53 protein-coding genes, 2 tRNA genes, 1 rRNA gene and 3 pseudogenes are annotated in these 57,671 nt (G+C 36.6%); 39 read left to right on the forward strand and 20 right to left on the reverse strand.

The annotated features are described in order from the left end of the window. Positions 1-229: 229 nt before the first annotated feature. From rrf to tsaD, 8 genes are all read left to right on the forward strand, one after another. A 5S ribosomal RNA gene (gene rrf / locus BM000_RS05610) occupies positions 230-344 on the forward strand. A 47-nt stretch (positions 345-391) separates the two neighbouring features. Continuing rightward, positions 392-468: transfer RNA gene (locus BM000_RS05615), tRNA-Met, on the forward strand. A gap of 110 nt (positions 469-578) precedes the next feature. Beyond that, positions 579-655: transfer RNA gene (locus BM000_RS05620), tRNA-Asp, on the forward strand. Between the two features lie 163 nt (positions 656-818). Next, positions 819-1,796 carry a thiamine-phosphate kinase gene (gene thiL / locus BM000_RS05625; protein ID WP_091495724.1) on the forward strand — a complete coding sequence of 326 codons (978 nt, stop codon included), beginning with the start codon at positions 819-821 and terminating at the stop codon, positions 1,794-1,796. An 8-nt stretch (positions 1,797-1,804) separates the two neighbouring features. Then, complete coding sequence (tsaE, locus tag BM000_RS05630; RefSeq protein WP_091495726.1) at positions 1,805-2,254, forward strand: tRNA (adenosine(37)-N6)-threonylcarbamoyltransferase complex ATPase subunit type 1 TsaE; 450 nt, start codon at positions 1,805-1,807, stop codon at positions 2,252-2,254. Continuing rightward, positions 2,251-2,946 (forward strand): tRNA (adenosine(37)-N6)-threonylcarbamoyltransferase complex dimerization subunit type 1 TsaB, encoded by a 696-nt coding sequence (gene tsaB / locus BM000_RS05635; RefSeq protein ID WP_091495728.1) that lies wholly within the window; start codon positions 2,251-2,253, stop codon positions 2,944-2,946. The genes tsaE and tsaB overlap by 4 nt, the downstream gene beginning before the upstream one ends. After that, on the forward strand, positions 2,939-3,385 hold the full coding sequence (gene rimI, locus BM000_RS05640; RefSeq protein WP_091496272.1) for a ribosomal protein S18-alanine N-acetyltransferase: 447 nt from the start codon (positions 2,939-2,941) through the stop codon (positions 3,383-3,385). Before tsaB ends, rimI begins: the two co-directional genes overlap by 8 nt. Next, the gene (gene tsaD, locus BM000_RS05645; RefSeq protein WP_091496275.1) at positions 3,382-4,413 is read left to right on the forward strand and encodes a tRNA (adenosine(37)-N6)-threonylcarbamoyltransferase complex transferase subunit TsaD; all 1,032 of its coding nucleotides are present in this window, start codon (positions 3,382-3,384) and stop codon (positions 4,411-4,413) included. Before rimI ends, tsaD begins: the two co-directional genes overlap by 4 nt. A 206-nt stretch (positions 4,414-4,619) precedes the next feature. Here tsaD and BM000_RS05650 read toward each other — a convergent pair whose 3' ends face one another. After that, positions 4,620-6,542, reverse strand: a complete 1,923-nt coding sequence (locus BM000_RS05650) for an ABC-F family ATP-binding cassette domain-containing protein (protein WP_091495730.1) — start codon at positions 6,540-6,542, stop codon at positions 4,620-4,622. Between the two features lie 253 nt (positions 6,543-6,795). Here BM000_RS05650 and BM000_RS05655 point away from each other — a divergent pair, with 253 nt between their 5' ends. Together BM000_RS05655 and BM000_RS05660 are read left to right on the forward strand one after the other, a co-directional pair. Further along, positions 6,796-7,434 (forward strand): redox-sensing transcriptional repressor Rex, encoded by a 639-nt coding sequence (locus tag BM000_RS05655; protein WP_091495732.1) that lies wholly within the window; start codon positions 6,796-6,798, stop codon positions 7,432-7,434. Positions 7,435-7,499: 65 nt separating this feature from the next. After that, the gene (locus BM000_RS05660) at positions 7,500-8,168 is read left to right on the forward strand and encodes a type 1 glutamine amidotransferase (RefSeq protein WP_091495734.1); all 669 of its coding nucleotides are present in this window, start codon (positions 7,500-7,502) and stop codon (positions 8,166-8,168) included. Between the two features lie 47 nt (positions 8,169-8,215). Here BM000_RS05660 and BM000_RS05665 read toward each other — a convergent pair whose 3' ends face one another. Together BM000_RS05665 and BM000_RS05670 are read right to left on the reverse strand one after the other, a co-directional pair. Continuing rightward, positions 8,216-8,425: a DUF4305 domain-containing protein gene (locus tag BM000_RS05665; RefSeq protein ID WP_091495736.1), complete on the reverse strand. Its 210-nt coding sequence runs from the start codon at positions 8,423-8,425 to the stop codon at positions 8,216-8,218. Positions 8,426-8,433: 8 nt separating this feature from the next. Further along, positions 8,434-9,150: a CPBP family intramembrane glutamic endopeptidase gene (locus tag BM000_RS05670; RefSeq protein ID WP_091495738.1), complete on the reverse strand. Its 717-nt coding sequence runs from the start codon at positions 9,148-9,150 to the stop codon at positions 8,434-8,436. 230 nt (positions 9,151-9,380) lie between these two features. Between BM000_RS05670 and groES the strand changes: the two genes are divergently transcribed. Together groES and groL are read left to right on the forward strand one after the other, a co-directional pair. Beyond that, positions 9,381-9,665 (forward strand): co-chaperone GroES, encoded by a 285-nt coding sequence (gene groES / locus BM000_RS05675; protein ID WP_091495740.1) that lies wholly within the window; start codon positions 9,381-9,383, stop codon positions 9,663-9,665. 51 nt (positions 9,666-9,716) lie between these two features. Then, positions 9,717-11,351, forward strand: a complete 1,635-nt coding sequence (gene groL, locus BM000_RS05680; RefSeq protein WP_091495742.1) for a chaperonin GroEL — start codon at positions 9,717-9,719, stop codon at positions 11,349-11,351. An 828-nt stretch (positions 11,352-12,179) separates the two neighbouring features. Here the strand turns inward: groL and BM000_RS05690 are convergent. After that, positions 12,180-15,824, reverse strand: coding sequence for a DEAD/DEAH box helicase (locus BM000_RS05690; protein ID WP_091495746.1), 3,645 nt, complete (start codon positions 15,822-15,824; stop codon positions 12,180-12,182). A gap of 464 nt (positions 15,825-16,288) precedes the next feature. Here BM000_RS05690 and BM000_RS05695 point away from each other — a divergent pair. Both BM000_RS05695 and rlmH read left to right on the forward strand, forming a co-directional pair. Continuing rightward, positions 16,289-16,717: pseudogene (locus BM000_RS05695) on the forward strand (MarR family winged helix-turn-helix transcriptional regulator). A 15-nt stretch (positions 16,718-16,732) separates the two neighbouring features. Next, positions 16,733-17,212 carry a 23S rRNA (pseudouridine(1915)-N(3))-methyltransferase RlmH gene (rlmH, locus tag BM000_RS05700; RefSeq protein ID WP_091495750.1) on the forward strand — a complete coding sequence of 160 codons (480 nt, stop codon included), beginning with the start codon at positions 16,733-16,735 and terminating at the stop codon, positions 17,210-17,212. Here the strand turns inward: rlmH and BM000_RS05705 are convergent. The 4 genes from BM000_RS05705 to BM000_RS05715 all read right to left on the reverse strand — a co-directional run bounded on the left by BM000_RS05705 (position 17,138) and on the right by BM000_RS05715 (position 20,608). Further along, entirely contained in the window at positions 17,138-18,871 is a 1,734-nt protein-coding gene (locus tag BM000_RS05705) for a recombinase family protein (RefSeq protein ID WP_091495752.1), read from the reverse strand. The genes rlmH and BM000_RS05705 overlap by 75 nt on opposite strands. A 2-nt stretch (positions 18,872-18,873) precedes the next feature. Next, positions 18,874-19,035, reverse strand: coding sequence for a hypothetical protein (locus BM000_RS16745; protein WP_177178223.1), 162 nt, complete (start codon positions 19,033-19,035; stop codon positions 18,874-18,876). A 611-nt stretch (positions 19,036-19,646) separates the two neighbouring features. Next, positions 19,647-19,847: a helix-turn-helix domain-containing protein gene (locus BM000_RS17145; RefSeq protein ID WP_143063905.1), complete on the reverse strand. Its 201-nt coding sequence runs from the start codon at positions 19,845-19,847 to the stop codon at positions 19,647-19,649. 86 nt (positions 19,848-19,933) lie between these two features. Continuing rightward, positions 19,934-20,608 (reverse strand): site-specific DNA-methyltransferase, encoded by a 675-nt coding sequence (locus BM000_RS05715; RefSeq protein WP_091495756.1) that lies wholly within the window; start codon positions 20,606-20,608, stop codon positions 19,934-19,936. A gap of 554 nt (positions 20,609-21,162) precedes the next feature. On the opposite strand from BM000_RS05715, the gene BM000_RS05720 reads away from it, so the two are divergent. From BM000_RS05720 to BM000_RS05745, 7 genes are all read left to right on the forward strand, one after another. Then, entirely contained in the window at positions 21,163-21,759 is a 597-nt protein-coding gene (locus BM000_RS05720) for a hypothetical protein (protein ID WP_091495758.1), read from the forward strand. A 24-nt stretch (positions 21,760-21,783) separates the two neighbouring features. Then, a complete protein-coding gene (locus BM000_RS05725) occupies positions 21,784-23,676 on the forward strand; it encodes an ATP-dependent nuclease (RefSeq protein ID WP_091495760.1) in 1,893 nt (630 codons plus the stop codon). A gap of 2 nt (positions 23,677-23,678) precedes the next feature. Then, the gene (locus BM000_RS05730; RefSeq protein ID WP_091495762.1) at positions 23,679-25,472 is read left to right on the forward strand and encodes a UvrD-helicase domain-containing protein; all 1,794 of its coding nucleotides are present in this window, start codon (positions 23,679-23,681) and stop codon (positions 25,470-25,472) included. A gap of 255 nt (positions 25,473-25,727) precedes the next feature. Beyond that, positions 25,728-27,299: a hypothetical protein gene (locus BM000_RS05735; protein WP_091495764.1), complete on the forward strand. Its 1,572-nt coding sequence runs from the start codon at positions 25,728-25,730 to the stop codon at positions 27,297-27,299. A gap of 457 nt (positions 27,300-27,756) precedes the next feature. Next, the gene (locus BM000_RS05740) at positions 27,757-28,950 is read left to right on the forward strand and encodes a DUF262 domain-containing protein (protein WP_091495766.1); all 1,194 of its coding nucleotides are present in this window, start codon (positions 27,757-27,759) and stop codon (positions 28,948-28,950) included. Continuing rightward, the gene (locus tag BM000_RS17170) at positions 28,950-29,147 is read left to right on the forward strand and encodes an AAA family ATPase (RefSeq protein ID WP_143063899.1); all 198 of its coding nucleotides are present in this window, start codon (positions 28,950-28,952) and stop codon (positions 29,145-29,147) included. Before BM000_RS05740 ends, BM000_RS17170 begins: the two co-directional genes overlap by 1 nt. After that, complete coding sequence (locus tag BM000_RS05745) at positions 29,087-30,367, forward strand: ATP-dependent nuclease (RefSeq protein ID WP_091495768.1); 1,281 nt, start codon at positions 29,087-29,089, stop codon at positions 30,365-30,367. Before BM000_RS17170 ends, BM000_RS05745 begins: the two co-directional genes overlap by 61 nt. Before the next feature lie 157 nt (positions 30,368-30,524). Here BM000_RS05745 and BM000_RS05750 read toward each other — a convergent pair whose 3' ends face one another. Both BM000_RS05750 and BM000_RS05755 read right to left on the reverse strand, forming a co-directional pair. Then, a complete protein-coding gene (locus BM000_RS05750; protein ID WP_091495770.1) occupies positions 30,525-31,727 on the reverse strand; it encodes a spr1629 family repressor/antitoxin in 1,203 nt (400 codons plus the stop codon). A gap of 26 nt (positions 31,728-31,753) precedes the next feature. Beyond that, positions 31,754-32,500: a spr1630 family ClpXP-sensitive toxin gene (locus tag BM000_RS05755; protein ID WP_091495772.1), complete on the reverse strand. Its 747-nt coding sequence runs from the start codon at positions 32,498-32,500 to the stop codon at positions 31,754-31,756. 314 nt (positions 32,501-32,814) lie between these two features. Here BM000_RS05755 and BM000_RS05760 point away from each other — a divergent pair, with 314 nt between their 5' ends. The 5 genes and pseudogenes from BM000_RS05760 to BM000_RS16970 all read left to right on the forward strand — a co-directional run. Continuing rightward, the gene (locus BM000_RS05760; protein ID WP_091495774.1) at positions 32,815-34,764 is read left to right on the forward strand and encodes a DUF2075 domain-containing protein; all 1,950 of its coding nucleotides are present in this window, start codon (positions 32,815-32,817) and stop codon (positions 34,762-34,764) included. 15 nt (positions 34,765-34,779) lie between these two features. Continuing rightward, a complete protein-coding gene (locus BM000_RS05765; protein ID WP_091495776.1) occupies positions 34,780-35,130 on the forward strand; it encodes a nucleotide pyrophosphohydrolase in 351 nt (116 codons plus the stop codon). Positions 35,131-35,244: 114 nt separating this feature from the next. Beyond that, positions 35,245-35,775: a hypothetical protein gene (locus BM000_RS05770; protein ID WP_177178224.1), complete on the forward strand. Its 531-nt coding sequence runs from the start codon at positions 35,245-35,247 to the stop codon at positions 35,773-35,775. A 92-nt stretch (positions 35,776-35,867) separates the two neighbouring features. Continuing rightward, positions 35,868-36,259, forward strand: a pseudogene (locus BM000_RS05775) ((deoxy)nucleoside triphosphate pyrophosphohydrolase). Between the two features lie 7 nt (positions 36,260-36,266). Beyond that, positions 36,267-36,501, forward strand: a pseudogene (locus tag BM000_RS16970) (hypothetical protein); the annotation flags it as partial. Between the two features lie 34 nt (positions 36,502-36,535). On the opposite strand, the gene BM000_RS17075 reads toward BM000_RS16970, so the two are convergent. From BM000_RS17075 to BM000_RS05810, 8 genes are all read right to left on the reverse strand, one after another. Further along, complete coding sequence (locus BM000_RS17075) at positions 36,536-36,661, reverse strand: hypothetical protein (protein ID WP_281245847.1); 126 nt, start codon at positions 36,659-36,661, stop codon at positions 36,536-36,538. Between the two features lie 65 nt (positions 36,662-36,726). Then, positions 36,727-37,635, reverse strand: a complete 909-nt coding sequence (locus tag BM000_RS05780; RefSeq protein ID WP_177178225.1) for a polysaccharide deacetylase family protein — start codon at positions 37,633-37,635, stop codon at positions 36,727-36,729. Between the two features lie 223 nt (positions 37,636-37,858). Further along, positions 37,859-38,209: a hypothetical protein gene (locus BM000_RS05785; protein WP_091495780.1), complete on the reverse strand. Its 351-nt coding sequence runs from the start codon at positions 38,207-38,209 to the stop codon at positions 37,859-37,861. A gap of 350 nt (positions 38,210-38,559) precedes the next feature. After that, the gene (locus BM000_RS05790) at positions 38,560-39,330 is read right to left on the reverse strand and encodes a DUF1829 domain-containing protein (RefSeq protein ID WP_091495782.1); all 771 of its coding nucleotides are present in this window, start codon (positions 39,328-39,330) and stop codon (positions 38,560-38,562) included. A gap of 18 nt (positions 39,331-39,348) precedes the next feature. Then, entirely contained in the window at positions 39,349-39,831 is a 483-nt protein-coding gene (locus BM000_RS05795) for a DUF6978 family protein (protein WP_091495784.1), read from the reverse strand. A gap of 47 nt (positions 39,832-39,878) precedes the next feature. Next, positions 39,879-40,523 carry a hypothetical protein gene (locus tag BM000_RS05800; protein ID WP_091495786.1) on the reverse strand — a complete coding sequence of 215 codons (645 nt, stop codon included), beginning with the start codon at positions 40,521-40,523 and terminating at the stop codon, positions 39,879-39,881. A 587-nt stretch (positions 40,524-41,110) separates the two neighbouring features. Further along, on the reverse strand, positions 41,111-41,416 hold the full coding sequence (locus BM000_RS05805; RefSeq protein ID WP_091495788.1) for a hypothetical protein: 306 nt from the start codon (positions 41,414-41,416) through the stop codon (positions 41,111-41,113). Positions 41,417-41,461: 45 nt separating this feature from the next. Further along, positions 41,462-42,178, reverse strand: coding sequence for a hypothetical protein (locus tag BM000_RS05810; RefSeq protein ID WP_091495790.1), 717 nt, complete (start codon positions 42,176-42,178; stop codon positions 41,462-41,464). A gap of 329 nt (positions 42,179-42,507) precedes the next feature. Between BM000_RS05810 and BM000_RS05815 the strand changes: the two genes are divergently transcribed. The 9 genes from BM000_RS05815 (at position 42,508) to BM000_RS05855 (ending at position 52,573) form a co-directional block, all read left to right on the forward strand. Beyond that, positions 42,508-43,077 carry a sugar O-acetyltransferase gene (locus BM000_RS05815; RefSeq protein WP_091495792.1) on the forward strand — a complete coding sequence of 190 codons (570 nt, stop codon included), beginning with the start codon at positions 42,508-42,510 and terminating at the stop codon, positions 43,075-43,077. A gap of 4 nt (positions 43,078-43,081) precedes the next feature. Then, entirely contained in the window at positions 43,082-43,711 is a 630-nt protein-coding gene (locus tag BM000_RS05820) for a DUF1349 domain-containing protein (RefSeq protein WP_091495794.1), read from the forward strand. Between the two features lie 17 nt (positions 43,712-43,728). Next, complete coding sequence (locus BM000_RS05825; protein ID WP_091495796.1) at positions 43,729-44,532, forward strand: HAD-IIB family hydrolase; 804 nt, start codon at positions 43,729-43,731, stop codon at positions 44,530-44,532. A 150-nt stretch (positions 44,533-44,682) separates the two neighbouring features. Continuing rightward, the gene (locus BM000_RS05830) at positions 44,683-46,260 is read left to right on the forward strand and encodes a glycoside hydrolase family 43 protein (RefSeq protein WP_091495798.1); all 1,578 of its coding nucleotides are present in this window, start codon (positions 44,683-44,685) and stop codon (positions 46,258-46,260) included. Then, positions 46,257-47,792 carry a DUF1593 domain-containing protein gene (locus BM000_RS05835; RefSeq protein WP_177178226.1) on the forward strand — a complete coding sequence of 512 codons (1,536 nt, stop codon included), beginning with the start codon at positions 46,257-46,259 and terminating at the stop codon, positions 47,790-47,792. Before BM000_RS05830 ends, BM000_RS05835 begins: the two co-directional genes overlap by 4 nt. 309 nt (positions 47,793-48,101) lie before the next feature. After that, positions 48,102-49,895: a S9 family peptidase gene (locus BM000_RS05840; RefSeq protein ID WP_091495802.1), complete on the forward strand. Its 1,794-nt coding sequence runs from the start codon at positions 48,102-48,104 to the stop codon at positions 49,893-49,895. Between the two features lie 68 nt (positions 49,896-49,963). Further along, the gene (locus BM000_RS05845; RefSeq protein ID WP_177178227.1) at positions 49,964-50,545 is read left to right on the forward strand and encodes a VanZ family protein; all 582 of its coding nucleotides are present in this window, start codon (positions 49,964-49,966) and stop codon (positions 50,543-50,545) included. Further along, positions 50,517-50,981 (forward strand): DinB family protein, encoded by a 465-nt coding sequence (locus tag BM000_RS05850; protein WP_091495806.1) that lies wholly within the window; start codon positions 50,517-50,519, stop codon positions 50,979-50,981. The genes BM000_RS05845 and BM000_RS05850 overlap by 29 nt, the downstream gene beginning before the upstream one ends. A gap of 107 nt (positions 50,982-51,088) precedes the next feature. Next, positions 51,089-52,573, forward strand: a complete 1,485-nt coding sequence (locus tag BM000_RS05855; RefSeq protein ID WP_091495808.1) for an amidase — start codon at positions 51,089-51,091, stop codon at positions 52,571-52,573. A 419-nt stretch (positions 52,574-52,992) separates the two neighbouring features. Here the strand turns inward: BM000_RS05855 and BM000_RS05860 are convergent, their stop codons facing one another. Continuing rightward, on the reverse strand, positions 52,993-53,352 hold the full coding sequence (locus tag BM000_RS05860; RefSeq protein WP_091495810.1) for a hypothetical protein: 360 nt from the start codon (positions 53,350-53,352) through the stop codon (positions 52,993-52,995). A 267-nt stretch (positions 53,353-53,619) separates the two neighbouring features. On the opposite strand from BM000_RS05860, the gene BM000_RS05865 reads away from it, so the two are divergent. Genes BM000_RS05865 through BM000_RS05880 form a run of 4 tightly spaced genes read left to right on the forward strand, consistent with a single transcriptional unit; the run spans position 53,620 to position 57,185 of the window. Then, complete coding sequence (locus BM000_RS05865; protein ID WP_091495812.1) at positions 53,620-54,513, forward strand: ABC transporter ATP-binding protein; 894 nt, start codon at positions 53,620-53,622, stop codon at positions 54,511-54,513. After that, a complete protein-coding gene (locus BM000_RS05870; protein ID WP_091495814.1) occupies positions 54,503-55,426 on the forward strand; it encodes an ABC transporter permease family protein in 924 nt (307 codons plus the stop codon). The genes BM000_RS05865 and BM000_RS05870 overlap by 11 nt, the downstream gene beginning before the upstream one ends. Before the next feature lie 26 nt (positions 55,427-55,452). After that, complete coding sequence (locus BM000_RS05875) at positions 55,453-56,586, forward strand: sensor histidine kinase (protein WP_091495816.1); 1,134 nt, start codon at positions 55,453-55,455, stop codon at positions 56,584-56,586. Then, the gene (locus tag BM000_RS05880) at positions 56,583-57,185 is read left to right on the forward strand and encodes a response regulator transcription factor (RefSeq protein ID WP_091495818.1); all 603 of its coding nucleotides are present in this window, start codon (positions 56,583-56,585) and stop codon (positions 57,183-57,185) included. Before BM000_RS05875 ends, BM000_RS05880 begins: the two co-directional genes overlap by 4 nt. A gap of 185 nt (positions 57,186-57,370) precedes the next feature. Here the strand turns inward: BM000_RS05880 and BM000_RS05885 are convergent, their stop codons facing one another. Continuing rightward, positions 57,371-57,658: a hypothetical protein gene (locus tag BM000_RS05885; protein WP_091495820.1), complete on the reverse strand. Its 288-nt coding sequence runs from the start codon at positions 57,656-57,658 to the stop codon at positions 57,371-57,373. Between the last annotated feature and the right edge of the window lie 13 nt (positions 57,659-57,671).

Here is a 57,671-nt window from a genome sequence, read left to right on the forward strand (position 1 = left end):
AAGCGACTGTTCAATAGCGTACAGCTAGATCAGCCAGACTGTCGCACAGGGTTTTTCTGTGCAAAAGGAAGGATGAACGAGATGCTAGCTATTAGGAGCTTGAGCTAGATCTAAAAATTAACCGTTTGTATGACACTTGTCAGGTCTTATCTAGTTTTGAGGGTACATGACTTCAAGTAGTACGTTCAGAATCCTGAACTGACCCACAGCCTGTGGGCCTCAATAATGGTTTAGTGACGATAGCGAAGAGGTCACACCTGTTCCCATCCCGAACACAGTAGTTAAGCTCTTCAGCGCCGATGGTAGTTGGGTCTAAGCCCCGCGAGAGTAGGACGTCGCTAAGCTAGTAACAAATTTAATATCTTTTGTAGTTAATATTTAACTACACTGTCGCGGGGTGGAGCAGTCTGGTAGCTCGTCGGGCTCATAACCCGAAGGTCGTAGGTTCAAATCCTGCCCCCGCAACCAAATTAATTTTTCTTGCTACGTTGAATAACTTACTTAGCTAGAAAATAATCATGTACTATAAGTGCAACCAATTCAATTGTTTCTTTTGAATTATTTTTTTTGGAAAAAATGGTCCGGTAGTTCAGTTGGTTAGAATGCCTGCCTGTCACGCAGGAGGTCGCGGGTTCGAGTCCCGTCCGGACCGCCATACATATTAGCTAAGCTATATTTCGTTTTCTTTAATGAAAGCAAGATATAGTTTTTTTATTTATTCCAGATTAAGATGTAATGAAGGCAGCATAATAATTATTTTCGATTTCTTTCTCGATTTTTGCTATTATAGGTATAGCGTAAGAAAGGATGCTAGCCTAATGGATGAATTTAGTTTTATTGAAGCAATTAAACAGCCTTTTTATCGAAATCAGCAAATTATTAGAGGTATTGGCGATGATGCTGCTGTTTTTCGTGAACCTTATCGAGATGTGGTGACAGCTGTTGATACATTTGTAGAGGGTGTCCACTTTTCACGGAAAACAATGGAGCCATTTCATGTTGGCTATCGAATTTTGGCGGCAAACTTAAGTGACATGGCAGCTATGGGAGCAGAGCCAATTTCTTATCTTGTCGCTATTGTCGTTCCGTCAAGCTGGAGTGATAATGAACTAAAAGAAGTTTATCGGGGCTTAGCGACAATAGCAAAGAAATATAAAGTTGATTTAATTGGTGGCGATACGGTCATTGGGGCTCAATTTGTGTTAACCGTAACAATAAATGGGGCAGTTGAGCGTGGGAAAGCACGTTATCGACATCAAATGCAAGCTAATGATTTGATATTTGTAACGGGAACATTAGGTGATTCAGCAGCGGGTTTATCGATATTATTAGATAATAAACGGACAAATAGTGTAGAGACCAGTTATCTAATTAATCGCCATCGCATGCCAACTCCACGCGTTCCCTTTGCCCGTGAAATGGCAAGGCTTAGATGCGTTGCGCTAAACGACATTAGTGACGGGATCTCTAGTGAAGCAAACGAGCTTGCCCAAGCATCGGGTTTAACCGTTTATCTAGATGAAAACCAAATTCCTATATCAAAAGCGTTAGCCCAATTTCCAATTGGGGATCAGCAGATGTTTAAACTAAGCGGGGGAGAGGACTTTGAATTACTTGGTTCTATTGCACCTTCCGAGTGGGATAAGCTTAAAGAAGTTGCCCAAAAATCAGCTACTCAACTTACCCAAATTGGATTTGTCAAAGACGAATCAGAACGGAATGGCAAAGTTTTTATAAAATCAGATGGAGACTACTACAGGTTACTTGAACCGAATGGTTATGTTCATCGAAGCTAGGTGAGATTATGAAGGAAATATTAACACACACTGCTAAGGAAACACAATCAGTTGCCCAGCAGCTTGCAAGAAAATTAAGACCTAATAGTACTATTACTTTAACGGGGGACTTAGGTGCGGGTAAAACGACTTTTACAAAAGGTTTAGGGGCAGGTTTAGGTGTGAAACGAACAATTAATAGCCCTACTTTTACAATTGTTAAAACGTATAGTGGTAATATTCCACTTTATCATATTGATGCATATCGTCTTGAGGATAGTGAAGAGGATATTGGATTTGATGACTATTTCTATGGCGGTGGGATCACGGTTGTTGAGTGGCCCCAGTTTATTGAACCGTTCTTACCTACAGAACGCCTTGATTTAACAATTGAGCGAAAGGGTGAAGACGAACGGCTAATTCGTTGCCAGCCAAGGGGAGTTTCTTTTGAAAAGATTTGTGAGGAGTTGGGGCAATGACAATTTTAGCAATTGATACTTCTAATGAAATGATGGGTCTTGCACTATATCATGATCAAAAAATAATAGCCGAATATGTATCATCAAATAAAAATCAGCATTCTACACGACTAATGCCAGCGATCAATCAAATCATGGCAGATGCGCACCTTAAGCCTAAAGAGCTAACTAAAATTGTTGTAGCTAAGGGACCGGGTTCATATACTGGAGTTAGGATTGGTTTATCTGTGGCTAAGACGATGGCATGGAGCTTGCAAATTCCGATTGTTGGTCTGTCAAGCCTGCAAGCATTAGCTTATTCAGCTAAACCTTACCAGACAATGATATGTCCTTTTTTCGATGCGCGTAGAGGTTTAGTGTATACCGGCCTTTACAATCAGCATGGAAAGGTGGTTATGACAGATCAGAACCTTTTAATGACCGACTGGTTGGCCCAGCTGAAGAAAGACGAACAGAAGTGTGTGTTTATTAGTCCAGATATAGCGGTCTATCAAGAGCAAATTATTGAAGTATTGGGTGATCAAGCCCTTTTTGCTGACTCTGGCTTTAATTATGCTCGACCAAGCATGCTAGCGTTTGCTGGTGCTGATATGGGTGCACAAAGTGTTCATGAGCTAGTCCCCAATTATATTCGTTTAGTGGAAGCTGAGGTGAAGTGGCTTGAAGCTCGCAGAAACCAAGGCAATGCCTAATGTAAGTATTCGAGCAATGGAGTTAGTTGATTTAGATGAGGTAGCGCTGATTGAAGTTAAGTCGTTTACTACACCTTGGTCAAAAGCACTCTACCAGAAAGAATTAATTGAAAACCAATTTGCTCATTATTATGTAATAGAAGTCAATCAGCAAGTCGTTGGTTTTTGCGGAGTGTGGCTTGTACTAGATGAAGCACAGGTAACCAACATTGCCATTGATCCAAGTTATCGTGGTAAGGGCTACGGTGCAATGCTCTTCCAATATATATTAAATCGTGCTTTACTTAGGGGCGCCACGCAGCTATCGTTGGAAGTCAGGAAGTCTAACCATGCTGCCAAGGCGATGTATAAAAAATTTGGTTTAGAAAAAGCTGGTATTCGTAAAAATTATTACACTGATAATAATGAGGATGCCATAGTTATGTGGGTGAAACTATGAGAGAAGAACATAGTACGTATATTTTAGCGATTGAAACAAGCTGTGATGAAACAGCAGTAGCCATTATTAAAGATGGGACAGAGGTAATAGCTAATGTTGTTGCTTCGCAGATTAAAAGTCATCAACGATTTGGTGGTGTGGTCCCTGAAGTAGCCTCACGTCATCATGTCGAACAAATAACCTATGTACTTGAGCAGGCGTTAACAGAAGCTACCATGACTATCGAAGAGATTGATGCTATTGCTGTTACTGAAGGACCAGGTTTAGTCGGTGCCCTGCTAGTTGGTGTGAGTGCTGCTAAAGCGCTAGCCTTTGCTCATCAGAAGCCGTTAATTGGGGTCCATCATATTGCAGGACATATTTATGCAAACCGGTTGCAAGAGGAGTTTAGCTTTCCGTTGCTAGCTTTAGTTGTCTCGGGTGGGCATACTGAGCTTATTTTGATGAACGAGCATGGTAGTTTTGAAGTGATTGGTGAAACGAGAGATGATGCTGCTGGTGAAGCATACGATAAGGTGGCACGTACAATGCATTTACCTTATCCGGGCGGTCCAGAGGTTGATCGACTAGCCCATCTCGGTCAAGATACACTTCAATTTCCTCGAGTATGGTTAGAAGAGGACTCGTTAGATTTTAGCTTTAGTGGGCTAAAATCAGCTGTCATTAATAAACTACACAATGCTGATCAACAAGGGCTCATTTTGAAGAAAGAAGATATTGCGGCTAGCTTTCAAGCGAGTGTAGTAGAGGTGTTGACTGAGAAAACATATCGTGCTGCTAATCAGAACAGAGTTAAGCAAGTCATTGTTGCGGGTGGAGTGGCTGCGAATAAAGGGCTCCGCACGGCTTTAGCTGAGCGCTTTGATCAAACTGATATTCAATTATCAATTCCTCCATTCGCTTTATGTACCGATAATGCTGCTATGATCGGGGCAGCTGCAATGGTTGCCTACCAAAAAGGAAACCGTGCTGATTGGGCAATGAATGCGAACCCTGGTCTTGACTTAGAAGCATATGGGCGAAGATAACCAACAAGCCGGCCAGAATACGAACTAAAGTTACCCACAATTCCTGTGTGAAATGTGGGTAACTTTTTCATTCGCTGCTATAAAAAGCTTTTTTATGTGGGTAATTTCTGTGGATAAATAGTAATTGTTTTGTGGACAATGTGTATAACTCAGTTGATAACCCATAAAACGCTGTTCTTTCTGTGGATAATTAGCAAGCTAACTAATTAGCTTTGTAAAGTCTCCCATTCCTCCATCAATACACTAATCTCTGCTGTTAGTTTGTGATTGTGCTCAGTTAATTGCAATGCTTGTTCATGATCCTGAAAAACGTTTGGTTGGCAAAGTAGCTCCTCATTCTCAGCAATCTTTGCTTCAAGCTGTTCAATTTTTTCTTCTATTTCTTCAATTTGACGAAGACGTTTACGTTCTGCCTGTTTCCGGTGTTTTTCTTCTTGAAAGCTTGTCCGATTTAACGAAACCTCATTGTCTTCGTCCTTTACATTATTTAAAGCTTCAAGTTCACGAGTTTCTGCCAATTTTTCTGAATAATAATCGTAATCACCTAAGAAGACAGTCATGCCATCAGCTTGTTGCTCGAAGACTTGGGTAGCTATCTCATTGATAAAGTACCGATCATGTGAGACAAACAATATTGTTCCAGGATAGTCGAGTAAGGCAGCCTCAAGGATTTCTTTACTGTCTAAGTCTAAGTGGTTAGTCGGCTCATCAAGAATCAGTAAATTTGCCTGCTGCATCATCAGCTTTGCTAGGGCGAGTCGAGCTTTTTCTCCACCACTCAATGTTGAGACCGTTTTTAAAACGTCTTCACCCGAGAATAAGAAGTTGCCCAGAATAGTCCTTATATCACGCTCATTCATATGGGGATAATCGTCCCAAAGCTCAAGGAGAACAGATTTATTAGAATTTAACTTTGCCTGCTCCTGATCATAGTACCCGATTTCAACATTTGCGCCTACCTGGATTTGCCCGCTTGTCTGTTTATAATCAGCAATAATGGTTTTCAGCAAAGTTGTTTTACCGACACCATTTGGACCGACTAGCGCAATCCGTTCACCTCTTGTTATGCGAAAGTTAAGGCCGTAAAAAACAGCCTGCTGTTCATTTGCAAATTGGAAAGCTAAATTCTCTACCTTTAAGACATCGTTCCCACTACGTCTTTTTATCGTAAACTGAAAGTTAGCGGATCCTTCATCACCTTGGGGACGATCAAGTCGCTCTATTTTTGCTAGCTGCTTGCGTCTACTTTGAGCGCGTTTCGTAGTAGATGCCCGAACAAGATTGCGCTGAACGAAATCCTCAAGCTTTTTTATTTCAGTCTGTTGCTTCTCAAATAGCTTCATCTCACGTTCATAATCAAGTGCTTTTTGGTCCAAATATTTTGAATAGTTGCCATGAAATTTCTTTGAGTGCTGGCGCGATATTTCATAGACCATTGTCACCGTCTTATCAAGAAAATAACGGTCGTGTGAGACAATCACAATTGACCCATGATAGTTATTAAGGAAGCCTTCAAGCCATGTTAATGTGTCAATATCTAAGTGGTTAGTTGGTTCATCAAGAATTAGTAGATCGGGCTTAGCAAGCAGTAGCTTGCCTAGCGCAAGTCTAGTCTTTTGCCCACCACTTAGTTCTTCAATTGTTGTATTGAAATCATAGTCAGAGAAGTTAAGTCCATGTAAGACGCTGCGGATGTCTGATTCGTATTGGAAGCCACCGTCATTTTTAAAGGCCACTTGGCGTTGGTCATAGTGATTAAGTAACTGCTGATAGCGGTCTGGATCTACTAACAAATCTGGGTCACCCATTTTTTCTTCCATCGCTCTAAGGGCTTGTTCTTCTACAATTAATGAATGAAAAACATTAAGCATCTCATCCCAAATGGTTTCCTTGCTTTCTAAGCCTGTATGCTGGTCCAAGTAACCAATTGAGATATCTCTTGGGTGGAACAATTCACCTTCGTCATAGGATAGCTTGCCTGCCATTATTTTAAGCAGGGTGGATTTACCTGCACCATTACGTCCAACAATTGCAATACGATCATGTGTTTTAATCTCTAGTTTTATTTGGCTCAAGATTGTTTCTGCTCCAAATCGTTTCACTAATTGATTTATTTGCATTAAAATCATCTTTGTTCACCTCATCTTTATTAGTGTATCGCATTATTTATTCAGGTAGCAAGCAAATCAGTATAGCTTTGTGGTAAAATTGTTTATACTGATAGCAAGTATGCTCATTACGCACAGGCCATTTTCGTAATAATAAAGTGCATGTAACTGTTTTCATAGGACATAAACGATATTATTTGGTAAACTGTACATACGAGACTGCAAATGACAAAACATAATAATAGAATAATTTTTAGAATAGAGGAGATTGAGCATGGCAGGACAGAGTAAAATTCCACAAGCGACAGCAAAGCGGCTACCCTTATATTATCGCTTTTTAAATAATCTACATATACAAGGAAAGACTCGCGTATCATCCAAGGAATTAAGTGATGCGGTTAAGGTAGATTCAGCAACGATTAGACGGGACTTCTCATACTTTGGCGCTTTAGGCAAAAAAGGCTACGGCTACAATGTTGAATATTTATTAGGCTTTTTCCGAAAGACATTAGATCAGGATGAAACAACAACTGTTGCACTAATTGGTGTCGGTAACTTAGGAACTGCTTTCTTACATTACAATTTCACAAAAAATAATAATACCAAAATTGCCATGGCCTTTGATGCGGATGAAAGCAAGGTTGGAGAAGAAATTGGTGGTGTAAAGGTGTATCATATTGATCAGCTAGAAGAAAAGCTGACCGATGTACAGGCAGCTATTTTAACTGTGCCTGGGTCAGTTGCGCAGCCAATTACGGAGCGCATCGTCAATTCAGGGATAACAGGGATACTTAATTTCACACCAGCTCGAATTACCGTTCCTGATCATGTCAGAGTGCATCATATTGATCTTGCAGTCGAGCTCCAATCGCTTGTTTACTTTATGAAGCATTATCCGTCAGAAAATAGCTAACTAAACAAGAGCATCTACATCATTATGTAGATGCTCTTATTTACAGGAGAGGAGGCAACTATCAGATGAGAATTCATGTTTTACAGCATGTTGAATTTGAAGGATTGGCTGCTGTTCAGGAGTGGATTAAAGCAAGAGGGTTTCCCTATATCATCCATCGCCTTGATCTAATGGATCCATTACCAGAGCCAGATGAGGTCGATATGCTAATTAGCTTGGGAGGACCAATGAGCGCGAATGATGCTGAGTTGTGGTTAAGTGAAGAGCGTCTATTGATTCAGCAACTTATTAAAGCTGAAAAACCAATGGTCGGCATTTGTCTAGGCGCACAACAAATCGCTAAGGCGCTGGGTGCGAATATTTTTCAAGGTAAGAATAAGGAAGTTGGCTGGCATCCAATTCAAGCTAGTTGCTCAACCAGCCTACCAGAAATGCCTAATCAACTAACCGTCTTTCATTGGCATGGTGAGCAATTTGATTTGCCCAAAGGAGCGGTTAATCTGTTTCATAGCGCCGCATGTGCTAATCAAGGCTTTCTCTATCAAGAGCGCGTACTTGGTCTCCAGTTTCACTTTGAATCGACACAAGCAAGTATTGATGAGCTGTTAAGGCATGATAGTAGTTACATTGATCAAGGTCAGTATGTACAGAGCGCTGAAGTAATTCGCAATCATCCAATTCCTACTCAGAATAAGCAGCTTTTATTTCGGTTACTAGATCGCTTAATAGCGTAACAAAAAAGTTCAGATCCTGATTATCTCCACTGATCTGAACTTCAACTTTATTTCTTGGTGTTTTTTTTGTACTGCTTTATTTTAAAATGGAGCTTAATAAGTCTAACTGTCAATCCATAATTAAAGCTGGTCACCAGTGCTAATAGAATGGTAATTGGATTTAAAACAGTAGCTTCAATAGACTGGAAGGCAAAGTAGAGAAACACTGAGCCGACTATAAAATAGAAGCAGGCATGATGTAATGGTGAAATACGCATAAAATAGCTTAGCCTCCAATGAGATTGATAATAATAAATTGCACTTCCTCAAAGTATTGCTCAATTTGCTCAGCAAAGAATAGCTGCATAACGACGACATAGCTGTTCATTAACACATGCGCCATAATGGGGACAATTAACCGTTTTGATTGAACATAAACAAAGGCAAATACAAAGCTAATAACAAAATAAACTAGCAAATGTGTGAAATCATTATGGACAACAGCAAAGACAAGGCCAGAAATGGTTCCCGCTATGAAGAAGTTTGTCCGTTTATAGAGCTCTCCAAAAATAATTTTACGGAAAATAATTTCTTCTAATATCGGGCCGATAATGGCGACGATAAGAATAAATATCGGAAATACACGTGATATTTCCAGAATTGCTGTTGTATTTTCTGATTCTAATTGTAACCCAAATAGATAAACTTGAATTAAATTAGCAATTGCTTGACCAAAAAGCGCCATAACCACGCCAAGAATGCACCATACCACAGTCATTGTTCCACTAGCACGGTCATCGGCTCTTGGTAGCTGTCGATCTTTCCTCAATAAAATAATTGAAATAACGAGTGCCACAATAAAACTAAAGACCTGCCAATTAACCAAAATCGTTTGAGCAAGCTCAGGATTAAATGCTTGGCGATCCACCAACCAGACCACTGGATAGGATGAAAATTGAGCAAGAATGTAGGTTAAAAGAATGGCCATATATCTTTTAGGCATTGCGCTGCCTCCTTCACATTAATGAAAACTGCAATAAACGTATTTTACCACAATCCTATCATAGAATTAAACCGTAACTTTCATGCATCATTTTTTTAAAAAAATTTAATCACAATACTTGCAAAATAATAGTGAATTCATTATTATAATAATTGTGTTAGCACTCTTTGAGTTTGAGTGCTAATAAAATCGTTTAAATCCAATTAAAAATACATGGAGGAGGTTTTATAATGCTAAAGCCACTAGGTGATCGTGTCATTATTGAACTCGTTGAAGAAGAAGAAAAAACAGCAAGCGGAATTGTACTTCCTGATTCTGCGAAAGAAAAGCCACAGCAAGGAAAAGTTGTTGCAGTAGGTTCTGGTCGTATTGCTGACAACGGAGCAAAAATCACTCCAGAAGTAGCAGAAGGCAATACAGTTGTTTTTGCTAAATACTCAGGTACAGAATTGAAATACCAAGGCACAGAATACTTAATTCTTCGTGAAGATGACATTTTAGCTGTTATCGGTTAATGAAGAATCAACTTTTACGATAATACTTAACGCTTGAAGGAGGAAATAACAATGGCTAAAGAAATTAAATTTAGTGAAGACGCACGTCGCGCGATGCTTCGTGGTGTCGACACATTAGCAAATGCAGTAAAAGTAACATTAGGACCAAAGGGGCGTAATGTCGTCTTAGATAAGAAGTTCGGTTCGCCACTAATTACCAATGATGGTGTGACCATTGCTAAAGAAATCGAGCTTGAAGATAAATTTGAAAACATGGGTGCTCAGCTTGTATCAGAAGTTGCATCTCAAACAAATGATGTAGCTGGTGATGGTACAACCACTGCAACAGTGCTTGCACAGGCGATGATCCAGGAAGGTCTGAAAAACGTTGCCTCAGGGGCAAACCCAGTAGGCGTACGTCGCGGAATTGAAAAAGCGGTTGCAGTAGCAACGGAAGAATTACGTGCTATTTCTAAACCAATTGAAGGCAAAGAGTCGATTGCTCAAGTTGCTGCCATCTCATCAGCAGATGAGGAAGTTGGCCAACTTATTGCTGAAGCAATGGAGCGTGTTGGTAATGACGGTGTTATCACAATAGAAGAATCAAGAGGCTTCTCAACTGAATTAGAGGTTGTTGAAGGGATGCAATTCGATCGTGGCTATGCTTCACCTTACATGGTAACAGACCAAGATAAGATGGAAGCTGTTCTTGAAGATCCATATATCTTTGTCACAGATAAGAAAATCAATAACATTCAAGAAGTATTACCAGTCCTTGAGCAAGTTGTTCAACAAGGTAAGCCATTACTTCTGATCGCTGAGGATGTTGAAGGAGAAGCGCTAGCTACATTAGTGGTCAACAAGCTTCGTGGTACCTTCAATGCGGTTGCTGTTAAAGCACCTGGCTTTGGTGACCGTCGTAAAGCCATGCTTGAAGATATTGCAACATTAACAGGTGCTGAAGTGATCACTGAAGACTTAGGTCTTGACCTTAAGAGCACGACGCTTGAGCAATTAGGTCGCGCATCTAAGGTTGTGGTAACGAAAGAAAACACAACAATCGTTGAAGGTGCTGGTAACCCAGAAACCATCTCAGGTCGTGTCCAACAAATCCGTGCGCAAATCGAAGAAACAACTTCAGAGTTCGATAAAGAAAAATTACAAGAGCGTTTAGCTAAATTAGCTGGCGGAGTAGCAGTTGTTAAAGTTGGTGCGGCTACTGAAACAGAACTAAAAGAACGCAAACTACGCATCGAAGACGCCCTTAACTCAACACGCGCAGCAGTTGAAGAAGGAATCGTTTCTGGTGGTGGTACGGCTCTTATGAACGTTTACAAGCAAGTTGCTGGCCTTGACTTAGACGGCGACGAAGCAACTGGTGCAAGCATCGTGCTACGTGCGCTAGAAGAGCCAGTTCGTCAAATCGTTGAAAATGCCGGTCTTGAAGGCTCAGTTATCGTTGAAAAACTTAAAGGTGAAGCAGTTGGTGTTGGTTACAATGCTGCAACTGGCGAGTGGGTAAACATGATTGAAGCAGGTATTGTTGATCCAACGAAAGTAACTCGTTCAGCACTACAAAACGCAGCATCCGTTGCGGCAATGTTCTTAACAACTGAAGCAGTTGTTGCTGACATTCCAGAAGAAGGCGGAGCAGGCGCAGGCATGCCAGATATGGGCGGCATGGGTGGTATGGGCGGTATGATGTAATCTGCCTTGCAAAATACTGGTGCATAAGTATTTTATAAGGTTGTAATTCATAAATGCTCATGTTATAAAATGAAAAAGAAACTTCCAATAAATACCTACTTTTGGAAGTTTCTTTTTTATGTGCAAACAAAATGCATTACAAAGTATCCCTGTAATTTATGTTTATTCTGTCACTCAGTGTAGAATAAGGAATTTTATAATTATAGAGGCATTCTATTGATCTGCCTCTAAACAGTTGTCGATCAATGCAGTGGTAGTTTCTTAATATCAAATCAATACATGCTCTTATTTTAATCTGATCTTCTATGTTTTCATTAAAAAAGTCCTTAAAAAGATCAATCGATGGAATTAAGTTATATAAATAACGGCAATGATCAAAAACAAAAATGTCTGAGTACATCCAAGTATCTTTTGCTTTATATTTTAAAGATACTTGATGTTTCGCATTTGCGATATAAGGAAATCCATACTGTCCAATTATTAACTCGATTATTAAGTTTTTCATCGGTATATCACAGGTTAAGTGAATATTTTTATCAAAAAAGTCGCTCTTATGTAGTATTTCTATTAAATCTGACTTCAGCACTTTTTTAATCCAAGTATTAAATCGTGAATATCCTTCTTCATAATTCTCTAGCATTGAAAAAGCAAGAATTGAATTAAATAATTTATTGTCTTCAATAAAATTATATAAACCATTTTTTTGCTTTTAAGTAATTTTTGAACCTTCTTTACTGAATTTAATAGGGGATTGTATCCTGCCAATTATGAAAAAAGATTAGATTTGATACCTACCATTTATCTCTTCATTATTTCTCCTAATCTTATTTAATTTTCTACTTTAGCACCATCCATTATTTTTTTGGTAACTCGGAAAATAGCCGATTGTTGCCAAACGTTATATTCCCCTATAATGTACAATCTATATTTAGCACGTGTTGCTGCCACATTTATAATATTAGGTTTAACCCATCTTACAGCTCCCATGGCATTCTTATCGCAACCAAGGATAAAGATAACTTCTTTCGCTTCTTTCCCCTGAAACTTATGAACTGTTCCACAATAGTTATCTACCCAATTGTTAAGATCATCTTTATATGATTGAAGTTCTTCTGATTGTTCTACTAGATTCTTTACACCATTGATTACTGTAGTGAATGGAGAAATAACATATAAATCAGGTAGACCTTTGTATGCATTAAAACTATCAATTATAATTCGAAGGGCTTCTTTCCCTTGATTAGGAACAAAATGATTTTTCTGGCCAACCTCTTTGCCGCTAATATCAAACCAAGCGGAATGGTCGAGTGCAAATTTTTCTTCATCTTTACGCTTAGCTTTCCCAGTTTGTATTTTCATTGTTTGATCATAAGAAAGGCTATTAGAAATATCAAACATGGGATTTATACATCTACGGTGAACAATAAGTGGGCAACCAACCCAAGTGGGTGGTGCATCTGTATTCATAGAATCTTTAATATAGGATCCAAATCTATTGATATTATCAGCAAATTCCTGTACAGAAACAGTCTTATTCATATAAGGTAGTAATGTTTTGTCGGAAAAAGCCTTCTTAATTGCGTCGGCATCATCTGTAACGACAGGTTCTACTTGTTTAGGATCGCCTACAATTATTGCTTGTTGACATCTCCACAATGCTCCTAGTGCAAGGTGCGGAGAAGCTTGACCTGCCTCATCTACAACTAATAGACCTAATGCGCCTTGTTCTTTAATGTTCCCTAAGAAACGCCCAACGGATGCAAATGTAGTGGACATAACTGGAGTGAGTAGGAATAAGGTATTAAGTAAGTGAGCAAACGATTTTTCTTTGTCTCTTTTTGAATAATTACATAATTCGCCTTTGTAGTTTTCTTTGTATTTCCATAGCATCTGTAAATTTTTAAAATTGTCTCTGCATGATTTCGATGAAAGAATAAATTCTTTATGTACCTGTAGTGCAAGGTAAAATAATATTTCCCTTTCTCGATTATATATTTCAGTAATCCATGGGTTGGATGTTTGTACTTTGGTGTTTGTTTCATTATCTTTAGAGCCAAAATCATTCCAAAATTGTTTGTCTATAACCGTCATGTCTTTCCTGTAGTACGCTAATTTCTCTTGAAGTTTGATTTTGTTAGCATCAATAGTCATTTCTAAATGTGTAATTTTTATTCTTTTTTTCTTTATGGACGTTGCGCATTTATCAAGGTCGTTGTGTGTTGCTATTATACTCTTCTCTACATTAATTAATTGAGTTTCTAGTTCTTTTTGTATAGCTATTGCTTCACTATATTGAAGTTTAATAGTATTAATTAATTTTTGTAAACCTTCCTTTTTGAAACTAATTCTTTGTTTTTCTTCTTTGGTTTCTTTTATTCTCTTCAATCGCTCGGTATTAATCGATCTGCCAAATAAAACTTCATACCATTTTCTTTCGTCTTCAAATTTGATTATGGAGGAACGAATAAGTTCCAATTTTTCATTTAACGCTTGTTGTTTAACGTCTTCTTCACATAAATTAACGCGTAAAGTTTTAACATTATCGGCTACTAATAATAATTCCTCTTTGTTCTTGTCTTTTTTATTTTTTAAAGATTGAAGATTTACTTGAAGCTGCCTTAGCTTGTTAGCATAATGATTAATTTCAATTTCAATCGATTTTCTTTCGTATATAAGTTGTTCTTCTCGTTTTTTATGTTCGTCGGATAGCTGACTGATTGTTTTCAAATTCTTTTTTAAATTGGTAACTATTTTTAATTGTGCGTCAAATTCTTTTTTCACCTTACTAAACCCTTTTTGTCGATCTTTTATCATTTGATTATTCACATAGAAACTTTGAATCAAATGAGATAAGACATTGAAACTATACTTACTAATATTGTTTGACTTACCCATGGGTGCTGATATAATACCCCAGTATTTATCTTCACCAAAATTGTCATCAGCTTGGTTTCGTTCTGCAAAAAGGTTGTTTGCAAGGTGTGAGAAGTAGACATCCCCTTTTTCTATATACTGTGTTTTATCTTTTCTGTACTTTTCTTTGTTTTCGGTAGTAGAGATATCAAATAACGACCGTACTTTTTCTAAATTTTCCTTTTTGTTCGGATTATCATTATCACTGGAGGACAAGCTTGAGAGCATGCCATCCATATCGGGTAAATCTTTTGTAATATTCTCAACAGCAGCATTATTACTAGAAGCAACTAGAATACTATATTTAGTTAGATCATTATTTTTAAAAGCAAAATACTTGTTTACGTATTTATCATAACTATTGTGGCTTTCTATTCCATCTTGGAAATAACGGACTTCAAAGGCATCATCAGCTGTTTCGTATGTAGATAAGATTTTAGCACGTTCAACAATATTAGAAACGATTATTTCTTTTAAAAGTGTTGTTTTACCCGTACCAGGAGGACCATTAACAGAGAAAATACTTCTTGTTTCCTCTGATTTGCTAATGCCGATATTAATCGCGATTTGTTGCATAAGTGCAGGACTGAATTTAGACGGCCACTTACCATCAGGACTTAAGTCAGGGTGTAACCATTTTTCAATGTCTGGTTTACTTTCGCGAATATTTATTCGGTCCTCGGAAGAATTCTTTTGATTCTTTTCATTATAGTTCGTATAAGCGCTGACTACATAATCAATTATGGATTCAAACATAGGGTTCAGGTTAGTAGTGTCTAAGGCATTTCTAACTAATTTTAAATCGCTTGTATAAAACCCCTTAATCAGTTCACTATAATCAGGACTTAGGCCATCTTCACGTTCAAATACTTTTTCATTTTTGTATCGTGTGTAAATGAAGCTACCCTCTACATTATATTCAAATGTTTTTGTCCCCATGTTCTTGATGTAGGTGTTAACAATTTGTTTATATAAGGTTTTTATACATTCCGAATTTAATGGCTCTGTATTACTAATAGACTGCTCGAAAAATGAAATATCTTTCATATATCTATCATTAGATAAATTAGAATCAAATTGTCCATCTGTTAAATTACATTGGTAAATTCCCCACACCAAAGGAGAAATTCTAAGACTATTTTCTTTATATGAACCATCTTCATCTAATTTTAAGCTAAACAAACAAACTTTGGATTTCTCTTGTTCTGGTCTATCATCTTCTAAATTTAACATACGGTATAGTTCTTGAATTAAAAATTCTTTGCTAACTTTCCCAATACACAAATGCAAGTTATTACTTATGTAGCTATATCGATTGAAAGTATGGTTATCTTCATTTATTATCTCTGATAATTTCTTATTACTAGGATAATCATGAAATATTGTGAGTTTATTTACTTGTCGTTTTTCTTTAAGACGATTTTTCTCTATATTGATATTTTTTTTGTTTTCTTTAGAAGTTATCGGAAATGCTTCTTGGTTTAAAAAGTCTACAAGGTACCAAAAATCTAAAACTTTTTTAGCAATAGTCATTTTATGTGTGCGATTAGACTTAATCATTATAAGCTCCCTCTTATTCCTTCGGTGTAATAGCGTGTACTAAATACTTTTGAAAAGCAGCCACGTGGTGCCAAAATTTCTGAAATGTATTTCCTAATAATATATTACCACTGTTAAACTAAGGATTAAACACTCAAACTATAAACATTAGAGAGATTTTTTTTTTGAATTTATATGCTATTTAGGTGTAATTGGTCTATCCTTGTGGGAGACGTGTAAGGCGTTTTTGTGAAAAATGTGTAGCTAATTCGCTACCCTTTTTCGCAAAAAAAGCAAAGCTGAAAAACCAAAGGCAACAAGGGTTTGAGGTTGCTTTTCTCATTTTCAACTGCAAAACAAAAAGGGATGTTCAATTTGAATAGACGAATGCTCCTATTAGTTTGATACTGTTCAGTGTGCAAAGTGTGACAAAAGATAGGAAACAAAGCCTGAAATTGCTATAAAAGAGACAGGAGTGATCAATCATGACAAACGAATTCTTAAAATTAGATAATCAAATCTGTTTCCCGCTCTACGCAGCAACCCGTGAAATAACAAAACGTTACCGTCCATTACTGGAGGAGCTCAACGTCACATACCCGTAATATCTCGTGTTGCTTGTACTATGGGAAACTGATCAAATATCAGTTAAAACATTAGGCCAACGCCTAATTCTAGATTCAGGAACCTTAACCCCAATGCTTAAACGGATGGAAGAGAACGGTCTAGTTAAACGAACGCGATCAAAAGAAGACGAGCGCGTGGTACAAGTATCGCTGACCGATAAAGGCAAGGAAGCTGAAGAAAAAGCAGCTCAAATTCCATTTAAGTTCCTTGAACAAACCAATTTAAACAAGACTGAACTCATTCATCTAAAAAAAATACTAGCTAAAATGCTAACTCAATTTGAATAGAATAGGACTTAAACGATGAACATTACGATTATTAGTGTCGGAAAATTAAAAGAGAAAGACTTAAAGCTAGGAATAGACGAATATGTCAAACGTCTACAAGCCTATGCAAATTTAAAGCTGATTGAAGTACCTGACGAGAAAGCACCAGAAAACCTAAGCCCTGCTCAAATGGAAGAGATTAAGATAAAAGAAGGCGAACGTATTTTAGCAAAAATTCCTGAGGATACACATGTCGTTACACTTGAGATTAAAGGTAAACAATTAACTTCCGAGCAGCTAGCAACCGAAATGGATCAGCTTGCTTTACATGGTAAAAGCAAAGTGGCATTCATTATTGGTGGTTCATTAGGATTGAGTGAAGCGGTGATGAAGCGGAGTAACTTTGCCCTGTCCTTCTCAAAGATGACCTTGCCTCATCAACTAATGCGATTGGTCCTGCTGGAGCAGGTTTATCGGAGCTTTCGGATTAGGAGGGGGGAGCCTTATCATAAGTAGGTAACAATTTGGGGTAAAATATAAACCCTTTAAGATTAAAGGGGTAGTTCTTTTTGATTTTATTATATAATTTTCTATAGAAGATTTAGTAAATGAAGGAATCGAATTACTCAATTCATCTTCAGGTAAAAGTGCAATGAAGGAAAAATGAATATGCTCTAAACTTTTCTTCTCAGCTTCTATTTTTTCAATGGATGCTACAATTAATTGTCTAAATTCCAAAGGCTCTAAATAGTTTTTTAGTTCAAGGAATTCTTGAAGCTGTTGACGAATGAAACTTTGGGTAACAGGTTTTAAAGATGATTCCTTTTTAGAAGGCTGTTCTTTCAATGAAAAGACCCTGTTTTTAGTTTCGCTTATCTCGGCCCGTATTTCTTTCATTCGTTCAGCCGCTTCCTTCTCAGTATGAATTCCAGATCCTGTTTCAACTGACTCCTGAACTCTTCTCCTTTGTTGTTCCAGTTTGGTTAGTTGGGATTCTAGTATTTTTATTTCCTTTGTTTGTTCTGTGAATTTAGGGTCTTGTTCAATCAACTGGTTAATTTGATTGGTAATTCTCTCGATGGCGGAATCAGATTGCAACGTCTGTGTAAGTCTATCAAACACAGCATTCTCTAGCCAATCCGCATCAATAAGGTTTGGATTACATACAGATCTTCCTTTGTTATGATACTGTCCGCAAGCATAGTATCTTTTTTTGGTTCCGTCTTTTCGTTTTGAACCGTAAAGACTTGTCATGTAGGCACCACATTCCGGACACTTAGCAATGCTTGTTATCGGGAATGTGCCTGAATATTGCCGTGGTGTACCAGTACGTCGTTTTTCCCTTAATTCACTAGCTTTACTCCAAGTCTCTTCATCTATAATTGGTTCATGTGTACCTTTTGCTATTATGGGGTTAGGGTTTTTCCCCTTTCTTCGATTTGTTTCCCAATTAAGTACTTGATTGAATCTTACATATCCCTTATATATGGGATTATCAAGAATAGTTGATGCAGATACTACAGCAAATGTTTTCCCTTTTTTTGTACGTTTACCTATTGAATTAAGGTAATTGGAAATCTTCTTTGTGCCCCATCCTTCATTCGCAAACTTATCAAAGATAAGTTTAACTGTTTCAGCTTCTTCCTCTATGACAATCAATTCCTTGTCAACAGTTTTGTAACCTAACACTATACCGCCATTAAACTTCCCAGACCTTGCTCGTTGCGACATACCCAATTGAACATTCTCCGCGAGTTCCTCTCTTTGATATTGAGCCACCGAGGCTAAAATGTTAAATTGCAAGTTTCCGTGTGGTGTACCATATTCGCCCTCCTTAATACTGATGAATCTAACCCTTTCTCTATGGATTTCCTCTACTAGCTTTAAAGAATCAGATAAAGAACGACTTAATCTACTTACTTTATAGGTGATTATTGCATCTAATTTTCCAGAAACTGCATCCTTAATTATCTTATTTAATGCGTGTCTTCCTTTTGTGCTCTTAGCACTAATACCTTCATCCACATAGCATTCAATCGTAATGTCTTCACTAAGTATTCTATGGGCGAATTGTGTACCCTCTTCTCGTTGTGCATCTAACGAGAATCCATGTTCGACTTGTTTTCCTGTTGAAACCCGAATGTATAGTCCAATTACTTTAGTCTTAGTTGTCATAATTATTCTCCTTTTCTCTGTAATTGTTGATTTGATTTTCGTTTGATTGCTTCAAATAAGTAGAAAGCAATTGTGTCAAGACTTTCATTAGCCTTTTGGATATTTGCATCGTTAGTTTCTATATTTTTTTCATCTGGGGAAATATTAGTTGTGGATTTTTCCATTGGTATAAGCCTCCGATTTAATGTATTTGATTCTGTGGTAAGACTGTAGTTTTATGCGGGTGGGAATTAAAGAAATGGATGAATAGCATGGGAAAGGTGGGATTTAAAGTTATTCTTGGGAATTCGTCAAAGACAGATTAATTAGAAGGTAAATCTGGGGTCGTGCGTATTGTGGGAGGTGTTTATTTACGCTACATAAAAAGCATATCATGAAAAATGACCTTTGTGGTTGACAATTTGTCACCACTTTCGAAGGAGAGGTTTATATAGCCTATTTAACATGAGCTAGAACAGAGTCGAACATTGGAAAGTTTTACGAAGGCTTTGTACAAGCTATGATAATTGTATTGATAAGCCAATCAAATGTAAGAATCAAATTGAACCTTCCATCGTATTGGGGAGGTTACAAAAACAAATAAATATAGTCGGATTGGGAACAAAAGTATATGGGTGAACCCTTGGTACACAACATGTTTCTGCTTCCCAACATATGACCAAGGGGGAATTAAAAATGATTCACACATTTAAACAGATGTTCGAACTCCACTATCAGGAGGTACAGGATTTGCAAAGAAGGCATAATATTAAGTACACACAGCTAAACAATTATTTTAATGGTGTATTTCCGGGAGATTTAGCTTTGTGTCCATTTCAGGGTATCTTTTATAGTTTTCGATTCGCCATATGTATGAAGCTGAGTATCCCACATTTTCAGCCATATCCTGCAATGAAAGGCTGTTTCCCATACAATATTCACGTACTAAACCTCCAAAATCCTCCACTGCTTTTGCTATTTTTGTAGTGCATACCATCTTTAATAATACTTATCCAAATTGTACCATAAATGGCAAGTAATTCTTTTGCGATTTCAAGGCGGTTTTTCATAAATATTAGCCAGCTAGACATATGGAAATTTGAATTGTAGGCAAACGCATCTTTTTCTTTTTTTTTCTTTAAAAAAGTATGGAGGGTCTATGTAAATCATCTTTACCAAACCAGCATATCTATCTTTTATTGAATGTAACGCAATCAAGTTGTTTCCTTTAATAATAAGATTATCTTTTTCACCAATTCCCGTTAGTTCTTGTTCACCTTGCTCATCATATTTCTTTATATTGGTAAGTACTTTTCGCGACAGCATCACGTCTATTTCTTCTCGTGCCAATTCCCTATGATAATATAGCTCTTTTTTTCCTACATCTTCAGTTGTCATACCACCTTCCAAAATGCAATCCTTGTATGGAAAATCTAACATTACATCTGAATCATATTTCAAATATTTACCCTCACTTGTCAAACCGACTTCATTACGGAAACGGGTGTAGCTATTCTCCCAATAATTTTTGAATCGCAGCATAGCAACGAATTCATCAATCTTGAATACAAGATTGTTTCCAACTTTTATCGAATAAGCTGTCTGTATATCATCTTTCGCCAACAATGCTTCAATTAAATTCGTTCTATATTCCCTTAAATCATCAATTACTTTCGATTTTAATAACGTTCCCTGTTCCCAATACTCAGGGAAAGAAAACAAGACTTTATTTATCTCCTTCATTAATTCAGTTTCCATGTGACAACCCCATTCCCTATGAATATTTATTTTCTTAGTTTCCTCTATATACTATATAATGAATGAGAAACTGTCTGTTTGTCCAGTTACATTCAATTGGAGATTGGTTAATATTTGTATTCAGTTATAACTAAAAATTATATATAGAGGTTACAAGTAGTGAAGCCTAGTGTCAAATGACTTATTTCTTGTCAACGTGTGTCCGTAACATGGCACAGAAGGTATATTTCAAGGAAGTTTATGAGGTTAAATGTTTGTTCTTTTAACTAGTATAATGAGGATATATACTGATTCAAGTTTAGGATGCCGATTAATAGAGTGATGAACCTAACTTAATAGAGAATAGAGATTGCATTTTGAATAAAATTGGTGTTTTCGTGTTTTTACGAGTGAACGGTTTTCTTCAGACTTTACTCCCAGGTAATACATGAAATTGTAAAGGAAAAGTGTGAGAAATACTTTATAATGGTAGTATAAAAGTATGGTAAATACATATATCCATAACAGTTCTATATTTTTTATTTATTAGGTTGCTAGATAATGAAGGAATGGAAATGAATGAAGAATTGAATAAAATACTTATGAGTGTCCAACTTCTTTTTGATACTGATGGAATAACCAGAAAGCTGGAGTGGATTCGAGGAGAATATGAACACAGTATAGAACCTGGTGTAGGTATACAAACAGGGTTTGGACATACGTTTTCGAGAATGAGCCTTACGAAATTTGAGGAAGCTGTGCAAAGAACTAATAATGATCAAGACGAAGATTTCCACCAATATTTGAACAAATTAATGTTCGAAAAGGATGTAACACAAGCCACTATATCAAGGCGTAGTTTAATTAAAAAGTCTGCCCTCAGTAGGTATATAAATGGGTCAAGAGAAGTTCCTGTATATATAGTATCTCGCATAGCATTGTCATTAAAGTTGAATCTAGTTCAAACGGAGACTTTGCTTAGAAAAGTAGGAAAGACATTTAAAGAGGCTAGGATGGATGCTGTCATTATGGAAGCGATTGAACAAGAGATATTCGATGTGGTAAAAGTCGAAGCAGTTTTGCAAAGGTTTACAAATCGTGAAGAGTCGTTATTAACAAAGAAAGAGCAAGATGAGTTGGGCTTTGGTGACATGGAAATAGAAGTAATATAACAATCAAAGTTTGGAGAGATCGTTATGTATATATCGGGGGTAACAATAAGTAATTTCAGGAGTTTTGACCAATTTAATGTAGATTTGAATGAAGGCTTATCAGTAGTTATTGGAGAAAATAATGTTGGTAAATCAAACTTTTTAGATGCTTTAAATCTTATTTTTAATAGTAATTATTCACCTAGAAAAAGGATATTGATACAAGAGGACTTTTATAATGGACTTGTAATTAAGGAAAAATGGCCGGAAATTACAATAGAAGTATTTTTAAAAGGCATCGAAACTGAAGATGAATTAGCTATTACCAGTAGATGGCTTACAAGGAATCCTGGTGAAGCAAAGTTAACTTATAAGTATAGACCTAAGGCTAATATCTCCGTGGAATCTCCATCCGAACAGGTATCTATAAATAGGGTTCAATTACCATTAAATGAATACGAATGGATTATATATGGTGGGGAAAGGGAAACTTTGGATACATTTGATTTTAATATGTTATCGAAGTTTGGAATTGAATACGTAGGTGCACTTAGGGATGCTACAACAGAATTAAAAAAGTCATCTGGAAAGTTGCAGCAGATGCTTAGGAGTATTGATTTAGAGGATAATGTTTTACAGAATATTGCAGTCAAAGTCGATGAATTGAACAAGACAATTATGCAAGGAGAGGAAATACAAAAGGTAAAAAGTGACTTAAATAGTTACTTGCACAACATAACTGGATCTACAAGACAAAAAGTGCAAATTCAAATGGGAGAAAATGATTACGACTCTCTTATAAAAAATTTAAAAGTCTTAATAGGTGACGTAGAGGATCGGGTTCACTCAGTTGAGATGAATGGGCTTGGTTATAATAATTTGCTTTTTATTAGCCTCTTACTTACACAATATACTGCGTTAAAGGAAAAGAAACTAAGCAATTTTGATTACATATTTCCAATAATCATTGTGGAAGAACCTGAAGCTCATCTACATAATCATTTACAAAAGTATTTGGCAAGTTACTTTTTTAAACAAAAAGTAGCGGGGCAAGTTATCGTAACAACACACTCTACAAATGTTAGTTCTCACTCGAACTTAGATAGTTTAATAGTCTTTTATAAATCCCACCAAAAGACAATATCTAAACGTATAGGATCCATATTCGACCCTAGTCTAAAACAACAGCTTCAGTACAAAAGATACCTGGAGAGATGGCTAGATGCTACAAAGTCGGATATATTTTTTAGTAGAAAGGTATTATTAGTGGAAGGAATTGCGGAAAGACTGCTTATACCAAAATTCTTTTCAATGATTTACAGTGAAGAAATTGAGGTAGACGGTAAGAAAGTAAAAAAGAAAAGAACTTTAGAAGGAGAAGGTATTTCAGTAATTTCAGTAGACGGGGTTGCTTTTCGTCCATTCTTACATTTATTTGATTCATCAGGTTTAAATATAAAATGTGCAGTATTAACAGACAGTGATCCAGAAAAAACTCCGCTTCTTGATGAAAATGGAGATGAGGTAAAGGGAAATAATAATGAAGTTTTAAAGGAAGAGGTTTACCCAACAAAGCCAGGCGAATTTGAATTCAGCTCAAGAACTTGTGGGCTAATTAATGACTTTGAAGGTATAGATAATATACTAATTTCCACCAACCTAAAAACATTTGAATATGACTTAATGCTTGAAGATAATAAAACTTTCTTTATTGAATTATTCGAGGAATATAAAATAGGGTTAACCGAAGCTAGGAAAAGTATATCATCAATGGAGGGTAGCGAATTTGCGAAAGAAGCATATAAGTTAATATCACAGGTTAAAGGAGAATTCTCACAGTTTATCTTAGATGAATTAAACAAAGGGAAGGATTTTAATGTTCCGAGTTATATTAAAGCAGCCTTCGATTTTTTGTTAAAAGATGAGGAGGAGTTTTAAACGTGAAGGATGATGGTAAATTTCGTGAAAGTATAGTATTTTCCCCTCTTTCAGAGCCTATAGTAGTACAAGCTGGCCCCGGGAGTGGAAAAACAACGTTATTGATTGAACGTTTAAAATATATAATAGAGAAGAGACAAAAGAATTATTTGGGGACTGGATGTATTACTTATACAAATGCGGCTAAGGACGAAATTATTTCTCGATTAGAAAAAGAAGGAGTACAGTTACCTTCTAATCTGTTTATAGGAACAATTCATTCCTTTTTACTAGATTTTGTAATAAAACCGTATTCCCATTTCTTTAATAACGAGGACATACCTTTTAAATTAGCTTCATTTGGTTTTGCTAGAAACTATAAAAACGATATAGCTACAATGTTAAAGCGTCCTCCTTACTTAATTAATAATTCCACTTTAGAAGCCTTTGAAAGTTTGAATCGAGATAAGAATGGAAACCCGTTTTGCTACAGAGGCAAAATTCCTTCTGACGTAGCAAAATGGTGGAAATCCCTTCTAAAAAGGGATGGTTATATTGATCAGCAGGATGTTGTCTACTTATCCTATCTAATATTAAACAAGTATGAGCATATTCGAGATGCTTTAAGCGTTCGTTTTCCATACATGTTGGTTGATGAATACCAAGATGTTACTTATTTTCAAGAAAGACTCTTTTTATTACTTAACCATTCTACTTTCTTCTGTGTAGGTGATTCAAATCAATCCGTCTTTGGTTTTACAGGGGCTCAGCCAGAAAACTTTAAATCAAAATGGGAAAATGAAAGTTACAAAACTTATAAACTGAGTAACAACTTTCGAAGTGCAAAACATATAATTCACTTAGCAAACAATAAAACAGATATAGAACAGGTAGAAGCTGGTATTAATGGAACAAGTGATCAGAAAGTAGTCTTTTTTAAAGATGTTGAACAAGTATCTGAGGTAATCAAACTGTTTCATAGAATACGTGATAATGTCGAGTGTGATGAAGATTACAATCCTTATATAATTTTGGCAAGACAAAATAAATACATTAGAGTTATAAGTAATCTAATAAAAAATCAAGATATTGAACCGAATATGTTTTTTCAGAAACTCAAAAAGGAGCATTATCGTCGCTATAAGATTTTATATAACTCTTTGATAGCCATTCTATTTAGACGGGAAAGTGATTTTAAACAAGCAGTTGAAAGAATTGAAGAAGCATTTAGTTATCTCCTTTTTAATGAGCATCCTAACTTTGTTGATCTAGCAAGTATAGGTTATGACAAATTTATGTGGAAGAAACTCCAAGTTTATACCTTACAGTATTTGGATGGATTGGTTCTTTCAGAGACTACAGTTGCTGAATTATTTGAGGAAATGAAAGATTTTATATCAAATCTTTCAAAAGATTTATTTGGAATTCCTATTGGAAATAAATTACGTATGTTAAATTATAACTGGAAAAATCAAGTTAAGGCGTCAAAAGGAACAACTATATCACAATTAGTAGATCAGCTTGAAATAGAAAGTAACTTATCTAACAGTGAGGGAAATGTTATTAGTATCCATAATGCTAAGGGACAAGAGGCTGAGTGTGTTTTAGTTTTGGCAGAGTCTAAATCACAATTAGATGAATGGCTTGCATTAAATAATGAAACAGAAGAAGCACGTGTAGGCTATGTTGCATTTTCAAGAGCTAGAAAATTATTATGTGTGTGGGCTCCACTAATCGAAGAAGAAGATTATGCTCACTTGGATGAAAATGTGACTTTTTTAGATAACTCTTATATTTCAATGAAAGAAACGGTATAAAATAGAATAAATCTAAAAGAATTTAGTTTTTATGGCTAATTATAGGGATGGTGATTTAGCCGAAGTTTAAATGTCATTTTGTTGCAAAATGTTTAGGTTATTTCCCTTGAACTTTAATGCGTTACATTTGTTTTCTATTAATTTTGTAAGAGAAACCCTTTAGTACCAGGCTTTATTCTATTTGTTTATTCCTAGCTTTAAATAATTAATAATCTATAATAAGCATAGTGTTACAAATTAATAGGGGGCAAATAATTGGGGAAAAAATATAAAGAGAGTTGCATAGAGATATTAAAAGAAAAAGGACCTTTATTGGGGAGTGAATTAAGAAAACACCTTGTAGAAAGGCGAGGGGTTACAGAGGGAAACGCTAGGGCAATAATAAATAGATTGAAAAATAGTGAAGCATTTCTTAGTACTGATCCTGTTAAGTTAAAGTATCAAGAATTAATATACTATCTACCTTTTCATGATTTAAGAGCTAAATTGAAATTAATAATGCCTGAACATTCTGTAACCCTTAATAGAATATATCAAGCATTAGTGGAAGAAGATGGTTTCCTGTTATGGAATGAATTTGTAAAGATTTCCGCTGGAGTGGTTGACCCCTCTCAATCTACACGTAAATCTGCAATTAATATATTCAATGATTTAAAGTCCCTTGGGATTGTCGAGGAAATAATACATTATGAACACATACCTGTAGTAGTAGCATCAAAAAAATGGTTTCCCCGAAAAGAGGACTTATCAATAGAGGTTAAAACAAGGACAAAAAAGTTATCTTTCAATAAAGGTTTAAATGAAGATCTTCTAAAATGGTTAGAGAGTATGAACTTAATAGGTTGGGAAAACTCATATGTTAGAGATGTACAAGACTTTAATGTAGGATATAATGGTTTTTATTTTGATGCTGTTGGCTACACATACTTATGGGGGCTATATCGTACTAACCAAAAAGATGAGCTATTTGAACCTGCACGGAATAAGGCAGGTTCCCCCGTCTTAGTTGAGTCTATATTGCATCGGAACGCTAAACGTCATGATATTACAGGTTTCATTAATAGAGTAGATAACTATCGTGGTCCTTTAAAGTCTAATAATAACCTAAAAGTAATTCCTATTTGTTTTGTAAATACTATGGAAAAAGATGCTTACAATCTTGCTAGAGAACGTGGAATACTTATTATGAAACTTAGTGATGTATTTGGTACTAAATTAGCTGATTCACTACAGGAGTTACAGGAAATTGACCCAGAGAAGGTTGATCCACAAAAATTGTCCTCTATACTTGATAATGTAAGTAATTCGGGTAGGGATGGCGATTTTGGAAATCTTAAAGGTTATGTTTTCAATTTCTTAGTAGCATCTATTTTCAATGATGCCGGATATAAGACAAATATAGGTCTTCACTATAAAGATTCTGAAGGAAGAAAATGTGAATGCGATATAGTTTATGAAGATGTAGATGAAATAATTGCCTGTGAGGTTAAAGGTTACGACGAAGGTAAAGAAGTAAAATTAGGTGAGAATGAAAGAGAACCAGATAGTGTTAAAAAGTTCTTTGAGCGAACCTGCTCTATAATTCAAAAAGTTAGTGGAAAAACGGTGATACCTATATTTATTACTTCTGGTACGTTTTCACAGGATGCAATAAACTACTTGGAGAAGAAAAATAATAGTAAAAGGATGAAACCATTATTAAAGCATAACTTTCCTTCTAGTATTTATTATGATCGTAAGGCGTTACTAGAACACTTTGGTAACAAAAGGAAGTTCAAAGAGCACAAACGTGTACTTAAAGAATACTTTAAACAAAAAAATAAGTAAGTTATAAGTTCTATGTCGAATGTAGTGATAAAACTATTTTTCCACCACTACATTGACTGGAACCATCAATTCATTGCCTTTATATAGTTACGGTGAGCCGTATCATAAGTAAATGATGTCAGATCACGAAAAATCAATAGAGGATTTAAAGTGTTTGCTATATCTAATCCCTATTTAAGTTTCTAATTATTAATGAAAGAAGATTATGTCATTTATACTCAACTATAATATATTAAAAACTAGGCGATAAATAGAACGAAAAAATTAGGATAAGACATTTCAAATGTGGAAGATTATTAAATGATTACCAATGTTATAATGTGAATTATAAGAATTGCGACACGACTTATTTTAGGTATGATAACTACAATAATACTATATTATATAGATGCGTTGGCTGCGGGGTCCGAGTGGAGGAAAGAAAAAAAGTAGGTACTAAAGGAAGGAGTTGTTTTAGATGAGGTGTACAGCTACAGAGTTAGAAATTGAAACAATATTTAATAGGATAAAAACTAATGATTTTGATTTGCAACCAGACTTTCAAAGGGGAGAAGTTTGGAGTGTCCCAAAGAAAAGAAAATTAATAGATTCAATTCTAAGAGGGTGGAGAATTCCTCCTATACATGTTATTGAAAATAAAAATTATGTTGATGAAGTTCTGGACGGTCAACAAAGATTGGCAACAATAAGGGGTTTTTTAAGAGATGAGATCAAAATAGACGGAAAGTTATCCCCGCTTGATGATCATATACTTAATTTGGATGGACTAAAATTCTCTCAGCTTGATGTAGACACACAAAGAAAGTTTAAAAAATATAGCGTAACAATAATTAGGCTAACAGAATATTTACCTGAGGAGCCAGCTGAACTTTTCTATAGATTGAACCAACCGGCTACATTAACTTCAGCTGAGCAAAGGAATGCCTTTGTAGGAGATACGAGAAATCAAATTAGAGAGCTTGTAGATTCGTTTGAAAGAGCAGGAGCAAACAAGGAAACTATTGGATTTACAAATTCAAGAATGGCATATGATGATGTAATTTCAAAGTTTTGTTACATATTAGAAATTGGTACCTTAAGAAGGAAAATTACATCAAGTGATATATCTGAGAAATACAGGAGTAATGAACCTTTTAGTATGAATGTATATATTGAGGCAAAAGATATTCTTGAATTCTTTATTAAAAGCGCAATCAGATCAAATGATTTTTATAGTAAAAGGCTATCGCTGAATAAAGCAACTCTATTTAGTTGGTTAATATTCTTACACCGTTATATGAATAGACTAGAACCAAATGAATTGTCGGAAATGATGTTTGAATTCGAGCATGCAAGACAGCTTGCAAAAGGTAAAGAGGATCTAAACATTTTTTCTAAGAATGATATTGGTTTAAATCTATCAGCCAAGTACCCTTTCTATCAAAGCATGTTTTTAATATTTAACCAAAGAGCTAGTATGGGAAGTACGGATGCCAACTCTATAATTTCAAGGGATATAATTTTGGAGATTTTTCTATTAATATTTTTTAAAGAGAAGCGGTTCAATGATGATTTATATGATAGGGTTATAGGGGTTTATAGCCAAACCCAAAACTTGTCTCTTACACTTGAAAAGGTAGCTGAAGAGCTAAATTGGGGGGCGCAAATATAATGGTAAGGTTGGCAAGAGCAAACGATATATGGAAAACAGTATATAAAAGAAACTATGAACATTTAATTAAGGATATAAACCTTAATGGTATAGGTGGAATAAACAATGTAGAGTTTCAGAAAGGAATATTTGCGATATGTGGATTAAATGGTACGGGGAAGTCCACAATATTATCCTCACTAAAAGATATATCCTAGGGTTAAAAATTAACAATCAGGACATAAAGAGAATTAGCGGTCATAACATTGTTGCAAATATATTAAGCAATAATCAATTAGTTGAAGTAACTAATCAAAGAGACTCACGTTTTTCAGATATAATAGCTGAAGATACATCTATATATTACCTTGATTACAAACAATCTACTAGTATTCTTGATTTTCTTGACCAGGATAATTTAGAAGAACTTATAGATCAATATGATGAGAACATACTCACACAAGAATTAATTGATGATTTAAGTTATATTGTAGGTAAGGAATATGATGAAATTATTCTATATGAAATCGAGGACGGTGAAGAGGTTATTCCTTATTTCAAGGTGAAAATATCCGATATTTACTACGATTCATTAGGGATGGGGATGGGTGAACATTTCTTATTTTATATATTTTGGGTTTTCTATAAATTAAAAGGCAGTGGAATAATATTAATAGAAGAACCAGAGACATTTATTAGTATAAATTCACAACAAAAGTTAATGGACTTCATTGCGCAAAATACTAGCAAGCTTGGTATCACCGTTATTTTAGCTAGTCATTCACCATATATAATTAAAAGAATTAAAAAAGAAAATATAATTATTTTAAATAGATATTCTAATTTCGTATCAGTTGTAAAGCCATCCGTTGCTAGAGATTCGTTGGTAACTCTCGGGTTGGAAATTCCCAAAAAGGGTTGTATTTTTGTGGAAGACAAAGTAGCTGAAGTATATCTAAAGACTATCCTGTCTGCCTATTGTTCATATATATTAAGGGAATATAACATTGAATATGTTAATGGGCATGCAGGTATTACAGAAAGACTAAGGTTTCCTAACACAGCAAAGTTCACTTATAAGTTGGTAGGAATTTATGATGGAGACATGAAAGAAGATATTGAAAGAATAAGGGATAACATTAATTGGGGATATGCCTTTTTGCCTGAGGATACCGCAATAGAATTAGAGTTTAAGAGATGTCTAAGAACCAACGTACAAAAATTTGCTGCCATGATACAAGTTGATTTAGATGAATTAGTCCAAATACTTTCTGGAATCGAGGGGTTAGACCATCATGACTGGATTACAGAGCTAACAGACCAATTAGGAAAGGATTTAGCATTAATAATTGAAAAGCTTTTTGTTATTTGGAGTGAAGCTGAGGGAAATCGTGAAAAAATAGAGAATTTTGCAAAAAATTTACAGGAATTATGTTAGAAGAAAAAGAAGCCAAGATGAAAAATGGCTTCTTTTTAATTAGTGATGTTATTTTACCCTGCAAACCGGTACGCTGAACCGTAACAATGACATTAAGAAAAATACAAATAGACACCGAGATAAAACCGTTCTAAATGGAATGATTTTATCTCGGTTTTTAATCACCGATACCAGTTGATAAGTCAGTAACACTAAAAATGTTGAAATCCTGCTTACTGTCTATATATTGATTGAAAAAATTCAAATCAATACCTGTTATCCTGTGGAAGAAGTCAATTTCGACCATCCAATCATTTTCGAGCATTTTTCGCATATCAATTATGCCTTTTTGAGCAACTAGGTCAATGATGCTTTTCATCTTTTGTGGCTTTTGTAAAGGTAATGTCTCGTCTAGTGGTTCTCTTTTTAAGTAACCTTTTCGATGAAGTGCAGCGTAAAAATTGCGGTGGCTTTTGGCATCTAATACACCTAGATTTTCAGCACGATACCCTAAGACTTGTAAAGATGTTTTCCACTTCGTTTTTAAATCAATATAGGCATCGGGATTTGTTTCATGAATGACCGTTTGCATATCACCAAAAAAGGATTCTTCGGGAAGCAAAAAGGCGCTTGCAAATTGGTTCGCTTCTTTCTCGATTTCCTTATGTTCTTTACGGTCTAAACTAGTAAATTCAACTCGATAGTGAAGTAATAAATGGCCAAGCTCATGCGCAATATCGAAATTTCTACGAACGGATGAACGCTTAAGCTCACCTAGAATAATAAAAGGCCGGTCTTGATTGGTCCATAGACTATAAGCATCTATTTCATTATCGATAGCCTTTTCAAAAATAAACACGCCACTCTTTTCAATTAGAAACATAAGGTTGTCATTTGTGTCCTCATGAAGTCCTAATTCTTGTCGTGCAAACAGGGCTACATGATTTATTAATGTTTTTCTATCCTCGGTATTCACAGTGTTTAAGTACTCAATTATTTTATTTCTCAATTGAATAATCTTTTGTGTGGGATAAGTTAATTTTGCTGTTACATAGTTAATAAAGCTGTCCAAAAATTCCATATGCTTGGTTTCAGCTTGTGTTTTGGAAATAGTATTTATTACTTTAGAACGATACGCTATATTCATAACTGGAATATTGTCTGCTTCAAAGTAACGATCAAGTACGTCTTTCTTATAGAAATATTTACTTTTCACATTAAAAATAGCTTTTAAATCATTAACAACCGTCATTTTTGGCGAAGTGTAATGATTCTCGTATTGCCAAACTGCCTGTTCTGTTACGTTTAACATATCAGAGAGCTGTTTTCGTGAATATCCATGCATTAAACGAAGATTGGTCAAATTCTCACCAATAAACATAGTGCTCCCCCTTATTTAATGAAAAATTACTTACTTTCCTCGTCCTCGAAGATTCCTATATCGAATGCCGCAGGATCAATTATATCACTCTCTTGTTCTGGGGCAATAACTTCTCGTTCTTCATCTGTTAACTCTGAACCTGATATATACTCAGAAAGATCCTGTATCCTATACGCTATATTATCCTCTGGGTTTGGCAAATAATGCATGATCTCAGAAATTTGATAAGCATCGTCAATTTTATAGGTGAGAATATGGAATTCGTGATATTCAGTCTGTAGTCGTTCAAGGTCAGCTTTTACATGTTGATCTGGTACAAACAATGTGAGTTGTTGGTTGTGTTCGATAGATTTTCCATGAGCCTGAGTAATAGTTTTAAATTCAATATCTTGATTAATTTTAGAGAGTTCATGAAGATAAGTGCGGCGAGTTCCATGACCTTTATTGTTAGTGGGTAAAATTGCCTGTGAAAATCCCTTCTCATTAAAATAGGCTGCATTCTTAATGAGGAAAAGTTTTTTAGTGTCACCATGAATGAATTGCAAATAATCCCATGTCAAACCGGCCTTAGCCTTCTTGGAAGTTAAATTAAGTTCTCCGCTAATATCAGCAACTTTACTTTCAATAAAATTCCCCTTAGTCCAGGCGAATGCAGAACTAATTTTCATATTACGATGACGATCTTTACGATGTTCAATGTAATCACGGTAACCCTCTACAATTGCATCAACAATCACTTTCCTATCATCTGCATCAAACTTATACTGTTCCAAATCTATCACTCCCTCTAATAATTAATTTAATTTTATTTTAAGTCAAACATAGTGAAAAAGGAATGATTTTTTTCGTTATTTTTAAAGTTAATATGATTATATATAATTTCGCTATAGTTTAATGTGATTGCTAGTGATTGGGTTTTATATTATGAGTATTCGGGATTATTAGTACTTTTTATATATAATCTTTTATTCCATTCACTTTTCACTCCGCTACTTACTAACCTAAACAAATGGTAGATTAACATCCCTTATGTTAGAATTAATATAGAAATCATACATCTTTATTCCCTTTTCTAGGAGGAGAAGCAATGATTGTTTATGAAGCAACAAAACAAGAATTTCTGAGCGACGTTTTTGATGATCAATTAGTGAATAACATAACACGTAACTATAATTCTCGTATTGGTAAGATTAATAAAAGTGAGGTTAGATCGTGGGATAACTCGATGCAATATATGTATCGTATATTAAGTGATGATACAATCCCGAATAATGCTGGAGTAGCGATTGAATTTAAAATTCCTTATACTTCGAAACGTGTGGACTTTTTGATCTCAGGTAAGGCTGAATATGATAAAAACTCTGTTGTCATTATTGAGCTAAAACAGTGGGAGAAGATTGAGAAAGTAGCCGGGAAAGAAGCGATTGTTAAAACGGCCATGAATAGAGGGCTAGTAGAAACAACCCATCCTTCTTATCAAGCTATGTCGTATGCGATGTTGATTCAAGATTATAATGAAAATATTCAAAATGACAAGATTAACCTGTATCCTTGTTCATATTTACATAATTATATTGACTTAGGCAGCGAAGATCCTTTAACGGACGAAATGTATCGTTTTTATGTCGATCAAGCACCTACATTTGTTAAAGGTAGCGCCAGCAAACTTAGATCATTTATTAAACGATACATAAAGTTCGGTGATAATAAAGAGAATCTATATAAAATTGAAAATGGTCGTATTAGACCCTCTAAGTCTCTACAAGATGCCCTGGCAAATATGCTGGCGGGTAATGAAGAATTTATGATGATTGATGAACAGAAGGTAACGTATGAAACTGCAATTCAATTAATTAATGATGGGTTAAGAACAGACACGAAACAGATTATGATAGTAGAAGGTGGCCCTGGAACTGGGAAGTCAGTTCTTGCAATCAACCTTCTTGTTGCACTTACTAAAAAGAACCTTGTCGCTCAATATGTGACGAAAAATGCGGCGCCAAGAAATGTGTATGCCAATAAATTAAAAGGGACGTACCGTAAGACACATATCGATAATTTATTTAAAGGGTCAGGAAGTTATACGAACTCTGAGAAGGATGAATTTGATATTCTAATAGTAGACGAAGCGCATCGTTTGAATGAGAAATCAGGTATGTTTCAAAATCTTGGTGAGAATCAGACAAAGGAAATAATTAATGCATCAAAGTTAGCGGTGTTCTTTATTGATGAACGTCAAAAGGTAACACTAAAAGATGCAGGTAGTATTGATATAATTAAGAAATTTGCCATGGAACAGGGTGCTTGTTTAACAACAACAAAATTAGAATCTCAGTTTAGATGTAATGGCTCAGATGGTTATATTGCTTGGCTAGATGATGCACTGCAAATTCGTGATACAGCAAACAAACTTCATATGGGCTCTAGCTATGATTTCAGGATTTTCGATGATCCAAGTAAATTAAAAGTAGAAATTGAGCGACTTAATAATGTGAAAAATAAATCTAGGATGGTGGCAGGTTACTGCTGGAACTGGGTGAAGGAAGGTAGAAGTGATTCTTCTTTTCATGATATTGAAATAGAGGAATTTGATTTCGCGATGAGTTGGAACTTAAATAATACGCATACTTGGGCTATTGATGAAGCGTCAGTCAAAGAGATTGGCTGCATTCATACATGCCAAGGCTTAGAATTCGATTATGTCGGTGTAATTATTGGGGACGACCTCACGTATCGAAATGGCGCGGTGGTGACGGATCATACTAAGAGAGCCAAAACGGATAAATCTTTATTTGGTTTAAAGAAAATGTTAAAGGAAAATCCAGAAGAAGCGGAAAAAGTAGCTGATGAAATTATCCGCAATACTTATCGAACGTTAATGACGAGAGGTCAAAAGGGCTGTTTTATCTATTGTACAGACAAAGCACTGGAAAACTATTTTAGAAAGCGACTAGCTCAGACTTCAGTAGTATATGGCGAAAATGAGTTCTTTAAATCAGAATCTATAGTAGCTGAGAAGAACGAAACTTATAATTAAAGGGAGTTATGACTCATGAGCTCAAACAAAGCAAGTATTGACGAATTAATGGAGCTAGTCATTTATTTTCGCGATCAGCGTGATTGGCAGCAGTTTCATAACTCGAAAGATCTCGCGCTTTCCCTCTCCTTAGAATCTAGTGAATTATTAGAGAATTTTCAGTGGAAAACGAGTGAAGAGGCTGAGAGCGAGAAGAAAGATGAAATACAAGATGAGTTAGCTGATGTTGTGATCTATGCCTTGATGTTAGCGCATGAATTGGATATTGACCTAAGTGATGCCGTGACTAGTAAACTTAAGAAAAATAATGAAAAGTATCCTGTCGCTAAATCTAAAGGGAATAATAGAAAGTATAAAGAGTTTTAGCCATAAGGCGACGGTTTAGACTAGATCAGATAAATACTATGATATTTGTATAAACAATGATATTAACAAGTTAATGAACACAGAATTAAAAACAAATAATTTGGGGGTATTACATTGGAAAACAATAATGAAAGTCTAAAATGGGTAAATAAAATCAGCAATATTAAGATTGATAGTAGAATATTAGATTATAAAATCCCGATCAGAGGAATTTATGCCATTTTTGTAAAGAATGAAGACTTTAAAGGTGAAAACAAATATTGTCTATATGTAGGACGTTCAGTCAGTATCTACGGACGGATGTTTGACTCTAATGATGGTCATATAGCTAAAATAAGAGATAAGAGGCATTTTATTAATGTGTTGAATAAGGCAAGCGACCAAGATAATATAGAAGTTTTTATAGAAGTATTAGAAGAGGTTCCTCTAGTTTATAATAATTATTATAAAGACATGCAACGCTTAGCTTCTGCAGAAAATTATTATATCAATAAGTATCAAAGTATAGATCAGTGTCTAAATCAAGTTCCAGAAGGCAGTAAAATGAGTAAAGAAGAATGGGAAAATAAAAAAAGAACTAATGTAGAGTGTCTATTAAAAAATGATAAAGGTAAATTAAATTCTCAAATAACTAACGTATTATAGAATTTTAACAATTGGAAGAAACGCGGGGATTTAGTTTGATCCTACAAATAGAGAACACGAAAAAAACCACCGATAGTCAAGGGGCGATCAAAATGACAAAGAAAGATATTCATGTAGTAAGTGCGGTAATAGTTAAAGATTCAAAGATATTATGTGCGCAACGTAACGCACATAAAGCGCTCAGCTATAAGTGGGAGTTTCCGGGTGGTAAAATTGAGCTGAATGAACACCTGAGGAAGCATTAAAACGGGAGATTGTTGAGGAGTTAAGCTGTGACGTTGATGTAGGGGAAAAGATTGTGGAAATTGTTCATGAATATGATTTTGGAATCGTACATCTTTCCGCTTATTTTTGCGAATTGGTTAACGGTGAGCCTGTTCGGACGGAGCACGAATCACTTAAATGGCTAGAAAAGCATGAACTAGATTCCTTAGATTGGGCAGAAGCAAATTTACCCACTGTGGCGAAAATACAGAACAGATAGCGAAGTCATAACGACGGAGGGATATGCATGCAGGAACTTAGAAGACTCATTACATACAGGTTTTATTAATCATGACCATGAAAAAAATGGGTACATACAAGCCGGAATTGTTAGTGAATAATATTCATACAGATGAAAATGTGTTGACTTCTTTACTTGACGAATTAAATCACTGTGAATCGTTTTTTTTTTCTGTCGCATTTATTACGGAAAGTGGATTAGCCACGCTTAAATCTCATTATTAATTTCTCCCGAAAATAAATCGTGGTTAAAATTCTAATTATAGCATTCCGCATGAAGTAAATAGAAAGCAATTGCTTGTGTTACATGAAGATAAATAGTCTCTGCTAATTGGTCACTTGAGTAGTCAAGTCTATCCAAACTTTGAGCGATCCTAACCATGTTGCCGTTCCCTTCAAAGATACAGTCCCTATTGCAGTAATCACCCCGAGTTACTAGCTATATTCTCATTTTAAATGATCATCATACTCGCCAAGCTGGACAAAGTCATATCCTTTGTCTATTAACATCTGAACGCCTTCTATTACGCCGCTACTAATGTCTGAATTTGGTTTATTCATATGAAATAAAAAAATGGAGCCCTCTTGAGCTGACTCAAAGGTGCTGACGATTTGATCTTTATTAAACGTTCCACCAGCATCACCTAAGACATTGTAATTTACAGCTGTTAACCCTAAGAACTCAACTATTTTTACAGCAATATTATCATAATAAGCCGTTCCCGATCTGAAATAGTCAGGCGACTTTCCAGTATGCTCCGTAATGAGTTGCTGATTCTTATAAACTTCATCAAATACTTCTGCTGGATTCTCTGTTCCAGAAATGCCATAAGCGGATTCACCCGTTACTGACAGGGGTTTATGATCATACCCATGGTTGGCTATTTCAAAAAGGGGGTTATCAGCTAAATCGGTAAAATCATCCTTATACTCTTCAATCCATCGGGCGTTAATGAATAAGGTAGCGGGTATTTGTTCTTCAATCAAGAAATCAATTAAATCTTCATCATACGTATCTGGCGTGCTATCACAGGCATCAAAAGTTAGTGCAATCACTTTATCATCCGTGTCTATTTCAGTGACGACTCCGTCAATGTTCTCGCCCCAGACGGTTGGAGTGTTATTCTCAAATTTTTCAACAATCGTTTTTTTTAATTGTTCATAACTAGGAGCTGATTCTTCAATGGGCTCAACTTCAACCTGTTCTTCATTATAAGTGTGATCACTAACCTGTTTTTGATCTGTATTTTTTTCGTGGTCTGTTAATTCTTCTTTAGTATCCGTTTTGCTAGCGTCATTATCATCTGCGCATCCTGCAGAAAGAAAAATAATAATAGCCACTAAAATAAGTTTCACTGTGCGTCCTCCTAAAATTGCATTTGTTCTTACACAATTATTGTATCTGTACGCTATTCATCAAACAATGGATTTTTTTAAAAAAATTAACAAGAACGGACTGTCATTGGCAAGTATCAATTTGATAAACAATTTTTAAAAATTAACCAGCTCTTAATCTGTATATAAATGTAAGCGAAGCAAGGTACGTCAGCCGTATCATTTACAATGTGACCAGCAACGGTTAAAGTGAAGATAATATAATTTTAAAACCTAGGTGTTTAATCATATCTCGATCATTAGCTAATCCCTTTTCAATAACAGCATTAAGAAACTTCTCTAATTCTTCTCTTTCGAGATCCTTTTTTTCGATTTTATTTGATTCAATGTCCTCAACAGTTTTTCTCTTTTTAGGTATAATAACGTCCGTTCCGGGATTATCCTTAATTACCTTATCTTTAATTGCCTGTCGGGATATCATATTTGCTGTAGTATTAACACCCTGAACGTTTGTCCTAGCGTAGTCAGGGGCTATCTTATTAATTGTCTTTTGATAATAGCTATGCCTGATTTTAGGAATAGGAACGCTAGCCATATGTTTGTTTAGTATTTTGATCTCTTTTTCTCTAATTCTGATCGTACTGCGCTTTACGCCAGTTAAACTTTATACCTCTAACCAGTGTGCGGCCGCCATTTGAAATGTTACTTTAATCGCTAAACTTTCATTTATGCCATCTTCTTGTAATTTTCTGATTGCATCATTAACTCTCTTTTTGGCTTCCCGTTCTGTCTTTGCTCTGCGCTTTACTTATATCTCTTACCAGTTATAGGATCAATAGGATCGGCAGCAATAGCTTGCCACCGATAACCACCCGATTTTAGTTGTACTTGTTTTGTCTGCACCTTAAACCATCCTATCAAAAAAGCGCCCAATAATGAGCGCGTTTAACTAATTCTTAAATCATTGACCCATGAATCTCTTTTCGACCATGGTAAGACATTAACTTCGTATCTAGATAGTGATTTGTTAAATTTATCAGCAATAGGTGTGTTTATATCATTAGCAATTACAAAAAACTCTGATTTTGGTCTTATATTTTCAACATCAGCAAAGGGGAATAGTGTGTTTGTATAATTATCAGCGGATGGTGTATTAACTGCCTTTATTAATTTTTCCCTTTTTGATTTAGAATGAGGAATTACAAAATCGAAATTTTGTTGATTTCCAGTTTTCCCAATGAACCCTAAATCGGGAGAAAAGATAACTTCTCTATCATAAAAATAATTTGTAATTTCCTCCGTGAAGATACTAACCGCAGTATTTTTTGAAGTTAGTAGCATATCTGAAATTCTAATCAAACATTGCAATAAGTTATGCTGTTTACTAGGGTAGTCACTTAAATCGTTAAACTCTACAAAAAGATCATTAAATTTTTTATCATACTGAACACCAAATACTTTTAAAGTGACCTCAAAGAACTCTTTCCTTTTTTTAGCTTTATTAATCTCAATCCCGAGCATATTCAGTTCGTTCACGATATAGCCATCATCAGTAAGTCTGTAATTTCCGTTTCTATCTTCGGTAAAGAAAAGCTGTATAAAATCATGATTCATATCTAAAAAGGGGGTAGTAATTTCTATGAAAGATTCTTCTTGTTTATATAACATATGCTTTTTATTCCACTGATCGATTAACGACCTCAAATCATCTATCATATCAAAATCTCCCCCTTTTCAGATTAAATCTTCTTGTAAATTGTATCCGATACTATTAATATTCCCAACTTCGCAGTACTCTAAAAACTTTTGTAAAATAATTATAAGATCCTCTAGTTGGTCATTGGTTAAGTACATTTTAGCATAAGATTCATTCAGAGGGTAAGCAACTTTTGCTCCATATTCAGAATTTGCAATATGTATATGCGGACATGGTATTCTCTTGCCCGCGTAAGGGAAGTTTCCTGGAGGGTTCTGGTGATCTGGTCCAAAGATGTCTAATCTAATTAAAGTATAATCCTTGAAACTCCTATTTCTAAGTTGTAGTGTAAATTGAGGTTTTTTTCTTCCTTTTCGATTAACGTCTACAATAAATAAGTGATTATCGCTTTTTAAATTAAGATAGTCACTGAAACCTTTTTTCGGAAGAATGTAAATATTTGAATTATGGTTAATCTCTTTTATACAATTAATACACTCGTCAATTAAGCTTTGTTCCACCTTCTCATTCCTTTCATAAAAAGCGCTCAATAATGAGCGCTAATAGATTACTTGTTTAATGTAACGTCAATTGTTATCTCATCACCTAAACTTGAAAAGCTATCATCGTTAGGCGCGCCAAAAAACATTTTAATTGATTCTACATCTTCTGCTTTCGAGTTTTCTAATACGTAAAAAATCGTGCCACTTTTCGTTACTTGTCCTAAATATTCGCCATCTATGTGATCACTTAAAAACATATCTGGTTCTAATTGCTCGCCAGTACTTGTTGTAATTGTTGCTTGTGACGCATAAAAGTTAACAGGATCTTCTGATGTGCTTTCAACTGTCATATCGACTTGGATATATTCGATTTCTTCACCTTCCATCAAGTCTACATAATCAGGATTAATAGTACCTTCAACGCCATTAACCTTTTCGATATTTAAGATAATCGGACCAGATTCAAACGTCCCTACATCCTCAGTACGACTAACTTGTGTGAAATCGCCCATTTCATTACTTATTGTTTCACCAACTGCAGCACCTGTTGATTCTGCGGGTTCTTCTTCTACTTCCTCTGAATCATCCGTACCTTCCGTTGTTTCTTCGGTGTCATTTGTTTCTGGCTGTGCAGTTGTTTCTCCTTCATCATCGCCACACGCCACGATAAACATAGTTAAAGCTAACAACAATAATAAAAACTTCTTCATAAAAATTAAATCCCCTTTGGTTATATATTGTAATCTACTATATAAGTAGTAATTACCATGGTAATAGTAAGTAAGAACATTTTCATACTATATATTACTGATGGATTGGTATGTACCAATTACAACGTCAAAATGAAAATAGTGTAGATGCCTTTTTTTTAAGTACTATTGAGAATACATTAGGTGAAATAATAATTATCAATAGCTGTATCTCCAAAAAAAGAAATATAAAATTGATCTACCTTACCTGGTTTCTGATGCGCTAGCATGTTCAAAAACGCTTCATCAAAGATTTATATTCCTGAATGAGCCTTTTCACTTACTTTTATTTTTGTTGCTAGCGTGAAGTTCTGTGAACCTCTTTGGTAAATTAAAAGGTAATTATCAATTCTTTAGTTAAAAAATTCTTTAAACCGTCATTATGGACATACTTAGTTTGGTTGTTACCCTTTGTATAATAACATAATAAACTAGAGTAGCTAAAATTAATTTTAAGAAACTAATGAAAATTTTTTTATTCATTGTTTCTCCCAATTTTCACTTTAGCGACCAGCTGAAATGACCGCCTTCTCAAGTAATGACACATGTTAATAATACACGATCCCCATATCTTCCTCAAATTGATATTTAATCATTAAGTAGTCATCTTCCCAGTATTCAATTGCCTCGTTAAGCACGCGTTCTTCTTCATCAGTTTCGGTAGTCAAGTTTTCCAGCCATTTATATGCTTCCAGCTGCGCTTCAAAGTTATCTTTAAGATATGAATAAGTATCTAAATAATCAGCTGATTCAGCCAGAACTAGGTCATAAATGCCTTGTTCAATCTCAGTGGTCAAAGCCAATGTTTCTGACCAATGGTAAGCAAGCAGTTCCTCATCAAATGCTTCTGACATTAATACAAAATCATAGGCGTAACCAGTAAACAGATTCGATAAGAGTTATGCTTCGGCTTCGTTTTCAATTGTAAGAGCAGCCATACTTCTATATGCTTTTAGCTGAGAACGAATTTCTTCTTCCTGCTGGAACTGATCATCTGGCCAATTAATGACAGCTAACTCCTCAATTAAATTTTCAATGGTATAACGATCGAGTGACGAGATAATATTTTGGTCGGCAACTCCTGACGTGATGATACCAAGTTCAGTTTGGTAGTTAAGTGTCTGGTAAGTATCGACATAGCTTATCTTGTCATATGTTTTGACGTTGTCACCTTCTAGTAATTCACCACGTGCACCGTATTGGTCAATGACCACTAGTGGCTGTTCATCATTATAATAGTCTGGTGAGAATACTACCCATACGTGTATTTCCCCGCTAAGAAAGTTTTCAAGATAAACGACTTCTTGAAATTTCCCGTTACGTACTTGTGTTGCGCCTTCGAGAAAAAAATGATTAGCATCTAAGTTTTCAATTTCAAATGCTATGATTGCGCCATCAATAAGGTTTGTCTCGCCTGAGAAGATCAGCTGTTCGCCTTTAATTGAAGCTGCTAATGATATTTCGATGTTACGATCTGTTTCATCAAAAAATGCAAAGTAGATTAGAGCAAATAAAAAAATAATTGCATATCCCCATATGAAAGCTTTCTGTGCACGTGAATGTGTTTTAAATTTAATAATTAATAGTAAACCAAGTGGGGCAAAGATGATAAACATTAATCAAGTGGGGCAAAGATGATAAACATTAATATAGAAAACCATGGCTGTGTATAAAATCGCTGTTCCTCCTGTAAATCCTCGTACACATTATCTATATTGGCGTTTTTCCACTTCATTAAATCACCCTCCTATTGAAAATCTAATGCGACAACTTTCTAATATTAATACAAAATGAGGAAATAAAGAATAGGGTATTTGGTCATCGTTGTCTTTTCCTCAAACATGGTAAGCAGAGTTCGTATTCGTTCAAGCTTTTCTTTGACTATTCCACATGTAACCGTTACCTTTAAAGTAGAAATTATTTTTAGTAGTAGGGGGAGATCAGGATGAAGTCAGAAAAAGAAAAAATGCTCGCCGGCGAGTTGTATAATGCCGCCGATCCGCAATTAGTCGCGGATCGTTTAAAAGCGAGAACTTTAGTCAGGGAATATAATCAGACACCAGAGTCAGCAGGAGCAGAACGGACAGTGTTGTTGAAAAAATTACTCGGTGCGACGGGAGAGCAGATTTTAATGCAGGCTAACATTCGCTTTGACTATGGCTACAATACCTATATTGGTGAAAATTTTTATGCCAATTTTGATTGTACAATTCTTGATGATTGTGAGGTGCGTATTGGCGCAAATTGTATGTTCGGTCCGAGTGTAAGCCTGTATACCGCAACGCATCCGCTTGATCCGACGGAGCGTAATTCGGGTACTGAGTATGCCAAACCCATTACGATTGGTGACAATGTTTGGATTGGTGGACGTGCTGTTATTAATCCTGGCGTGACGATTGGTGATAATGTCGTGGTTGCCTCTGGGGCTGTTGTGACAAAGAATGTACCAGACAATACGGTGGTAGGTGGAAACCCTGCGCAACTTATAAAGACGATACCACGAGAAAGGGACTAGCAAAATGGCAGAGCAAATTATGCTATATGAGGATTTTTCTAAACAAGAGCTTGATGACAGGCTGAAGTGGTTCTCGGCACCTAAGCGCTGGCAGCTTAATCAAACGGAAGGCCAACTCGTGATTTATCCAGCGGCACAGACAGATTTTTGGCAAAAAACACACTATGGCTTTGAAGTAGATAATGGACACTTTCTTTATTATGAAACTAATCAGGATTTTCGCTTAACAACCAAGCTTTCTGGTGAGCCTGTTAACCGTTATGATCAAGCAGGCTTGATGGTTCGTTATTCAGCCGACAACTGGATAAAAACCTCGGTAGAATTTATTCCTGATCAGCCGAATAAGCTTGGGGCGGTGGTGACGCGTGCTGGCTATTCAGATTGGTCAAGTCAGGCAGATACAGGCACTGCCACTTATCAATACTTTAGAATAACAAAGCAAAACACGAATTATTATATTGATTATTCAAGGGATGGCCAGAACTGGCAGCAAATCCGGATGGCATATTTACCAGCTAATAAACAATCGGCAATGATTGGGGTTTATGCATGTAGTCCACAAGGTCAGGGCTATCAGGCTTGCTTTGATTTTCTGAAAATTGAACAGGTCGATCAAGCAACAATAGTTTATTAGGAGGAAAGGGGAAAGTAATGATCAAATTAGTGCTAACCGATATGGACGGGACGTTCTTAAATAGCAAAGGCTATTTTAATCAACAGCTCTTTGAAGCGACTAAGCGACTAATGAAGGCGCAGGACGTGGTCTTTGCAGCAGTGACAGGTAAGCAATGTGAGCGTGTTGAGGAATTGCTGGGACCGGACGCTAAGGATTTTTACATTCTAGGTGATAGCGCGACTCGCATTAAGCATAATCACCAGTATGTCTATCAATCATTGCTAGCTAATCAAATTGGCTTAGCAATTGTTGCTAAGCTAGAACAGATTAGTCAGGCACATACGATTATTGTATGTACGGAGGAGGGTGCTTTTATAAAAGCAACAACAGTGACAGAAGAACGGGAAATTGTTCGCAGGTCATATCGTAACTTGGCTATAGTTAATCATTATCATGACATTAAGGATGATTTTATTAAAATTACTGTTCATGATCCAACTGCGCACTGTTTTGCTACCGCTGCACAGATGAATCAGTTTGCTAAGCAAGCATATATTGTGGCATCTGAAGCAGCTTGGCTTGATATTGCTAATGCAAATGTCCATAAGGGCACAACGGTTGCCCAACTACAAAAGCTATTAAATATTCGATCAGAGCAAACAATGGTCTTTGGTGATGGCAATAATGATATAGAACTAATGAAGACAGGTTCATATAGTTTTGCCGTGAGTAATGCTATTGCTGAGGTAAAGCAAGCTGCCCGTTATGTAACAGGTACTAATGATGAAGATGCAGTGCTCCACACCATTAACCATTTGTTAGCATTGCAGCAGTGTTAACCTTATTGTGCATAATTGGTGCCATTCTAATTGGGAAATGCATGCACCGTGTGTTAATTTATTAGGTGATTTCATTTAATGTAAGGGTTTACTTTTTCGGTGTGTATGCTAAAATCAACGATTATTGCGTGTTAAAAAGGAGAAGTGCAGATGTCAATGATTGAGAATCCCATTTTACCAGGTTATCAGCCTGATCCGTCATTTCTAAGGAGAGGTGACGACTATTATATTGCAACATCGAGCTTTGAGTGGTTTCCCGGTGTTCCGATTCATCATTCTAGAGATTTAGTAAACTGGCAGTTAATTGGCTATGTGTTAACAAGAGAATCGCAGCTAAATATGATTGGTAATCTTGACTCTGGAGGTGTATGGGCTCCGTGCTTATCCTATTCAGAAGAACAAGGGTTATTCTATGTGATCTTTACCGATGTCAAAAGTCGTCAAGGTGCCTTTAAGGATACTCATAATTATTTAGTGACGGCAAAGCAGATTGAAGGACCGTGGTCAGATCCAATTTATTTAAATAGCAGTGGCTTTGATCCATCGCTGTTTCATGATGACGATGGTCGCTCGTGGCTTGTCAATATGCTGTGGGATTTCCGCAAAGGTACAAATTCTTTCGCTGGTATTGTTCTACAGGAATATTCCCACCTTGAGAATAAGCTTGTTGGGCCTATTCACAATATTTTTAAAGGGACTGTGCTTGGGTTAACAGAAGCACCGCATTTGTATAAACGGAATGGTTATTACTATCTAATGACAGCAGAAGGGGGCACAGGCTATGATCATGCGGTAACGGTAGCCAGATCACGCGCATTAACAGGTCCATACGAGGTTGACCCGACCAATCCGATCCTAACTTCGAATAAGAATGATCTGACAAGCTTACAAAAGGCTGGTCATGGTAGCTTAGTTGAAACGCAAACAGGGGACTGGTACTTAGCCCACCTGTGTGGGCGTCAGGTTGTTGACGAGAAATGTATTCTGGGCCGTGAAACAGCCTTACAAAAATGCTACTGGACGGACAATGATTGGTTGCGAATAGAAGGTGGCCCCTATCCGAAGCTAACGGTAGAAGCGCCCAACCTGCCTGTCCGTCCATTTGCGCCCGAAGCGGAGACGGATCATTTTGATCAGGCTCCTTTACATCGTTATTGGAATGCATTGCGGCGCCCATTTACTGAGGATTGGCTGTCATTATCTGTGCGCACCGGTTATTTAACCTTATATGGTGGTGAGTCGATGCAATCAACTCACAGACAGAGCCTAATCGCCCGACGGTTAGATGTTTTTGAAGTTGAGCTTGAAGCAGAACTTGATTATCAGCCAGACCTATTTCAACAAATGGCGGGTTTAATCATTTATTATGATACGAAGGATTATGTATATTTAAGAGTGACTGAGCATGAGCAACACGGTAAATGCATTGGGATTATTGAATCAAAGTACGGTGAGTATGATGAGTTGCTTGCTACTGATATTCCTTTAGCAGGTCAAACTATTAAACTTAAAGCAGTCATCGAGCAGCAATGGCTACAATTCTCTTTTGCTGAGGCTGGTCAGGCTTGGCAAGCGATTGGTAATAGGATTGATATTGGTCATCTGTCCGATGATGATGCGAGCTATGTCCGATTTACGGGTACCTTTGTTGGGCTTTGTACACAGGATTTAAGTGGTCAAAAAAAGCCCGCATACTTTAATTATTTTCGTTATCAACGAAAGGCGTGAGGAAACTGGTTACAGAGACAAGAAAGAAACCACGTACGGTCATCATGCATGACCCAGAGCTAGATGATTTAAATACTGTGCTTCGCTATCTGCTGTATAGCAACCAGTTTGAGACGGAGGCATTTATCTATTCCAGTAGTCGCTTTCATTGGAAGGGAGACGGTCAGGGCACGTTATATAACGGTGAGTCAGAACATACTGATCATGGACTCGGACCTAGAGCAAGCTGGCGCTGGGATGAGAAGGTTCAGTTTATTGAAGCTGCAATTGACGCCTATGCGAAGTGTTACCCCAATCTACTTATTCACGCAGAAGGCTACCCAAACCCCGAGCTATTGCGTCGTCGGATCTATCAAGGCAATGTCGCTTTTCCGGGTGAGATCGAGTATGATAGTCCAGGCTCTAACATTATTAAACAACTTATCTTAGATGACAATCCTGAACAGCTTTACTTGCTTACAGGAACGGGACAATCGACAATTGGGCGCGCCTTAAAAGCTATTGCCGCTGAATGGAAAGAGGCAGAAAACTGGCCAGCAATCTATCAAAAGGTCTCAGAAAAAATTATTATTCAATCGTTTGGTGATCAAGATGATGTCTATCGCGACTACATTGCGCCTAATTGGCCATTAGTGGAATTCCGCCAAATGGCAACAGCAATCTGGGGCTATGATGCAAGGCGGGTAGCTCTGCCACAAGATCAGCACTATCTTTCAGCTGCTTGGACAAAGCGGTATGTGACAGAGGTCGGTCCCCTCGGCGCATTGTACCATGTCTGGGGCGATGGCCGACAGATGCATCAAGATGACTTTACTGATTTCTTCGGCTTTAAGAATGTAACCATTGAAGAGGTAATCCAGCTTGGTTATCGCGCTTGGTATCCGAGAATAGAAGAGGCAGGCTCATGGATTTCTGAAGGAGATACATCGATGTTTATGAATTTAATTGATAATGGCCTTGATGCGCACCTAGATGCAAGCTATGGTGGTTGGGGCGGCAGAAATGATTTAGACATTGCTCCAGATGAGTATGCGTCTAAGGATTACGCATCAGCTCGTTGGTTTGGGTATGCCCAGCGGGATTTCGCGGCTCGATTGCAGTGGAGCGTGACCGCGAATTATCAAGAGGCTAATCATCACCCTAAAATTAGCTTAGCTCATTCTGCTCAAATTGCAGTTAGCGCCGGAGAAACCGTGGTGCTCACGGCGTTGGCTGAAGATCCTGATGGTGATCATTTAACGGGGCGATGGTGGCATTATGCTGAACCGAGTACATACCCGGGTAAGATCAAATTGCTTGAAGAGACCGGAGCCAGTCATAGTAACGTTCATCTTAATCAAAGCGTCGTGTCACCAGCAAGCTTTGAGCGCCAACGCTCTAATCAGTTTAGTCAGAACTTTGTCTGCAAGCTCCATATACCAACTGATGCCGAAGACGATCAAACGATTCATATTATTTTGGAGGTCACAGATTTTAGTGAGCACCACTTAACGACATTTAAGCGCTTTGTGTTAACAGTGAACAATAAATAAGGGTGCACCTGCCACAGTAACTGCTGGAAGGCGGGTGCATTTTTAGTGACTAGAAATGATTAAATAATTGTGCTGTTGCACATGGGTTGAATCTCGTTCAGTTGCTCAGTAGCTAGTCCAATTTATTATGTGCGCGTCTACCCTCTCAATTATGGATTTAGCTTAAATGCTTCTCTCCAGTTGCTGTATTGCTGTTCGACTACCTTCATCACTGTTTATAAACGGAATAATTTATTGTAGGAAACTGCAGGGTATTCAAAATGCTTTGTTGAATATTATGTATTAAGTGAAAATGAAGGAGGCGATTGTGTGATTCAGTTTTCAAAGCCAACAGTTGAACAGTTTTTTCGTACGTTTGTCATCACTGATTTTACCGTCAATAAGGAAGAGAGTCGCTTAATCTTTAGTTCCAATATTGATGGGAAGGTTAATTTATGGGCGATGGATTTGCCCGATCAATTTCCATACTTATTTGCCCACCGTGATCAATCGGTTAATTTTATTAAGTTTGACCCGGAGAATCGCTATGTTCTAACGGGCTATGACCAAGATGGTGATGAGAATTATCAGATTTATGGTTTACCCATTGACGGTGGGTTACCACAATCAGTTGTCTGTGGGGCGGAGGATGAGAAATTTTATTTTGCGCATTTAAGTGAAGATGGTGAGCGTCTTTACTACGATACGTCGAGGGGAAACCCTTCTTTTCTTAATACCCATGTCTATCATTTAACAAATCAGACAGATGAACTGCTTAATGAGGGTCAGCAAGCGCCGACACAGCTTGGTGCAGTGTCTGATGATGAGCAGAGCTTTGTCTATTTTCAAATGTTTGCCAATACATATGTAACGGCATTTGTAAAACAAGGCGAGAACAAGCATTATCTAACACCTAATCATGAGGAAATTCATGTTTGCTACAATGCACTTTTTACTAATTCTGAGACTATTTACTTTGTTACTAATTATCAATCTGAATACAACTATGTCGCTAAATATGATTTGACGACGCAAACCTTTAATGAAGTGCTTAAATTTGCGCAAGAAAGTGTTGAGGATATTAAGTATGACAAAGATCAGAATGCACTCTATTTAGTAACCGAGAAAGGAGTCGAAGATTTACTTTATCGCTTTGATTTAGGAGCAGAGCAGCTTACTCAGCTTGACTGTCCAGTAGCTGTTATCGAAAAAATCCATGTTGCTGAATCAGGTCAGCTCTATCTTTTAGGCAGAAGTGCTACCGCGCCATTAAATATCTTTCAATCTAAGGATGGGCTGGCTTGGCAGAGCCTTACCAATAACCGCGTACTTGGTATTAGTGAAGCGGACATGGTTGAGCCTGATGTTGTTAAGTATACTTCTTTTGATGGACTAGAAATTGAAGCTTTATTGTTCAAAGCTAAGCCGGAGCTTGCCAATGGGCATACGATTTTTTGGCCGCATGGTGGTCCACAGGCTGCTGAGCGGAAAATGTTTCGTGCGATGTTTCAAGCCTTTTTAAATCGCGGCTATACTATTTTCGCCCCTAATTTCCGTGGTAGTACGGGCTATGGCGCAAGCTTTGTGAAAATGGTAGAGCAAGATTGGGGCGAGGGGCCGAGGCTTGATAACCTTGCTGGCCTTGATTGGTTAATTGAACAAAACCTAACCGATCCAGATCATCTATTTTTAGTTGGTGGTAGTTATGGCGGTTACATGGCGCTCCTGCTTCACGGCCGTCATCCTGACTATTTTAAAGCGGTCATCGATATTTTTGGCCCATCTGATTTATTTACCTTTGTCAATTCTGTACCTGACCATTGGAAGCCAATGATGGAGCGGTGGCTCGGTGATCCTGAGCGTGACAAGGATCGGTTTATTAAAGATTCACCTGTTACCTATTTGGACGGCATGACTAGACCAATGCTTGTTATTCAGGGTGCTAAAGATCCTCGTGTTGTTCAGGCTGAGTCAGACCAGATCGTTGCTAAACTGAAAGAGCAAGGGCGTGAGGTTGACTATCTAGTCCTTGAGGATGAAGGTCATGGTTTTTCCAAAAAAGAAAACGAAATAAAGGTGTACAGTATGATGCTTGACTTTTTGGCAAAGCATCAAACAGACTAACAGCGCAACCCAAATGAATACCCCCTCGTCTAATTTAATAGAAAAGGATGAGGGGGTGTTTATTGATAATGATAAGGATGTTAATTGAAGCAAGTGTTTTGCTAGGTGGGCCTATTGTCGTCATATATTTACTAGTTAGGCTAGTGACAAAAACATGGAAACGCTGGTGGGAAGAGCTTGCTACTTGCGCAATGATTGTCTACAGTGCGTTTATGATTTATGCACTGTGGTTAGAGCCTGGCTATGTTCGCGAGACACTATCGTATAATGTGATTCCATTTTATACGGTCTATTCGTATATGAATGAGTTAGCAATTGGATTTATCCCATTTCCTATCATTATTATGAACTTAGTCGGTAATATTGTTGTGACAATTCCAATTGGATTTTGGTTAGTATTTAAAAGAAAATCTAATAAAGTAGCCCTTGTGGTTGCTGGCATTGTGCCGCTACTTTTCGAATTAGGGCAACTGCTCCTACATGTAATCGGCTATGCAACAAGGGTTGTTGATATTGATGACTGGTTGTTGAATGGGCTAGGCATTTTACTTGGTTATTACAGCCTAACCTGGCTTGCTCGCTTTAGGCAACAAAAGCAAAAGTGTAAAGGAGAATATGAGGATGAATCACCGGCAAAAGAATTTATTTAACCAACTAAGGACATATCGAGAATGGCTGTTAGCCACTGTTGCTGAGTTATCTGAGGAACAAGCCAATCAGATTCCAACAGGATTTCGTAATAATGTACGGTGGAATTTAGGGCACGTCTATCTTGATCAATATCTTTGGCTTGAGGCGGTTACAAGAGAAGAGTCGCCAGTACCACGTCCATTTCTTCAATGGTTTAATTTTGGAACGACACCTACCAATTTCACGGACGCTACCCCGTCTGCTGCGGAATTAATTAATTTATTAGCAAATCAGCCAACAATAATCGAACAAACTTATGGAGTGAGACTTGATCAAGCATTTGAACCTACTGAAATGGGTATGCGAACAATAGAAGATGTCCTTGTCCGGACTATTTTTCATGAAGGTATGCATACACAAGCAATTAATGATTTGAAAAAATTTCTTAATAAATGACAAGAAGATTAATAATTAGCCACGAGCACATGTCATTTTGGACATGTGCTTTTCCATTATCATGCATTTAAGGTATACTTAGTATAAGAGAGCATGGAGGTGAACGGATGGATCAACATAGTTATCAACAATATGATGCAGTAGGGTTAGCTGAACTAGTTAGGCTGAAACATGTTTCGGCTAAGGAATTAGTAGATTGTAGTTTTGGGCAGATAGATAAGGTAAACGATCAGATTAATGCCGTTATTCGCCAACGTAAAGAGAAGGTTTATCAGGAATTAGCAGATTCCTCTGCTGAAGGGCAGCCTTTTTATGGGGTGCCGTTATTGGTTAAGGATATTTCTCAGGAGATAAAGGGCGAGGTCACAAGTGCAGGTTCAAAACTGTTGACCGAGCACGTAGCACGAAGCGATGCAAATTTTGTTGCTAAATTGCGTAAGGCAGGGTTCATGTTAATTGGGCAAACAAACACACCAGAGTTTGGCTTGAAAAATATTACTGAGCCAGAATTGTACGGACCAACGCGGAATCCATGGCAACTAGACTATTCTCCAGGTGGTTCAAGTGGTGGGGCAGCTGCCGCCGTGGCAGCGGGGATCGTGCCTGTTGCTGGTGCAAGTGATGGCGGTGGCTCAATTCGTATTCCGGCTGGTTTTACTGGTTTATTTGGATTAAAGCCAACACGGGGACGAACCCCAGTCGGTCCTGGTGTCGGTCGACAATGGCAGGGGGCTGCAATTGATTTTGTCCTCAGCCGCTCAGTTCGCGACAGTGCTGCTTTACTGGATGTTCTGCAAACTGTGCAGCCAGAGGCCGCTTTTCAAACACCATTTTATCCTGGCCGCTTTTTTGATCTATTGCATAAATCGTATCGACCGAAGTATCGAATTGGCTTTACGACAGCCTCACCTGTGCAAACTGAGGTAAGTGAGGAAGCGAAGCAATCGGTTCTTCGGGTCGCAAAGTGGCTAGAGGAAGCAGGTCACGTTGTAGAAGAGGTTGAAGCTCCCGTTAATGGGGTTGAACTTATGCGTCATTATTACATGATGAACAGTGGTGAGATGAATAGAGTGATAAGTCGACTAGAAACCAATTTTGCTCGTACGCTAACGGAGCAGGATATGGACATCTTTACGTGGGTGCTGCATCAGGCGGGTAAAAGCGTCTCAGCCGCCCAGTACAGTGAGAGCTTAAATGGCTGGGATCAAGCCGCTGCTCAGATGAATGAATTTCATCAAAGCTATGATTTCTATCTGACGCCGACTAATGCAGGTGGACCACCTAAAATAGGCGAACTAACGCCGTCGGAGCAGCAGATTGATCAGTTCTTAAAGGTAGATCACTTATCTGGCTCAGACCAACAGCAGCAGGTTTATGATATGTTTTTACCAAGTTTAGCGTTCACACCTTTTACCCAGCTAGCAAACTTAACAGGTCAGCCAGCAATGAGTGTACCAGTTGGTTTAAATGCGGCCGGCCTACCATTAGGGGTACAAGTTGTCGCAGCCAAGGGACGCGAGGATTTACTGCTTAGCTTGGCTAGTTTAATTGAGCAGTCAGAGTTGTGGCTGAAGCAAATGCCGGGGTTTTAGTAGAATGATAGTAACTCGATAAATGTGTTAAATAGTAAATAGATCGGATTAACAGTACCTACCTTTACATCAGTATCTGTAAAGGTAGGCTTTTTTTACTTAAATTCTCAATTGGGTAATTTACTATTTGGTTAGCATTTATTAAATCCAAGCGTCTATTATTTTTTATTCAGAATAAAGATCGCACCACCATATCCTAATAGGCACCAAACCAACAAACGCCCCTTAAACATTTTAAGAGGAGATTTCTCAATGAATAGGCTGGTTAACTTGACTCAATATTTCACCATTAGCAGTCTTTGCTGATAGATACATTGATGAAACATTATTTTCATTAATGGATAAATGAAAATAGTTTTTTTCTCCCACTCTAGAAATTGCTGCTATTATTTCCTCATCAGTTTGGCTGCCCTTTATAGCTATTTTTTAATTCCATCTTCATGAATTACGCCAAAAAGAACCGACTCTTTGAGTCCAATCGCATCAGGATAATAAAAGCTTGTGTAGCCAAGTTGCTCTGCCTTTTGGGCAACTCCATTAGATAGTACACGGTAACCGAATAAGCTTCGTTCTAATACTGCAGATAGTAGATACTCTTGCTCATTGGTTTGTTCATATAGCACAAAAGCATAACCATTTTGGTCATCTTCATGCAAAATATTAATGGGATCGTTGTGATAGTCATGCAAGACCTCTTCAACGCTTTTTTGAGTGGATAGATAAATCGTGACTAAACATAAGACGAATAAACCGAGGGAGAACTTTCTTTTGTTTGTCATAAAGGACACCTCTTTTCAGAAAAATTGGACGCATGCAAATTATAACCTCAACACTACCTCATTCTACCATACCGCATTTTTCCATTCAAACGATGCTATTACCGATAGCAATCGCAATATGACAAATGTCATTTTCAGTTCATGACATTAACTACTGCTCTAGACGCTCTCTAAATATTACAATAACACTAAGAAAAAAAGCCGATCATAGCAATTCGTTTTCATCTTGTGTTGGTGGGTAAACATTAATCATGGAGGATACGGTACATGTCTCTTTTAAAGGTAACAGAAATAACAAAAAAATTTAAAGCGAAAGTAGCACTTGATTGTTTCTCAATGGAATTGCAGGAAAATGAAGTATTAGGTGTCATCGGCCATAATGGGGCCGGGAAAACGACATTGTTTAAACTAATTCTTAATATGTATAAATCTGATCAAGGAGAAGTTCGTTTTAAACAAAAGAATTTTCATTTAAAAAATGATATCGGTTATTTGCCTGAGCAAAGAGGCTTATATGGAAAAACAAAGGTGTACGCGCAATTGCTTGCTTTTGGTTATCTAAAAGGGAAAAGTAAAACTGAACTAAAGAAGAATATTGATTATTGGATGAAGTTTTTTAAGGTTGAAAAAAGTAAAAATGAAATTTTAGCTAATCTCTCAAAAGGGAATCAACAAAAAATTCAATTCATCTCTTCTGTTATTCATAACCCCAAGCTACTGATTTTAGACGAGCCCTTTAGTGGTCTGGATTCAATTAATGTTGATCTGTTTATTAGAGCTATTCAAATTATGCAAGAGAATGGGAGTACAATTATCTATTCCAGCCATAAACTTGATAGCATTGAGCAGTTATCGACTCGCCTTCTTTTCTTAAAGAATGGTCGGAAAGTTTATCTGGATCCGGTTAAAGCTATTCAGGATCAGTATGGCTATCGATTGAAAGTTAAAAATGATTCCCTTACGGAGCAAATGCTCTTAGCGCATAATTTTACATATGAAGTAAAGAACGGTACATATGAAGTTTTCTTGCAAAAAAAACAAGATGCGGAAAGTATTGCTGCTCTTCTAACAGACTCATATACAGAAATGTTTATCGTAGAACAATGTAGTATTGAAGAAATCTTCAAACTTATTAATAAGGAGCGGGATAATGAAGAATAAATATTGGGCCTATAGTTATTTGTCTATTAAAACATTATTATTAAATAAGTCAATCCTGTTTGGGTTTGTGTTCAATTTGATAGTAGCGTTGATTGTAACGGTGTATTTAATTATTTTTGAGCCAGACATACAGTTCTTAGCCTCCTTTGATACTTTTTCTAAGAACTTTAGTAATGCACTAGGTGTATTGAATGTCATTATTATTATGATCGTCATCTTGTTGTTTACAAGCGTCAGTGCAATTATGCAAAGTGTGTTCGATGATCGAGACAGTAAGGTTTCTGAGATTATTAATACAAGTATTTCGGGGAAACACTATTTGTTTGGAAAGTCATTAACATCGTTTGCTTTAATTGTGATAACGCTGTTAAGTTCTTTGGTAGCCATCACGATAGCTATATTTGTGTTTTCCATCTTTAATCCGTATCACTTCGGTATATATTCGGATATATTAAAACCTTTGCTTTCACTAATAGACTGGAATACTCTGTTGTTTTTAATTGCTTGTCTAGGAATATGCGTGTTACTGGTGCTAACGTCTATTTTGTTTGCCTTAAGCATTTCGATAAAAGCTAGTAATATTATAGATGCGTTCCCTGTAGCCCTGCTTGTGTTAACGCCTTATTTTCTTGTGTTTGGTTTATTAATTTTTTTACCCGCGAATAATAGTGAGTTATGGCTGACTGTAGCAACATCAGCAAGCTTTATCCCAATATTATCGCCTTTATTTATATTAATTTTGGTCTTATTAGAAGGATTTTCTAGCGTAGTTTACTTGGCAATCCTTATTGCTCTCGTTTACTTAATAATATTGTTTAAAGGGGTAACGAATATTTATAGCTATGCCTTCTATGTAAATGATAAACTTACATTAATACATTTATTAAAGCTATCGGTCAACAAGAAGATTTAAGCTGAATGGAAGGTGGCGATTGAAAGATGTTTGGTGGGAAATTAGATTTAAGAATTTTCCCAAAAAGATATGGGTATTTTCCTTATGTGTTTCTTATTTATTTGTTATTTCCGGCATATTTAATCTCGCTTGAAAGCAATTGGATAATGGTTATTGGCTGGGGACTGTTAATTTTATTCTTGATTAGCTACAGACAAATCTATGTTTCAATTGAGTCAAGCGCGTTTTCCTATTGGCTTATTGTGCAAATCTTAATTATCTTTATGTTTACCTTATTTAATGTGAATAATATTTTCCTGGGCTATTTTCCCGCGTATTTTCTTAGTTGGTATCGGGATAATAAATCGTTTTATTTAGCTTATACGTGGTTTATCATATCACTTCTTCTAGCGCTAATTATTAATTATCAAAGCTTTATTAATGCTGGTTCCCTTTTTTATTTAATCTATCTTATGATCATGGTTATTGTGCCATTTGGTATTAAATCTATGAATAGTCGAATCGAGTTAGAAAAGAAGTTAACTGAAGCAAACGAAAGGATTGAAGAATTAATAAAAAGGGATGAAAGAATGCGGATCGCTCGTGATTTACATGACACGCTAGGTCACACATTCTCCTTGGTTACACTGAAAGCACAGCTTGTATCAAAGTTGGTGGATAAAGATGCCAAGCGGGCAAGAATAGAAGCGAGTGAGATTGAGCGAATATCTCGAATTGCCTTAACCCAAGTAAGAGAACTGGTTTCAGATATGAGATCTTTATCAATTGCAGAGGTCTTAGTAGAATCAGAAACCATTTTACAGTCTGCCGGTATTACTTTTCAGCTTAAGGGTGAAGGTATTGCAAATGATATACCAAGTATTTCACAAAATATACTAAGTATGTGCTTGAAAGAGGCAGTAACAAATGTCGTGAAGCATAGTGAGGCAAGAAATTGCTGTATAACGTTAAAGCAACTATCGGGAAAAATTCAACTTGTTATTGAGGACGATGGGATAGGCTTTGATAAAAAAGGCGTTAATGGTAATGGATTACATGGTATATCAGAAAGATTAGAACTTGTTGATGGTAAACTAGAGGTGCAGGTGGAACAAGGGTCAACACTAACTGTTACAATACCTATTGTAACGAAGAATAAGGAGGCTGCACTTTCATCATGATTAAAATCGTAATTGCAGAGGATCAACAGATGTTATGTGGTGCTCTCAAGGCATTGTTAAATTTAGAAGATGATCTGCAGGTTATTGGACAGGCTGGAAATGGTGAAGAAGCCTTAGCGAAGATTGTCGCTCTAAAGCCGGACGTTTGTCTTCTGGACATTGAGATGCCGGTACTAACTGGACTTGATGTCGCTGAGGAAATTAAGTCGCACAACACTGCTTGTAAAGTTATTATCCTAACAACTTTTGCGCGGCCAGGTTACTTTGAACGAGCGGTTAAAGTAGGTGTGAATGGCTATTTACTAAAAGATGGACCTAGTGATGATCTAGCAGTTTCTATTCGTCAAATTATGAAAGGAAAAGATCAATTTGCACCTGAATTAGTTTTTGGAAGTTTGCGAGATGGAAATCCGTTAACGAATAGAGAACAAGAAGTACTACGATTAGTTGCCGCAGGGAAGACGATAAAGGAAATTTCCAAACAGTTATATTTATCAACAGGAACACTACGCAATTATATGTCAGAAATAATTAATAAACTAGAAGCAAATAATCGCATAACAGCTATTGCTATTGCTGAAGAGAAGGGTTGGATTTGATCAGCTTAATGCAATGCCAAGATAAAGCGGTTATTAGCAAAAGATACGTCAAGAGATAGACGTATCTTTAAGCATCATTATTGACTGCTGTTAATTAATAACTCAAAGGTAACCTCATAATGATTTCCCGTTTCGCGATCAATAAACTGCCCAGTCGTTTGATTAAAGTTTTTGGCTTCGCTATATTAGCCGAATTCACGAACAATGCTACCATTAGTTAAAAATAACAACCGATAATCTGGCTTGGGAATGTCAAGGTCAGCAGTAGCTGTATAATTGGCAGCTTCTAATGCTTCTACTAAGTCGCTTATGTGTTCAGCATTAGTAATGTTACTGATCGCTTCAGCAGTGTCCCAGTCTTGGATAATAATTGCTGTAATTGTTGTGTTAGGAAAGAGATCGTTTTGTTGACATGCCATTAAGAAGAACATGGGTAAGCAGATAAACAATATGAGTGCTTTTAATTTACGCACAAATAGTCAACCT

This window comes from Amphibacillus marinus, assembly GCF_900110345.1.
Taxonomy (GTDB): Bacteria; Bacillota; Bacilli; order Bacillales; family Amphibacillaceae; genus Amphibacillus_D; species Amphibacillus_D marinus.

Coding starts and splice junctions, on each gene's coding strand:
- thiL (WP_091495724.1), top strand. CDS start 819: ATGGATGAATTTAGTTTTATTGAAGCAATTAAACAGCCTTTTTATCGA.
- tsaE (WP_091495726.1), top strand. CDS start 1,805: ATGAAGGAAATATTAACACACACTGCTAAGGAAACACAATCAGTTGCC.
- tsaB (WP_091495728.1), top strand. CDS start 2,251: ATGACAATTTTAGCAATTGATACTTCTAATGAAATGATGGGTCTTGCA.
- rimI (WP_091496272.1), top strand. CDS start 2,939: ATGCCTAATGTAAGTATTCGAGCAATGGAGTTAGTTGATTTAGATGAG.
- tsaD (WP_091496275.1), top strand. CDS start 3,382: ATGAGAGAAGAACATAGTACGTATATTTTAGCGATTGAAACAAGCTGT.
- BM000_RS05650 (WP_091495730.1), bottom strand. CDS start 6,542: ATGATTTTAATGCAAATAAATCAATTAGTGAAACGATTTGGAGCAGAA.
- BM000_RS05655 (WP_091495732.1), top strand. CDS start 6,796: ATGGCAGGACAGAGTAAAATTCCACAAGCGACAGCAAAGCGGCTACCC.
- BM000_RS05660 (WP_091495734.1), top strand. CDS start 7,500: ATGAGAATTCATGTTTTACAGCATGTTGAATTTGAAGGATTGGCTGCT.
- BM000_RS05665 (WP_091495736.1), bottom strand. CDS start 8,425: ATGCGTATTTCACCATTACATCATGCCTGCTTCTATTTTATAGTCGGC.
- BM000_RS05670 (WP_091495738.1), bottom strand. CDS start 9,150: ATGCCTAAAAGATATATGGCCATTCTTTTAACCTACATTCTTGCTCAA.
- groES (WP_091495740.1), top strand. CDS start 9,381: ATGCTAAAGCCACTAGGTGATCGTGTCATTATTGAACTCGTTGAAGAA.
- groL (WP_091495742.1), top strand. CDS start 9,717: ATGGCTAAAGAAATTAAATTTAGTGAAGACGCACGTCGCGCGATGCTT.
- BM000_RS05690 (WP_091495746.1), bottom strand. CDS start 15,824: ATGATTAAGTCTAATCGCACACATAAAATGACTATTGCTAAAAAAGTT.
- rlmH (WP_091495750.1), top strand. CDS start 16,733: ATGAACATTACGATTATTAGTGTCGGAAAATTAAAAGAGAAAGACTTA.
- BM000_RS05705 (WP_091495752.1), bottom strand. CDS start 18,871: ATGACAACTAAGACTAAAGTAATTGGACTATACATTCGGGTTTCAACA.
- BM000_RS16745 (WP_177178223.1), bottom strand. CDS start 19,035: ATGGAAAAATCCACAACTAATATTTCCCCAGATGAAAAAAATATAGAA.
- BM000_RS17145 (WP_143063905.1), bottom strand. CDS start 19,847: ATGGTATGCACTACAAAAATAGCAAAAGCAGTGGAGGATTTTGGAGGT.
- BM000_RS05715 (WP_091495756.1), bottom strand. CDS start 20,608: ATGGAAACTGAATTAATGAAGGAGATAAATAAAGTCTTGTTTTCTTTC.
- BM000_RS05720 (WP_091495758.1), top strand. CDS start 21,163: ATGAATGAAGAATTGAATAAAATACTTATGAGTGTCCAACTTCTTTTT.
- BM000_RS05725 (WP_091495760.1), top strand. CDS start 21,784: ATGTATATATCGGGGGTAACAATAAGTAATTTCAGGAGTTTTGACCAA.
- BM000_RS05740 (WP_091495766.1), top strand. CDS start 27,757: ATGAGGTGTACAGCTACAGAGTTAGAAATTGAAACAATATTTAATAGG.
- BM000_RS17170 (WP_143063899.1), top strand. CDS start 28,950: ATGGTAAGGTTGGCAAGAGCAAACGATATATGGAAAACAGTATATAAA.
- BM000_RS05745 (WP_091495768.1), top strand. CDS start 29,087: ATGTGGATTAAATGGTACGGGGAAGTCCACAATATTATCCTCACTAAA.
- BM000_RS05750 (WP_091495770.1), bottom strand. CDS start 31,727: ATGTTTATTGGTGAGAATTTGACCAATCTTCGTTTAATGCATGGATAT.
- BM000_RS05760 (WP_091495774.1), top strand. CDS start 32,815: ATGATTGTTTATGAAGCAACAAAACAAGAATTTCTGAGCGACGTTTTT.
- BM000_RS05765 (WP_091495776.1), top strand. CDS start 34,780: ATGAGCTCAAACAAAGCAAGTATTGACGAATTAATGGAGCTAGTCATT.
- BM000_RS17075 (WP_281245847.1), bottom strand. CDS start 36,661: ATGGTTAGGATCGCTCAAAGTTTGGATAGACTTGACTACTCAAGTGAC.
- BM000_RS05785 (WP_091495780.1), bottom strand. CDS start 38,209: ATGGCTAGCGTTCCTATTCCTAAAATCAGGCATAGCTATTATCAAAAG.
- BM000_RS05790 (WP_091495782.1), bottom strand. CDS start 39,330: ATGATAGATGATTTGAGGTCGTTAATCGATCAGTGGAATAAAAAGCAT.
- BM000_RS05800 (WP_091495786.1), bottom strand. CDS start 40,523: ATGAAGAAGTTTTTATTATTGTTGTTAGCTTTAACTATGTTTATCGTG.
- BM000_RS05805 (WP_091495788.1), bottom strand. CDS start 41,416: ATGTCAGAAGCATTTGATGAGGAACTGCTTGCTTACCATTGGTCAGAA.
- BM000_RS05810 (WP_091495790.1), bottom strand. CDS start 42,178: ATGTTTATCATCTTTGCCCCACTTGGTTTACTATTAATTATTAAATTT.
- BM000_RS05815 (WP_091495792.1), top strand. CDS start 42,508: ATGAAGTCAGAAAAAGAAAAAATGCTCGCCGGCGAGTTGTATAATGCC.
- BM000_RS05820 (WP_091495794.1), top strand. CDS start 43,082: ATGGCAGAGCAAATTATGCTATATGAGGATTTTTCTAAACAAGAGCTT.
- BM000_RS05825 (WP_091495796.1), top strand. CDS start 43,729: ATGATCAAATTAGTGCTAACCGATATGGACGGGACGTTCTTAAATAGC.
- BM000_RS05830 (WP_091495798.1), top strand. CDS start 44,683: ATGTCAATGATTGAGAATCCCATTTTACCAGGTTATCAGCCTGATCCG.
- BM000_RS05845 (WP_177178227.1), top strand. CDS start 49,964: ATGATAAGGATGTTAATTGAAGCAAGTGTTTTGCTAGGTGGGCCTATT.
- BM000_RS05850 (WP_091495806.1), top strand. CDS start 50,517: ATGAATCACCGGCAAAAGAATTTATTTAACCAACTAAGGACATATCGA.
- BM000_RS05855 (WP_091495808.1), top strand. CDS start 51,089: ATGGATCAACATAGTTATCAACAATATGATGCAGTAGGGTTAGCTGAA.
- BM000_RS05860 (WP_091495810.1), bottom strand. CDS start 53,352: ATGACAAACAAAAGAAAGTTCTCCCTCGGTTTATTCGTCTTATGTTTA.
- BM000_RS05865 (WP_091495812.1), top strand. CDS start 53,620: ATGTCTCTTTTAAAGGTAACAGAAATAACAAAAAAATTTAAAGCGAAA.
- BM000_RS05870 (WP_091495814.1), top strand. CDS start 54,503: ATGAAGAATAAATATTGGGCCTATAGTTATTTGTCTATTAAAACATTA.
- BM000_RS05875 (WP_091495816.1), top strand. CDS start 55,453: ATGTTTGGTGGGAAATTAGATTTAAGAATTTTCCCAAAAAGATATGGG.
- BM000_RS05880 (WP_091495818.1), top strand. CDS start 56,583: ATGATTAAAATCGTAATTGCAGAGGATCAACAGATGTTATGTGGTGCT.